The 55,256-nt window shown below is 67.3% G+C and carries 59 protein-coding genes and 1 tRNA gene (1 of these 60 running past the window's edge); 27 read left to right on the forward strand and 33 right to left on the reverse strand.

The features are described 5' to 3' along the window. Both AC6EKW_RS06860 and AC6EKW_RS06865 read right to left on the reverse strand, forming a co-directional pair. On the reverse strand, window positions 1-664 hold a 664-nt coding region (locus AC6EKW_RS06860; RefSeq protein ID WP_498514012.1), incomplete at its 3' end, for a sigma-70 family RNA polymerase sigma factor. A 175-nt stretch (window positions 665-839) separates the two neighbouring features. Then, a complete protein-coding gene (locus AC6EKW_RS06865; protein WP_273846581.1) occupies window positions 840-1,310 on the reverse strand; it encodes an Hsp20/alpha crystallin family protein in 471 nt (156 codons plus the stop codon). Window positions 1,311-1,427: 117 nt separating this feature from the next. On the opposite strand from AC6EKW_RS06865, the gene lplB reads away from it, so the two are divergent. Further along, on the forward strand, window positions 1,428-1,706 hold the full coding sequence (gene lplB / locus AC6EKW_RS06870; RefSeq protein WP_420542079.1) for a lipoate-protein ligase small subunit: 279 nt from the start codon (window positions 1,428-1,430) through the stop codon (window positions 1,704-1,706). After that, window positions 1,703-2,491 (forward strand): lipoate--protein ligase family protein, encoded by a 789-nt coding sequence (locus AC6EKW_RS06875; protein WP_273888741.1) that lies wholly within the window; start codon window positions 1,703-1,705, stop codon window positions 2,489-2,491. Before lplB ends, AC6EKW_RS06875 begins: the two co-directional genes overlap by 4 nt. Here the strand turns inward: AC6EKW_RS06875 and AC6EKW_RS06880 are convergent. Beyond that, complete coding sequence (locus AC6EKW_RS06880) at window positions 2,476-2,847, reverse strand: hotdog fold thioesterase (protein WP_420542078.1); 372 nt, start codon at window positions 2,845-2,847, stop codon at window positions 2,476-2,478. The two genes, AC6EKW_RS06875 and AC6EKW_RS06880, sit on opposite strands and share 16 nt — an antisense overlap. Window positions 2,848-2,947: 100 nt before the next feature. On the opposite strand from AC6EKW_RS06880, the gene AC6EKW_RS06885 reads away from it, so the two are divergent. After that, window positions 2,948-4,471, forward strand: coding sequence for a M1 family metallopeptidase (locus tag AC6EKW_RS06885; RefSeq protein ID WP_498514013.1), 1,524 nt, complete (start codon window positions 2,948-2,950; stop codon window positions 4,469-4,471). 76 nt (window positions 4,472-4,547) lie between these two features. Here AC6EKW_RS06885 and AC6EKW_RS06890 read toward each other — a convergent pair whose 3' ends face one another. From AC6EKW_RS06890 to nth, 3 genes are all read right to left on the reverse strand, one after another. Then, window positions 4,548-4,868: a hypothetical protein gene (locus AC6EKW_RS06890; protein WP_273888737.1), complete on the reverse strand. Its 321-nt coding sequence runs from the start codon at window positions 4,866-4,868 to the stop codon at window positions 4,548-4,550. Between the two features lie 164 nt (window positions 4,869-5,032). Continuing rightward, window positions 5,033-5,118, reverse strand: a tRNA-Ser gene (locus tag AC6EKW_RS06895). A 29-nt stretch (window positions 5,119-5,147) separates the two neighbouring features. Continuing rightward, window positions 5,148-5,792, reverse strand: coding sequence for an endonuclease III (nth, locus tag AC6EKW_RS06900; RefSeq protein ID WP_498514014.1), 645 nt, complete (start codon window positions 5,790-5,792; stop codon window positions 5,148-5,150). Window positions 5,793-5,888: 96 nt separating this feature from the next. Between nth and AC6EKW_RS06905 the strand changes: the two genes are divergently transcribed. After that, on the forward strand, window positions 5,889-7,181 hold the full coding sequence (locus AC6EKW_RS06905) for a glucose-6-phosphate isomerase (protein ID WP_498514015.1): 1,293 nt from the start codon (window positions 5,889-5,891) through the stop codon (window positions 7,179-7,181). A gap of 3 nt (window positions 7,182-7,184) precedes the next feature. Here AC6EKW_RS06905 and AC6EKW_RS06910 read toward each other — a convergent pair whose 3' ends face one another. Continuing rightward, entirely contained in the window at window positions 7,185-8,015 is an 831-nt protein-coding gene (locus AC6EKW_RS06910) for a class I SAM-dependent methyltransferase (RefSeq protein ID WP_498514016.1), read from the reverse strand. 20 nt (window positions 8,016-8,035) lie between these two features. Between AC6EKW_RS06910 and mug the strand changes: the two genes are divergently transcribed. Further along, window positions 8,036-8,566 (forward strand): G/U mismatch-specific DNA glycosylase, encoded by a 531-nt coding sequence (gene mug, locus AC6EKW_RS06915; RefSeq protein WP_498514017.1) that lies wholly within the window; start codon window positions 8,036-8,038, stop codon window positions 8,564-8,566. A 28-nt stretch (window positions 8,567-8,594) separates the two neighbouring features. Here the strand turns inward: mug and AC6EKW_RS06920 are convergent, their stop codons facing one another. The 4 genes from AC6EKW_RS06920 to AC6EKW_RS06935 form a co-directional block, all read right to left on the reverse strand. Further along, on the reverse strand, window positions 8,595-8,873 hold the full coding sequence (locus AC6EKW_RS06920; RefSeq protein ID WP_273888728.1) for a GlsB/YeaQ/YmgE family stress response membrane protein: 279 nt from the start codon (window positions 8,871-8,873) through the stop codon (window positions 8,595-8,597). Between the two features lie 71 nt (window positions 8,874-8,944). Beyond that, window positions 8,945-10,342 carry an MFS transporter gene (locus tag AC6EKW_RS06925; RefSeq protein ID WP_498514018.1) on the reverse strand — a complete coding sequence of 466 codons (1,398 nt, stop codon included), beginning with the start codon at window positions 10,340-10,342 and terminating at the stop codon, window positions 8,945-8,947. A 78-nt stretch (window positions 10,343-10,420) separates the two neighbouring features. Continuing rightward, window positions 10,421-11,368, reverse strand: a complete 948-nt coding sequence (locus AC6EKW_RS06930; protein WP_498514019.1) for an acetamidase/formamidase family protein — start codon at window positions 11,366-11,368, stop codon at window positions 10,421-10,423. Window positions 11,369-11,394: 26 nt separating this feature from the next. Beyond that, window positions 11,395-11,814 carry a VOC family protein gene (locus tag AC6EKW_RS06935; RefSeq protein WP_498514020.1) on the reverse strand — a complete coding sequence of 140 codons (420 nt, stop codon included), beginning with the start codon at window positions 11,812-11,814 and terminating at the stop codon, window positions 11,395-11,397. Between the two features lie 206 nt (window positions 11,815-12,020). On the opposite strand from AC6EKW_RS06935, the gene AC6EKW_RS06940 reads away from it, so the two are divergent. From AC6EKW_RS06940 to AC6EKW_RS06950, 3 genes are read left to right on the forward strand one after another with little or no spacing between them, the layout of a single operon-like run. Next, window positions 12,021-12,254, forward strand: coding sequence for a DUF2249 domain-containing protein (locus AC6EKW_RS06940; RefSeq protein WP_498514021.1), 234 nt, complete (start codon window positions 12,021-12,023; stop codon window positions 12,252-12,254). A 9-nt stretch (window positions 12,255-12,263) separates the two neighbouring features. Continuing rightward, on the forward strand, window positions 12,264-12,638 hold the full coding sequence (locus AC6EKW_RS06945) for a cupin domain-containing protein (protein WP_498514022.1): 375 nt from the start codon (window positions 12,264-12,266) through the stop codon (window positions 12,636-12,638). Further along, complete coding sequence (locus tag AC6EKW_RS06950; RefSeq protein ID WP_498514023.1) at window positions 12,635-13,735, forward strand: DUF8744 domain-containing protein; 1,101 nt, start codon at window positions 12,635-12,637, stop codon at window positions 13,733-13,735. The genes AC6EKW_RS06945 and AC6EKW_RS06950 overlap by 4 nt, the downstream gene beginning before the upstream one ends. Before the next feature lie 66 nt (window positions 13,736-13,801). Here AC6EKW_RS06950 and AC6EKW_RS06955 read toward each other — a convergent pair whose 3' ends face one another. Beyond that, window positions 13,802-14,248 (reverse strand): C40 family peptidase, encoded by a 447-nt coding sequence (locus AC6EKW_RS06955; RefSeq protein WP_273888792.1) that lies wholly within the window; start codon window positions 14,246-14,248, stop codon window positions 13,802-13,804. 314 nt (window positions 14,249-14,562) lie between these two features. Between AC6EKW_RS06955 and AC6EKW_RS06960 the strand changes: the two genes are divergently transcribed. From AC6EKW_RS06960 to AC6EKW_RS06975, 4 genes are all read left to right on the forward strand, one after another. Then, window positions 14,563-14,853, forward strand: coding sequence for a Dabb family protein (locus AC6EKW_RS06960; RefSeq protein ID WP_273888719.1), 291 nt, complete (start codon window positions 14,563-14,565; stop codon window positions 14,851-14,853). Between the two features lie 27 nt (window positions 14,854-14,880). Beyond that, window positions 14,881-16,050, forward strand: a complete 1,170-nt coding sequence (locus AC6EKW_RS06965; RefSeq protein ID WP_273888717.1) for an acetoin utilization protein AcuC — start codon at window positions 14,881-14,883, stop codon at window positions 16,048-16,050. Window positions 16,051-16,065: 15 nt separating this feature from the next. Continuing rightward, window positions 16,066-16,359, forward strand: a complete 294-nt coding sequence (locus AC6EKW_RS06970) for an ATP-dependent Clp protease adaptor ClpS (protein WP_273888715.1) — start codon at window positions 16,066-16,068, stop codon at window positions 16,357-16,359. A 173-nt stretch (window positions 16,360-16,532) separates the two neighbouring features. Continuing rightward, the gene (locus AC6EKW_RS06975; RefSeq protein WP_273888714.1) at window positions 16,533-17,789 is read left to right on the forward strand and encodes an MFS transporter; all 1,257 of its coding nucleotides are present in this window, start codon (window positions 16,533-16,535) and stop codon (window positions 17,787-17,789) included. A 48-nt stretch (window positions 17,790-17,837) separates the two neighbouring features. On the opposite strand, the gene AC6EKW_RS06980 is transcribed toward AC6EKW_RS06975, so the two are convergent. Next, entirely contained in the window at window positions 17,838-18,284 is a 447-nt protein-coding gene (locus AC6EKW_RS06980) for a heavy metal-responsive transcriptional regulator (RefSeq protein ID WP_273888713.1), read from the reverse strand. A gap of 87 nt (window positions 18,285-18,371) precedes the next feature. Between AC6EKW_RS06980 and AC6EKW_RS06985 the strand changes: the two genes are divergently transcribed. The 4 genes from AC6EKW_RS06985 (at window position 18,372) to AC6EKW_RS07000 (ending at window position 22,480) form a co-directional block, all read left to right on the forward strand. After that, window positions 18,372-18,611: a heavy-metal-associated domain-containing protein gene (locus AC6EKW_RS06985; RefSeq protein ID WP_273888711.1), complete on the forward strand. Its 240-nt coding sequence runs from the start codon at window positions 18,372-18,374 to the stop codon at window positions 18,609-18,611. A gap of 119 nt (window positions 18,612-18,730) precedes the next feature. Further along, the gene (locus AC6EKW_RS06990; protein WP_498514024.1) at window positions 18,731-20,893 is read left to right on the forward strand and encodes a heavy metal translocating P-type ATPase; all 2,163 of its coding nucleotides are present in this window, start codon (window positions 18,731-18,733) and stop codon (window positions 20,891-20,893) included. Between the two features lie 28 nt (window positions 20,894-20,921). After that, window positions 20,922-21,656, forward strand: coding sequence for a TVP38/TMEM64 family protein (locus tag AC6EKW_RS06995; RefSeq protein WP_498514025.1), 735 nt, complete (start codon window positions 20,922-20,924; stop codon window positions 21,654-21,656). Between the two features lie 32 nt (window positions 21,657-21,688). Further along, window positions 21,689-22,480 carry an MTAP family purine nucleoside phosphorylase gene (locus AC6EKW_RS07000; protein WP_273888707.1) on the forward strand — a complete coding sequence of 264 codons (792 nt, stop codon included), beginning with the start codon at window positions 21,689-21,691 and terminating at the stop codon, window positions 22,478-22,480. Between the two features lies 1 nt (window position 22,481). Here the strand turns inward: AC6EKW_RS07000 and AC6EKW_RS07005 are convergent, their stop codons facing one another. From AC6EKW_RS07005 to AC6EKW_RS07040, 8 genes are all read right to left on the reverse strand, one after another. Beyond that, complete coding sequence (locus AC6EKW_RS07005; RefSeq protein ID WP_498514026.1) at window positions 22,482-23,921, reverse strand: dihydrolipoyl dehydrogenase family protein; 1,440 nt, start codon at window positions 23,919-23,921, stop codon at window positions 22,482-22,484. A gap of 27 nt (window positions 23,922-23,948) precedes the next feature. Continuing rightward, window positions 23,949-25,049 (reverse strand): NAD(P)/FAD-dependent oxidoreductase, encoded by a 1,101-nt coding sequence (locus AC6EKW_RS07010; protein WP_498514027.1) that lies wholly within the window; start codon window positions 25,047-25,049, stop codon window positions 23,949-23,951. Beyond that, window positions 25,046-25,750, reverse strand: coding sequence for a TIGR04283 family arsenosugar biosynthesis glycosyltransferase (locus AC6EKW_RS07015; protein ID WP_498514028.1), 705 nt, complete (start codon window positions 25,748-25,750; stop codon window positions 25,046-25,048). Before AC6EKW_RS07015 ends, AC6EKW_RS07010 begins: the two co-directional genes overlap by 4 nt. Then, window positions 25,747-26,409, reverse strand: a complete 663-nt coding sequence (locus tag AC6EKW_RS07020; RefSeq protein ID WP_498514029.1) for a TIGR04282 family arsenosugar biosynthesis glycosyltransferase — start codon at window positions 26,407-26,409, stop codon at window positions 25,747-25,749. Before AC6EKW_RS07020 ends, AC6EKW_RS07015 begins: the two co-directional genes overlap by 4 nt. A 7-nt stretch (window positions 26,410-26,416) precedes the next feature. Next, a complete protein-coding gene (locus AC6EKW_RS07025; RefSeq protein WP_498514030.1) occupies window positions 26,417-28,120 on the reverse strand; it encodes a radical SAM protein in 1,704 nt (567 codons plus the stop codon). After that, a complete protein-coding gene (locus AC6EKW_RS07030; protein WP_498514031.1) occupies window positions 28,120-29,487 on the reverse strand; it encodes an MFS transporter in 1,368 nt (455 codons plus the stop codon). Before AC6EKW_RS07030 ends, AC6EKW_RS07025 begins: the two co-directional genes overlap by 1 nt. 162 nt (window positions 29,488-29,649) lie before the next feature. Further along, a complete protein-coding gene (locus tag AC6EKW_RS07035) occupies window positions 29,650-29,934 on the reverse strand; it encodes a hypothetical protein (RefSeq protein ID WP_273888698.1) in 285 nt (94 codons plus the stop codon). 55 nt (window positions 29,935-29,989) lie between these two features. Continuing rightward, entirely contained in the window at window positions 29,990-30,616 is a 627-nt protein-coding gene (locus AC6EKW_RS07040; protein ID WP_273888696.1) for an RNA polymerase sigma factor, read from the reverse strand. Window positions 30,617-30,799: 183 nt separating this feature from the next. Between AC6EKW_RS07040 and AC6EKW_RS07045 the strand changes: the two genes are divergently transcribed. The 3 genes from AC6EKW_RS07045 (at window position 30,800) to AC6EKW_RS07055 (ending at window position 32,118) form a co-directional block, all read left to right on the forward strand. Beyond that, window positions 30,800-31,318 (forward strand): hypothetical protein, encoded by a 519-nt coding sequence (locus AC6EKW_RS07045; RefSeq protein ID WP_498514032.1) that lies wholly within the window; start codon window positions 30,800-30,802, stop codon window positions 31,316-31,318. A gap of 156 nt (window positions 31,319-31,474) precedes the next feature. Beyond that, window positions 31,475-31,831: a DsrE family protein gene (locus AC6EKW_RS07050; protein ID WP_273888694.1), complete on the forward strand. Its 357-nt coding sequence runs from the start codon at window positions 31,475-31,477 to the stop codon at window positions 31,829-31,831. A 50-nt stretch (window positions 31,832-31,881) separates the two neighbouring features. Then, the gene (locus AC6EKW_RS07055) at window positions 31,882-32,118 is read left to right on the forward strand and encodes a glutaredoxin family protein (protein ID WP_273888692.1); all 237 of its coding nucleotides are present in this window, start codon (window positions 31,882-31,884) and stop codon (window positions 32,116-32,118) included. A 589-nt stretch (window positions 32,119-32,707) separates the two neighbouring features. Here AC6EKW_RS07055 and moaA read toward each other — a convergent pair. The 3 genes from moaA to AC6EKW_RS07070 are packed head-to-tail and all read right to left on the reverse strand — an operon-like array spanning window position 32,708 to window position 36,550. After that, entirely contained in the window at window positions 32,708-33,694 is a 987-nt protein-coding gene (gene moaA, locus AC6EKW_RS07060) for a GTP 3',8-cyclase MoaA (RefSeq protein ID WP_273888691.1), read from the reverse strand. Between the two features lie 50 nt (window positions 33,695-33,744). Then, on the reverse strand, window positions 33,745-34,998 hold the full coding sequence (locus tag AC6EKW_RS07065) for a cation:proton antiporter (protein WP_498514033.1): 1,254 nt from the start codon (window positions 34,996-34,998) through the stop codon (window positions 33,745-33,747). A gap of 4 nt (window positions 34,999-35,002) precedes the next feature. Then, window positions 35,003-36,550: a glycosyltransferase gene (locus AC6EKW_RS07070; RefSeq protein ID WP_273888688.1), complete on the reverse strand. Its 1,548-nt coding sequence runs from the start codon at window positions 36,548-36,550 to the stop codon at window positions 35,003-35,005. Between the two features lie 141 nt (window positions 36,551-36,691). Between AC6EKW_RS07070 and AC6EKW_RS07075 the strand changes: the two genes are divergently transcribed. Together AC6EKW_RS07075 and AC6EKW_RS07080 are read left to right on the forward strand one after the other, a co-directional pair. After that, the gene (locus AC6EKW_RS07075; protein WP_273888687.1) at window positions 36,692-37,288 is read left to right on the forward strand and encodes a peroxiredoxin family protein; all 597 of its coding nucleotides are present in this window, start codon (window positions 36,692-36,694) and stop codon (window positions 37,286-37,288) included. Between the two features lie 5 nt (window positions 37,289-37,293). After that, window positions 37,294-37,884 (forward strand): hypothetical protein, encoded by a 591-nt coding sequence (locus tag AC6EKW_RS07080; protein ID WP_273888686.1) that lies wholly within the window; start codon window positions 37,294-37,296, stop codon window positions 37,882-37,884. Here AC6EKW_RS07080 and AC6EKW_RS07085 read toward each other — a convergent pair. The 3 genes from AC6EKW_RS07085 to AC6EKW_RS07095 are packed head-to-tail and all read right to left on the reverse strand — an operon-like array spanning window position 37,881 to window position 38,901. After that, entirely contained in the window at window positions 37,881-38,057 is a 177-nt protein-coding gene (locus AC6EKW_RS07085) for a twin-arginine translocase TatA/TatE family subunit (RefSeq protein ID WP_273888685.1), read from the reverse strand. The two genes, AC6EKW_RS07080 and AC6EKW_RS07085, sit on opposite strands and share 4 nt — an antisense overlap. Window positions 38,058-38,089: 32 nt before the next feature. Beyond that, window positions 38,090-38,527: an SRPBCC family protein gene (locus AC6EKW_RS07090; RefSeq protein WP_273888791.1), complete on the reverse strand. Its 438-nt coding sequence runs from the start codon at window positions 38,525-38,527 to the stop codon at window positions 38,090-38,092. Further along, the gene (locus AC6EKW_RS07095) at window positions 38,524-38,901 is read right to left on the reverse strand and encodes a metallopeptidase family protein (protein ID WP_498514034.1); all 378 of its coding nucleotides are present in this window, start codon (window positions 38,899-38,901) and stop codon (window positions 38,524-38,526) included. Before AC6EKW_RS07095 ends, AC6EKW_RS07090 begins: the two co-directional genes overlap by 4 nt. Window positions 38,902-38,979: 78 nt before the next feature. Here AC6EKW_RS07095 and AC6EKW_RS07100 point away from each other — a divergent pair, with 78 nt between their 5' ends. The 5 genes from AC6EKW_RS07100 (at window position 38,980) to AC6EKW_RS07120 (ending at window position 45,450) form a co-directional block, all read left to right on the forward strand. Continuing rightward, window positions 38,980-39,234, forward strand: coding sequence for a hypothetical protein (locus AC6EKW_RS07100; protein ID WP_273888683.1), 255 nt, complete (start codon window positions 38,980-38,982; stop codon window positions 39,232-39,234). Window positions 39,235-39,315: 81 nt separating this feature from the next. Continuing rightward, a complete protein-coding gene (locus AC6EKW_RS07105) occupies window positions 39,316-40,506 on the forward strand; it encodes an MFS transporter (protein WP_498514035.1) in 1,191 nt (396 codons plus the stop codon). A 138-nt stretch (window positions 40,507-40,644) separates the two neighbouring features. Further along, on the forward strand, window positions 40,645-42,015 hold the full coding sequence (locus tag AC6EKW_RS07110; protein WP_498514036.1) for an HD-GYP domain-containing protein: 1,371 nt from the start codon (window positions 40,645-40,647) through the stop codon (window positions 42,013-42,015). Between the two features lie 111 nt (window positions 42,016-42,126). Beyond that, window positions 42,127-44,139, forward strand: a complete 2,013-nt coding sequence (locus AC6EKW_RS07115) for an HD domain-containing phosphohydrolase (protein WP_498514037.1) — start codon at window positions 42,127-42,129, stop codon at window positions 44,137-44,139. Window positions 44,140-44,163: 24 nt separating this feature from the next. Further along, window positions 44,164-45,450, forward strand: coding sequence for a replication-associated recombination protein A (locus tag AC6EKW_RS07120; protein ID WP_273888678.1), 1,287 nt, complete (start codon window positions 44,164-44,166; stop codon window positions 45,448-45,450). Here the strand turns inward: AC6EKW_RS07120 and AC6EKW_RS07125 are convergent. Then, window positions 45,447-47,294 carry a glycosyltransferase 87 family protein gene (locus AC6EKW_RS07125; RefSeq protein ID WP_498514038.1) on the reverse strand — a complete coding sequence of 616 codons (1,848 nt, stop codon included), beginning with the start codon at window positions 47,292-47,294 and terminating at the stop codon, window positions 45,447-45,449. The genes AC6EKW_RS07120 and AC6EKW_RS07125 overlap by 4 nt on opposite strands. Continuing rightward, on the reverse strand, window positions 47,291-48,511 hold the full coding sequence (locus AC6EKW_RS07130; RefSeq protein WP_498514039.1) for a glycosyltransferase 87 family protein: 1,221 nt from the start codon (window positions 48,509-48,511) through the stop codon (window positions 47,291-47,293). Before AC6EKW_RS07130 ends, AC6EKW_RS07125 begins: the two co-directional genes overlap by 4 nt. Before the next feature lie 241 nt (window positions 48,512-48,752). Between AC6EKW_RS07130 and AC6EKW_RS07135 the strand changes: the two genes are divergently transcribed. Further along, window positions 48,753-51,773, forward strand: coding sequence for a non-ribosomal peptide synthetase (locus AC6EKW_RS07135; protein ID WP_498514040.1), 3,021 nt, complete (start codon window positions 48,753-48,755; stop codon window positions 51,771-51,773). On the opposite strand, the gene AC6EKW_RS07140 is transcribed toward AC6EKW_RS07135, so the two are convergent. The 4 genes from AC6EKW_RS07140 to AC6EKW_RS07155 form a co-directional block, all read right to left on the reverse strand. Then, entirely contained in the window at window positions 51,748-52,458 is a 711-nt protein-coding gene (locus tag AC6EKW_RS07140) for an SDR family NAD(P)-dependent oxidoreductase (protein WP_498514041.1), read from the reverse strand. The genes AC6EKW_RS07135 and AC6EKW_RS07140 overlap by 26 nt on opposite strands. After that, window positions 52,455-53,765 (reverse strand): L-fuconate dehydratase, encoded by a 1,311-nt coding sequence (locus AC6EKW_RS07145; protein WP_498514042.1) that lies wholly within the window; start codon window positions 53,763-53,765, stop codon window positions 52,455-52,457. Before AC6EKW_RS07145 ends, AC6EKW_RS07140 begins: the two co-directional genes overlap by 4 nt. Before the next feature lie 15 nt (window positions 53,766-53,780). Beyond that, window positions 53,781-55,091, reverse strand: a complete 1,311-nt coding sequence (locus tag AC6EKW_RS07150; RefSeq protein WP_420542052.1) for an MFS transporter — start codon at window positions 55,089-55,091, stop codon at window positions 53,781-53,783. Window positions 55,092-55,175: 84 nt separating this feature from the next. After that, window positions 55,176-55,256: the 3' portion of an SDR family NAD(P)-dependent oxidoreductase gene (locus tag AC6EKW_RS07155; RefSeq protein ID WP_498514043.1), read on the reverse strand. Its footprint extends 687 nt past the window's final position; the window shows 81 of its 768 coding nt (coding positions 688-768); the start codon falls outside the window, past its right edge; it ends in the stop codon at window positions 55,176-55,178.

A 55,256-nucleotide genomic window follows, 5' to 3' on the forward strand; every position in this document is an offset into this window, starting at 1 on the left:
CGAATCCGTTCCTGAGCGAGAGAACCCTCCGCTCCCGCTCCGGCAGCGCCGCGAGAGCCTCCGCCAGCCGGCGTCGGGCGTCGCTGCGGGCGGCCTCCTCCGCCGGGTCCTCGGCCTCGCCGGGCAACACATCGGCGAGCTCCCCGTCGCCTTCCTCGCCTACCGGGGCCTCGAGCGAGGCGACGGGCTCGAGCGCCCGCCTCACCTCCGAGAGCTCCTCGGCGGTCCACCCGAGCGCGGAGGCCACCGCGCGCTCTCCGGCCTCGTGCCCGAGCCGCGAGCGTACCTCCTCCTCGGCGCGCGAGACCCTCCCGGCACGTTCCCACACCTCCTCAGGTACTCGCACCGGCCTCACGTACGCCATGGCGGCCCGCCTCACGGCCCGGCTCACCCACCAGTTCGCGTAGGTCGAGAGCTTCATTCCCCTGGACGGGTCGTAGTGGTCGACGGCCTGCACCAGAGCGAGCGCCCCCTCCTGCAGGAGATCTTCGAATGGTACACCCCACCTGCGCGCGTAGCGCCGGGCGATGGCGGCCACCAGCCCGAGGTGAGATTCGATCAGACGCCGCCGGGCCTCCCGCTCACCCCGGGCAGCCCTCTCGAGTAGAGTCCTCTCATCGTCGTGAACCCTGACCGGAACGGCCACCCTGCCATGAGATACCATCTCGCACACCTCCAAGATCCAGACTCATGTCCAGACTCCCTCGATAAGAGTTGGACTCTTTCTGTCATATATATACCTTTCGAACACCTCTCCCAAACGCAAGAGAGGCCCGTGTCCGCGCCGGGACACGGGCCTCTCGCTCAAGCTACCCGGACGTGCCGGGGTGCAGGGTGGCTCAGGAGGCGCTGCCCTCCAGGGTCTTCCTGCTCTCGCCGGCCTCGATGGCTATCTTCTTCGGGGCCACCTCGGAGACCGCGCCGGGCAGGACGACCTCGAGCACGCCGTTCTCGAGCCGGGCCTTGACGCTATCCGCATCGACCCCCTCGGGGACGGTCATGCTCCTGCGGAACGCACCGTAGGGCAGCTCCTGCAGGTAGTGGTTGACCTCCTCCTCGGTGCCCTTACGCTGGCCGCTTATCGTGAGCGTCGTCCCCTCGAGGGTGATGTCCACGTCATCCAGCGTCACGCCCGGCAGGTCGACGTGGATCACCAGGTCCCCGCCGTGGGCGTACACCTCCATCGGCGGCGCCCAGAGCCTCTCCTGGCCACCCCGGCGCCTGCCGAACAGGCTGCCTACCATCTCGTCGAACATGCGGTCGAACTCACTCTGAATGTCCCAGAACCCACGGATCGGAGCAAGAGCCATGGAACACCACCTCCTTTCCTGCTCGTTACTACGTCTCGTTCGTCCCAGCCTCGTTATTAGCGGGAGATCCGGCGAGTGCAAGACCTCCCGGAGATCCGGGGTAAACTCTCTTTCAGGATGCACGGAGAGTACAAGAGCCGCGGCGGCAAGCTCGTCGTCGCCGACCTCGAGGTCGAGGGTGGGGTGCTGAGGGGCGTGCGCGTAAGCGGCGACTTCTTCCTCGACCCTCCGGAGGCGCTCTCGGCGATCACGGGGGCGCTGGAGGGGGCGCCGGCCACGCTCGCGGAGGAGGAACTGGCCGCGCGCATCAGGGAGGCGCTCCCGCCGGAGGCCGAGATGGTCGGCTTCTCGCCCGAGGCCGTCGCGCGGGCTGTGAGGAGGGCGCTCTCGTCATGAGCCTGGAGGATCGCTGGAAGCGCTACCGGTGGCGTCTGATCCGCGGGGAGCCGGTCGACCCGCCGGTGAACGTCGCCATAGACGAGGTTCTGACCCGCAGGGTCGGCTCCGGAGAGCGCCCGCCGACGCTGCGCTTCTGGGGGCGCCACAAGGACGAGGTCGTGATCGGCCGCTTCCAGTCCGTGAGCAACGAGGTAAACGAGGAGGAAGCGCGCAGGGAGGGCGTTGAGATCATCCGCCGCACCACCGGCGGCGGCGCGATGTTCGTCGAGCCCGAGAACATAATCACCTTCTCGATCTACGCTCCCCTGGAGCTGGTCGCCGGGATGTCGACGGTGGACTCCTACGCTTTCCTCGACGAGTGGGTCGTGGAGGCGTTCCGCTCGCTCGGAATCGAGGCCTACTACGAGCCGATAAACGACATCTCCTCGAAGAACGGCAAGATCGGGGGGGCGGCCCAGGGACGGGCCCACGGCGCCGTTTTGCACCACGACACCCTCTCCTACGAGATCGACACCGCCAGGATGCTCCGGATACTGCGCATCGGGCAGGAGAAGCTCTCGGACAAGGCCATCCAGAGCGCCGAGAAGCGGGTCGGTCCCCTGCGGCGCCAGACCAGCCTCCCCCGCGAACAGATCATCGAACACATGATAGAGACCTTCGCCGGGCGCAACACCGCAGACGGTCTCACAGAGGACACCCTCACCCCGGAAGAGCTGGCCGAAGCCGAACGCCTCACCCGCGAGCTCTACGGGACCCGCGACTGGATCTACTCGATCCCGTAGCGCGGGACCACGGCGACGGTGCAGCGACCGCTGCAGACGAGCCGTCCGCGCTCGTCGGTGATCTTCACGTCCCAGAGCACCTCCCGATCGCCGCGGTGGATGGGCCGCCCCACCGCCCTCACCGTACCCCGGCCCTTCGGCCGGAGGTGGCTCGCCGTGACCTCCGTCCCGACCACGCTCTGCCGCTCTTTATCTACCATGTCGTAGGTTCCGAGGCTCGCGACGGTCTCCACCAGCGCCGCCGAGGCCCCGCCGTGCAAAAGCCCGAAGGTCTGCCGGGTCGGGCCGTGCACCGGCATCGTCGCCACCACCTTCTCCGCGGAGACCTCCTCCATCTCGATCCCCAGCGCCTGCATCAGGGTCTTCACGACGGGATCCAAGCATCCACCCTCCGTTTTCATTCCGCACCGACATCCCTTACCATACGCGCCTGACCGAAGGAGGGGAGGAGGCTACATGCGCGAGAGGCCCCGAGGCTCCAAAAACGCACGCCCCGGCAGGAGACCCCACGCCCCCAGAAGCCGACGGCCGCGGGCGGTCTACCGCCGAAGGCGCCTGGGGGCCCTGGTATTGCTCCTCGCCCTCTGTGCCACAGGCTGGAGTCTCCTCGCGCCCTCGGAACAACCCCGAGAGGCCCGGAAAGTCACCTACCGCAAAGTACCTCACTCGAAGCTCACCTCCGCGAGATCTCATCCGGCCAGCTACCACATCGAGGCCCGCTACACCACGAACCCACCCACGATCTCCGGTCGGCAGAGGGTCCGTTACGTCAACGCCGAGGGAGAGCCCCTCAGACACCTCTACTTCAGGCTCTGGACCAACGAGAAGACCTACACCGGCCGCGGAGGCGGGACGAAGATCTCCCGCGTGGAGGTAGACGGGGTAGAAAGCCGCTTCTCGGTCAGGGGAACACGCCTCGAGGTCAATCTCCCCTCCCCCTTGCCCGCAGGCAGGATGGCCGACGTCTCCCTGCGCTTCCGCACCCGCATCCCCGAGATTGCGGCACCCTTCGGGTACCACTCGGGCACGAGCCAGCTCGGCGTCTGGTACCCGGTGCTCGCGGTCTACGACCGCGGCAGGGGCGGCTGGATCCTCCCTCCCCCGACCCGCTTCGGAGAGCCCTACTTCGCCGAGGCCGCGGACTACAGGGTGAGCCTGACGCTCCCGAAAGACCTCACCGTGGCGGCCGCGGGGACCACCACCGGCAAGAGGAACGAAAAGGCGAGCAAGACCATGACCTACGAGGCGCACGACGTCCGGGACTTCGCCCTGGCCATAGGCAAAGACCTCTACAGCAAGACGGGCCGCGTCGGCAATACCACGGTGCGCGTCTACTACCGCCCGGGCTACGCCGCCCGGGCGGACCTGGCGCTCGACCTCGCCGAGCGCAGCCTGGGTTTCTTCTCCCGCACCTTCACCCCCTACCCTTACCGCCGGCTCACCATAGTGGACGCCCCGCTCATCGCCGGCACGGAATTCTCTACCATCACCTTCGTCAACCTGGAGACCACCCCGAACTATCTCTTCGACTCGGTCATACCTCACGAGGTAGCCCACCAGTGGTGGTACGCCCAGGTCGGGAGCAACCAGTTCAGAGAACCCTGGCTGGACGAGTCCCTCGCCACCTACTCCGAATGGCTCTTCTCCGGCGACGCAGCCACCCGTTTCCCCGGTCAGCTCCACCCCTCGATACCGCTGGGCTCCCCGGTCAACGCCTTCCCCGACGACGCCACCTACCAGAGGGTGACCTACCGCTACGGCGCCCAGACCTACCGCGCCCTCTCGCGCAAGATAGGCGAGAAGACCCTGCTGCGCGGCCTGAAGACCTACGCCCGCCGCTACCGCTACCGAACTGCGACCTCCGAAGATCTCGTGAGGACCCTCTCGCAGAGCGCGGGCGAGGATCTCACCCCGTTCTTCGCAGCACACGGCGTAGACACCCGCCAGGGACCATCCCCAAAACACGAAAAGAAGCGGTGAAGAGCAAAGAGGAGGATGGCCCCGGGCACCCGGGGCCATCCTCCTCACTCCGGCTTTTACGCCAGGTTACGGCCGGCTACTGACGGCGGCGCAGCACCGCGAAGGTCAGGATACCGGAACCAAGCAGCAGGGCAGCAGCCGGAAGGATGATCGCCGGACCACCGCTCTCGGCCAGCTTGCCACCCTTCTGGCCGGTGCCGCTGACGCTGCTCATGGCGCTGCTGCTCGCAGCGCTGCTCATGGTGCCGCTGCTCATGGTCGAGCCGCCACCCATCGCGCTGCTGCTCGCAGAGGAGCTGCTGGCAGGGCTGCTGCTCGTAGTCTGCGCGAAGGCAGCCGGTGCGAGGAGCAGCACCGCCACCAGAGCGGCCGCGGCCAGATACACCAACCTCTTCACTCTACCTCCTTCCGTCCTTCTCCATGGTACCTTCATCCTCCGTTGCAGAAGAGGATATACCCACAGTTTAGCAAAGCAAAAACCGCAAAGGGTCCATTTGCTTAAATTTTTTTAAAGAATCCTCGTGGTAGGGCCTCTCGCCCTCACCCGAGGAGCCGTGTAAGCGGGAGCAGTAGGATTCGAACCTACGGGCGGCACAGCCGCCTCTGGTTTTCAAGACCAGCGCATTCGTCCGCTCTGCCATGCTCCCGTACCCACCGGGATTTTACACCGGCTCCCTCAGGCCTTGAAGGCAGAGGGGCATATGTCGTTGAGCACGCAGTTCGGGCAGTCGGGGCGGCGGGGTTTGCAGACCCTCCTGCCGTGCAGGATGAGCAGGTGGGAGAAGAGCGGCCGCTTCTCTTCCGGGACCAGCTCGATGAGGTCGCGTTCGATCTTTTCCGGGTCCTTCTCGCGGCTGAGGCCGAGGCGGCCGGAGAGGCGGCGGACGTGGGTGTCGACGACCACGCCCTCGCCGTTGCCGAAGGCGGTGCCGAGGACGACGTTGGCGGTCTTGCGGCCGACGCCCGGGAGCGCGGTGAGCTCCTCCATCGTGCGCGGCACCTCGCCGCCGTGCTCCTCGACGAGGGTGCGGGCCATCCCCTGTATGGCCCGGGCCTTGCTGCGGTAGAAGCCGCTCGGGCGCAACATCTCCTCCAGCTCGTTCGGGTCGGCCTCGGCGTAGTCGCGGGCGGTGCGGTACCTCTGGAAGAGGCGGGGTGTGATCTTGTTCACGGTCTTGTCGGTGGTGCGGGCGGAGAGGATGGTGGCGACCAGCAGCTCCAGAGGGTTCGACCAGGAGAGCTCGGTCGTGGCGCCGGGGTAGAGCTCTTCGAGCCGGGAGAGAACCTCCCGGGCTCTCCTGCGCTTCGTTTCGTCCGGCATGTTCTTTCCCCCTCGCCCGTCATCGTGGTTTCGTCCGCGGGCGCGATTATATCCCGGTAAACTCTTCTGCAGGCTACGAAGTTCAGGAGGACCGAATTGGCCGAGGTCAGCTTCGACTACACGAACCTCATCGAGGTGGAAGGTGGCATCACGGAGAAGGAGCTCTCGGAGATCACACCCCGGCTGCAGGAGGCTGCCGGGAAGCTCCTCGAGGACGAACCCGGGTTCATGAAGCTCCCGGAGACGCGCGAGTACGCCGACGCCTGCCTGAGGACGGCCGGCGAGATACGAAGCTCGAGCCCGACGGACTTCATCCACATCGGCATCGGGGGCTCCGCCCTCGGCCCGATAGCGCTGCACCGGGCGCTCAACCACCCCTACTACAACCAGATGCCCGAGCGCAGGGGGCCGCGCATCCACTTCGCCGAGAACACCGACCCCGCGACGCTCGCCGCCATCCTGGACGTGGCGGAGCCGGAGGGGACGTGGGTGAACGTGGTGACGAAGTCGGGCTCGACGGCGGAGACGATGGCAGGCTTCCTCGTGGTGCGCGGGATGCTGGCGAGCACTCTGGGGGACTTCGGCTACCAGCACCGCACGATCGCGACCACCGACCCCGAAGAGGGCTTCCTGAAGCGGATCGCCGACCGGGAGGATCTGCGCACGCTCCCCATCCCGAAGGACGTGGGCGGGAGGTTCTCGGTGCTCTCACCGGTGGGGCTTCTGCCCGCGGCGGTCACGGGATTGGACATAGACGCCCTCCTGCGCGGAGCCGCGGAGTGCGTGCGCGAGGTCAGGGAGCGGGGGGCGGAGCATCCGGCGGTCGTCGGGGCGGCGATGCATTACCTGATGGACACCGCGCGCGGGCGGAACATCCGGGTGATGATGACCTACGCCGACGCGCTGGAGCGGGTCGCGGCGTGGTTCGTCCAGCTCTGGGCCGAGTCGCTCGGCAAGGACGGGAAAGGCTCCACCCCACACGGGGCGGTCGGGACCACCGACCAGCACTCCCAGCTGCAACTCTACATGCAGGGTCCGCAGGACAAGGTGATCGAGATCGTGCAGGTCGAGGAGCACCCGCGCGACCTGGAGATCCCGCCGGCCTACGAGGATCTCGAAGGCGTGGGGTACCTCGGCGGGCACACGATGGCCGAGCTTTTGAACGTCGAGTGCGACGCGACCCGCCGGGCGCTCACCGAGGCGGGTCGCCCGAACGCCACGATCCGGCTGGACCGCATCAGCGAGGAGAACCTCGGCTACCTCTTCGTCGCGCTGGAGGTGCAGACCGCGATCGCGGGCTCCCTCTACGGCGTGAACGCCTTCGACCAGCCGGGCGTGGAGGCGAGCAAACGCTTCACCTACTCCCGGATGGGCCGCCCGGGTTACTGAACCTCACTTCACGGCGATCCCGAACACTACCGGGGCTGCGCGGCCCCAAAGCGGGCCGCGCTCCCGGTCTTCCACCACGCGCCACAGATCGGGCCCCCACCGGCGCAGCTCGCCGAAGGCGCCGTTGCGCTCGACGTCGTCCGCGACGAGCACCCCTCCCTCGGTCAGGTGGGGCCAGACGAACCCGAACTCGCGCAGCATGTTGCTCCGGGTGTGAAGGCTGTCGTGCACGAAGAGGTCCACCCGCCCGAGTCGTTCGAGAAGCCCGGGGAGCACCTTTCTGCTCGACCCTCGATGCAGGCACCACCGCCTCCTCATCCCCTCGTCCACCGCCACCCCCCAGGATTTCTCGTAGCCTGATCTCAGCGGGGGCAGGTCGACGCTGTGCAGGACGCCGCCTCCGTTCTGCTCCAGCGCCCTCAATATGAACGCCGAGCTCACCCCGTAGGCGACCCCGGTCTCGAGCACGACCCGGGGCCGCAGCAGGCGGCAGAGGAGGTAACACAGGCGGGCGAGCAGGGAGTCCGCCGCCCAGCGCCGCATGAACGGGTCTTCACCACGTATGTCGGCGAGCAGACGCCGGGTCTTCTCCTCGACCTCGCGCAGCGCCGGCTCGGAGAGGACCCGCTCGACATCGCCGAAGCGTTCCTCGAGTTCCTGTAGAAGTCTCACCCATCCGACGGTATCGTAGGAGACCCGCCCTATGAGGATCCGCTCCAGCAGCATCTCCGCGTACCCCGCGGCCCGGTCACGAAACTCTCCGGGGGCTTCCGGCAACAGGGCCAGAAGCAGCCCCAGGCTCCTCAAATTCCCGGTGAGCTCCCGGTAATCCATGGCCCGCCAGATGATAACCCGTGCTACACTCCCGGACCGTGGCGGAGGACCTGCTGAGAGTCGGCCTGAAGCTCGTTTTCTGCGGCTACAACCCGTCTCTGAGGTCGGGGAAGAGCGGCCACCACTACGCACACCCTGCCAACCGCTTCTGGCGCGTGCTGCACGCGGCCGGGATCACGGAGAGGCTCTACCGCCCGGAGGAGGATGAAGAGCTGCTCGGGCTCGGCATCGGGTTCACCAACCTCTGCCCCCGCCCGACGCGCCGCGCCGACGAGTTGAAAAGACAGGAGATCCTCGCCGGAGCCCGTCGGCTGCGGAAGGACCTCGAACTCTTCCGGCCCCGCGCCGTCGCCTACACGGGCATGGGGGTCTACCGCTGGTTCCGGGGCTCATCGCGGTCGAGTTGGGGCGTGCAGGGAGATTCGGCCGTACCCGGGATCGTGGACATCGTCGTTCCCTCCCCATCGGGGCTGAACCGGATGCGTCTCGAGGAGCTCGTCGAGCACTACAGGGTCCTGGTCCCCTTCGTCAGGGAAACCCGGCGGGGATGAAGGAGGGGCGCCAGAGCGCCCCCTCACCTCACGTACGCCTCCTGCCCCCGCGCGCGGTACGCCCGACGAACAGCCGGTAGAGCAAAAGCAGGATGATCGCGCCGATTATCGCAACGATGATCGAGCTCACGTTCACCCCCGTCACCCCCGGACCACCGAAGGCCCCGACGACGAACCCGCCGATGATCGCCCCGACCATCCCGATGATGATGGTCACGATGATCCCACCCGGGTCGTCCCCCGGTAGGATCAGCTTCGCAAGCGCACCCGCGATGAGTCCTATGATGATCCAGGATATAATGCCCATCTTCGAACCTCCTATGTAGTCATGATTACTACTGTACAGCAGTATACTCTAGTTTTCTAAATAACAAAACGTCAGGTCTGCTGTTTTTCCGGAGGTCCGGGGTTACGCATGAGGAGCGCGAGCAGCAGGGCGAGGGCGGCGACGGCGGCCATTCCGAGGGCGACCGTGTGCAGGTGGGGGGTATCCACGCCGGAGGCGAACTCGACGCCGAGCAGGCTGGTAGAGAGGATGGTGCCGAGGTAGCGCGAGGTCTGGAAGAGGCCGGAGGCACTGCCGACTTCTTCCTGGGGTACGAAGCCGTAGAGGGCGGTCTGCAGTCCGAGGTTGTTGAACCCGCCTGCGCTGCCGAGGACGACGAGCGCGAGGATGAGGTGCGGGATTCCACCGCGGGCCGGCACGGTGAAGAGCAGTATGCTCCCGGCGAGCATGCAGAGGGCGGCGAAGACTATGCCGGGCTTGGGACCGGTACGGTCTATGAGGCGGGCTGCCAGGGGTGTGAGGACGACGCCGCTTCCGGCGAGGGCGAGCATCATGGTACCGGTGGTATCGGCGGGGATGTGCCGGGCGTCCTGCAGGTAGGTCGGCATGCCGATGAAGGAGGAGTAGTAGACGACGTTGACCAGCACGAACTGGAGGTAGACCGAGATCACCTCCCGGTGCGCGAGGGAACCGCGCAGGTCCAGGAAAGGGTTTCGAGCGGAGCGCTCGCGGAGGTAGAAGAGGATCGCGGCGGCGAGCGCGACGCCGCCGGCGAAAAGATCCGCCTCCCCCCGGAGCGAGAGCAGGAACACGAGTGCCCCGACCACGCACACCGCGAAGAGGAGTATGCCCGCCGGGTCGAGTCCGGAGAGCTCTCTTTTCAGGTTGCGGCGTACCCCTTCCGGCCTACCGGGGTCCTGGGGCAGGATCCGCCAGCCGAGGGTGAGCGAGAAGAGTATGAATGGGAAGTTGACCAAGAAGACCAGAGGCCAGTCGCCGTAGTGGACCAGATACCCCCCGATGGTAGGTCCGAAGGCAGCCGAGGTCGAGGAGCAGACGGCGAGTACGCCGAGCGCGGCTGCCTGGCGCTCGGTGATGTGGCCTCTGATCATCGCAGCCCCGGACGGGAAGAGCGCCGAGGTTCCGGCGGCCTGCAGCACCCTGAAGCCCACGAGCCACCCGAAAGTGGGCGAGAGGGGTGCGAGCATGCTCGCCGCAGCCGAGATCACGAGCCCCGACAGGAACACCCTCTTGCGCCCGTAAGTATCCGAGAGCCGGCCCATGAGCGGCTGGGCGATAGCGCTAGCCAGGTAGAAGGCCGAGACGATCCAGGAGCCCTGGGCGAAGGTGATCCCGAAGTCGTGGTTTATGCGCGAGAGGGCGACCGAGATCATAGAGGAATTGAGCGGGTTCAAGAGCGTCGCGGAGGCTATGGCCGCGAGCATCAGGTTGCGGTTCGGCGGCGAACCACTCCCGGAGGACGGCCTCACGCTCTCGCGATGCCTCGACTGTCGGACACCCCGTCAAAGATACCACCTTGCTTGACGGGGTCAAACGTTTTTGCGGGCTCAGGAACGCCCGAGGTAGCGTTTCTCGACCGAGGCGACCAGCGAGTAGGTGGTGTCCACCATGTTCCCGACGTAGAGGCCGCCGGCCTGCGTGAGAAGCTGGTAGGCGTCGGGGCGGGAGAAGCCGTAGTCGCTCTCGAGCCAGCCGACGAGCTCGGCGTAGGCGATCCGGGCCGCATCCTCCATCGGCCGGGCGCTCCCGACGGTCATGATCCTCTCCTCGGACTCGATGCGAGGCCACTCTATCCCGCCGCCCTTTATGACTTCGAAGGAGAGCGTGACGCGGCTGGTGACCTCGAGCGCGACCCCGCACAGCTCGCCCTGCCCCTGCCGGGCGTGGCAGTCTCCGGTGTAGAAGAGCGCGCCCTCGTTGAAGACCGGCAGATAGACGGTGTTGCCCGGCCTCACGTCCGGCACGTCCATGTTCCCCCCGAACGGCCCAGGCGTGAGCGCAGAGATCGCCTCGAGTTCCGGGGCCACCGCGATCGTCCCGACGAACGGCTCCCACGGGAGCCTGACCCCGACCTCCTCGTTCTCCAGGTAGCGCCCACCTCCCTCCTCGATGAGCCTCCACACGTAGACCCTCTCCGGTAGCGGGTCCTGCAGGGTGCGCGTCAGGTTGGTCGAGGTGAGCCCGCCGAAGTACGGTATGTAGCAGCTCACCGCGTAGTCTCGGGCGGGCTCTATCTCTTCCAGGCGCACCGCGAGCGTGTCCCCCGGCTCGGCCCCCTCCACGTAGACCGGCCCGGTCTGGGGGTTCAGGAACTTCGCCGTGGCAAGGGCCTTGCCCGGCAGGTCTTCTTTGGTTTTGATCCTGCTCTCGAAGGCATCCTCGGTGTGGATCACCACCCGCTCGCCCGCCCTCACACGCGCCACCGGCTCCCGGTAGGGGCTGAAGACGTAGCTGTAGTCCTCCGGCACGACCTCCACCACACCCCGCTGCGCCATCCCGGCACCTCCTCTCCTATTTGCTGCTATTGAATCATATCCCCGACCTTCATGGTGCCCCTCTGCACCAGCTCGACGCGGTAGCCGTCCGGGTCCAGGACGAAGGCTATCCTGTAGTCGTGGCCGTCGACGGTCATCGTCTTGGGCTCGACGTCCACCTCGACCCCCTGCTCTTTGAGCCGCGCCACGGTCCCCTCGAGATCGTCCACGACGAAGGCGACGTGGCCGTAGCCTTCCCCGATCTCGTAGGGCTCGGTGCGCCCGTGGTTGTGGGTGAGCTCGAGCATCGGAGAGGAGGGATCCTCCTCCATCGCGAAGAAGTAGTTGGTAGCATCGGAGAAGTGCATCTCCCCAACCTTCTTCATCCCGAGCTTGTTCACGTAGAAGTCCGTGCTCCGCTCGGGGTCGAGGATCCTGTAGCAGGTGTGTATGTACGCGGTGGCCAAAGTTGCACTCCTTTCTCTCGCCGGGAAACCTCCTTATATCGCGAATGTTAATGCAGCCATGCCACCATCACACCTTCATCCCACCCGCTTTCTGACGAGGTGAGAAACAACACCACAGATGGGTGATCCCAATCACCCCACCCCTTGCCCCCTCACCCTCCCCGTGCAACAATCTATGACGATTACAGTAGATATAAAAGAGGAAGATGGACGAGAAGAGGACGATAGACGTGAGGCGGATAGCCCCGGGGGAGAGGCATCCCCTGATCTTTCGGACGTTCGACGGGCTTGCTGCGGGGGAGTCTTTCGAGCTGGTCAACGACCATGACCCGAAGCCGCTTCATCGGCAGTTTTCTGTGCAGCGGGAGGGGCGTTTCAGCTGGGAGTATCTCGAGCGGGGTCCCGAGCTGTGGCGGATAAAGATAGCGAAGACGGTCTAGAGGGGGACCTTGGGTCAGATAATCCGTTCCTACAGGGATAAGGCGGCCTTCCAGGAAGACCGCTTCAACGCGGTGATGCTCGGGCAGGACGAGAACACGAAGGCGCTGCTGGTCTGCTGCGAGCCCGGGCAGTACATCCCGGTACACCGTCCCGGGGTGGCGGTCACGTTCGTGGTCCTCGAGGGCGAGGGCACGCTGGTCGCCGGCGAGAAAGAGGAGAAGGTCGGGCCAGGGGCGGTGGCCTTCGCCGCGGCCGGGGAGGAGCGGGGGCTGAAGGCCGAGACCAGGCTGCTCGCGCTCCACGTCGTCGCACCCCCGCCGACCGGCGAGGACCATGCCGGGGTCGTGGCCAGGCTCGAGCGAGGCGTCTGGCGCCAGCCATGATCGGCCGGATCTCCTCCAGCTCCCGGAAGCGGCGGGCGCCGTTCATGGTACTCGCGATACTCGCGCTGCTCGCCGGGATGTGGGCCGGGCTCTCGCGGATGGGCTGGCAGATACCCTCCTACGGCCTCTCGCACGGGTTGCTCATGATCGGGGGGTTTTTGGGCACCCTGATCGGACTCGAACGCGCCGCCGCGCTCAAGCGCCGGTGGGGCTACGGGGCCCCTCTCGCCTCCGGGGCGGGCGCGCTGCTCCTGCTCCTCGGGAAGGCTCTCGTGGCCCCCGCCGCGATCCTCATCCTCATCGGCAGCGTCTTCCTCGTGGCCATCTTCGCGGTCTTCCTCTCCCGGGAGCCGTCGCTCTTCGGGCTCACCGAGGCCGCCGGGGCCGCGAGCTGGCTCATAGGCAACCTCCTGCTCCTCTCCGACCGGTTCGACCCCGGGCCGCTCACCGCCTGGTGGACCGGCTTTCTCGTGCTGACGATCGTCGGGGAACGCCTGGAGTTGAGCCGCCTCTCCTCCCCCGGACGGGCGGTGGTGGCCGCTTTCCTGCTCGCCGCCGGGATAACCTTCGCCGGGCAGGCCGTCTCGGTCGCAAACCTCGATAGCGGGAGGCGTCTCTTCGGCCTCGGGCTGCTGCTGCTCGCCCTCTGGCTCGCCCGCCACGACGTCGCCCGGCGCACCGTGCGGGTCGCCGGAGCCACCCGCTTCATCTCGCTGTGTTTGCTCTCCGGGTACTTCTGGATGGCGGTGGCGGGCACCCTCAGGCTCGTCTACGGTGGCGTCATGGACGGCCCCTACTTCGACGCCCTGCTCCACAGCCTCTTCCTCGGCTTCGTCTTCTCGATGATCTTCGGCCACGCCCTCATCATCTTCCCCAGCGTGCTCGGCATCCCCATCCCCTACCGGCCGCGCTTCTACGCTCACCTCGCCCTGCTGCACCTCTCCCTGCTGCTGCGCATCACGGGGGATATCTCCGGCATCCACCCCTGGCAGGCCTGGGGCGGGCTCTTAAACGTCGCGGCCATCCTGCTGTTCCTCGCCAGCACCATCCTCTCTGCGCTGGCGGGCACGCGGGCAAAGAGGCCCGAAAAAGCATGAAAAAACCGGCCGCCCGCGAGGAGGACGGCCGGAAGAGAAGCGGTTTTCTGCCCTGAAAGGCCCCGCCTAGACTATGCTCTTGTACCCGTCGACGTAGGCCGGGATTATCGGGTCGTAACGCACCACCGTCCCCGGATAGGGCGCGTCGATCATCTGCCCGTTCCCGACCGCGATCCCGACGTGCGAGGCGAACCCGTACCCGTAGTCGCTGAAGACGAGATCACCCGGCCCGGGAACCGAAACCGGAACCCCATAGGAATACTGCATGTAGGAGCTGTGCGGCAGGTAGATCCCAAAGTCCGAGAACACAGCCGCAACCAGCCCGGAGCAGTCCACCCCGGCCCGCGACTCACCACCCCAAACGTAAGGAACGCCAAGATAGCTCTGCGCCTCGGAGACGATGGCCTCCCCAGAGACAGTCTGCGCCTCCGCCGAACGCGACGCCATCACCGCAGCCGTCAGCGCCAGCGCCAGAGCCGCAAGCACGATTCCGAGCCTGAGCCTTACACTCACAGCCAAAAGAACGTATCCTCCCTCTCTAGCCTGCAACAGCCAGGGGAACCCTCACTCCACGGAGAGCCCCTCTCCTCTATAGCCGAGGCAGGAGGGTAACCGTTTTGAAATCTTTACGCAAACTCTCCGCAACTATTTCGCAACGACTTCGAAACACAAAACCCGCCCACTGATGCGGCAAACCGGGAATTCGGGGAGCGGGAGCATTTTAAATTTCCTTAACACCGCGGCAATTCGTGTAACAAGCGAGGATGGCTGTGGAGGATCTTTGGGTAAGGTATGCTTCGCGGGGTGAACGGAAGAGGGAGGAAGGCGTGATCGAGCATCTGGTTTTGTTCACGGCGAAGGAAGAGGCCTCCGGGGAGGAGCTGGCGGACCTCGTCGCCTCACTGCGGGCGCTCAGGGAGAAGGTACCTGGGGTGGTGGACCTCACGGCCGGGGAGAACTTCAGCGATCGGGGTGGGGGCTTCACCCACGGGCTCTTCGCGCGGTTCGAGAGCGTGGAGGATCTCGCGCGCTACCGGGAGCACCCGGAGCACCTGGCGGTACTGGAGAAGCTCGGGCGGCTCACGACGAACCTCATCGCGGTAGACTACGAGGCGTAGCGAGGAGCGAAGAGGAGGCCTCTCTGGATGGGCGGTCGGGTGGCGGTGGTACACGACCGCGGGCTGGAAGACTACGGGTTCGGCGAGGACCACCCGTTCAACCCCTTGCGCATCCGGCTCGCGCTGGAGCTGAGCGAAGCTGCGGGGCTGTTCGAGGGTTACGGCTTCGTGAAGGGCGCACCGGCCACCGAGGAGGATCTCCTGCAGGTACACAGCCTCACCTACGTGAGGCTCGTGCAGAAGGCGGACGAGGTCTCGGATCTCTCGGAGCTAGTCCACTACGGGCTCAACACCCCGGACAACCCGGTCTTTCCCCGGATGCACGAAGCCTCCGCCAGGGTCGTCGGGGCGGTACTCACGGCGGCCCGGATGGTGGCCGACGGGAGCTGCGAGCACGCGATGTGCATCGCGGGGGGGCTGCACCACGCGCTGCGGTCCCGGGCGAGCGGGTTCTGCGTCTACAACGACGCGGCCGTAGCCATAGCGCGCCTGAAGCAGGAGCACCCGCACCTGCGGGTGGCCTATCTAGACACCGACGCCCACCACGGCGACGGGGTGCAGTGGGCGTTCTACGACGACCCGGAGGTGCTCACCATCTCCATGCACGAGACCGGGAGGTTCCTCTTTCCCGGGACCGGTGGCGTCGAGGAGCGCGGGAGGGGCGAGGGGTACGGTTACGCCGTCAACGTACCGCTCGAGCCGTTCACCGACGACGAGTCCTGGATCTCCTGCTTCGAGGCCGTCGTGCCCGAGGCTTTGAGGGCCTTCGAGCCGGACATCATCATCTCGCAGAACGGCTGCGACGGACACGCCCTGGATCCCCTCACCCACCTTTCGGCCAGCATGGCGCTCTACGAGCACATCCCGAGGCGGGTGCACGAGCTCGCCCACGAGCTCTGCGGCGGGCGCTGGGTCGCGCTGGGCGGAGGGGGGTACGACCACTGGCGCGTCGTCCCGCGGGCGTGGACGGCTTTGTGGGCCGCGCTCTCGCACCAGGAGCTCCCGGAGAAGGTGCCCGCCGGGTGGATCGCCCGACACGAGAAAGAAAGCCCGGTCGAGCTTCCCGTGCTCATGCACGACCCCGCGCCCGAGAGCACGCCGCGCGCGAAGGAGATAGCATACGCGAACAACAGGAACGCCGAGCGGGTGCTAGAAGAAGTCGTGAGCCTCATACACGGCAGAAAGCGAGGAGAGTAACCGGAGGTACGTGAGATGACGCAGACCGTTCCCGGCACCAAACCGGCGAAGGAGACCCGCAGCAAGGTCACGGGGGAGCCCCCCTACAAGGTCATCCTGCACAACGACGACCACACCCCCATGGACCACGTCGTCTACGCCCTGCGGAAGGTCATCCCGCGCATGAGCCTCCCGCGCGCTGTCTCCTTGATGCTCGAGGCCCACACCAGAGGGAAAGCGGTCGTGGCCCGCTGCCACAAAGAGCTCGCCGAGCTCTACCAGGAGGGGCTCCAGAACGAGGGGCTCATCGCCACCATCGAGCCTGCCTGACGAGCAGGCATATCCATGCTAACGTCTCTGTTGGATTCATAACAGATCAAGCTCCCGGTTCGTCGTGAGCCCCGGCCGTCCGGTCGGGTATGCGCGGATGCATGCTACCATGGAAGGAATTCATGTCCACGGAAGCGCAGACGTCGTCACCAACCGGAGTAGATGAGTCGACGATGCGAAGGGCCATCGCCGCCGCGGCGATGGGCAACTGCATGGAATGGTTCGACTTCGGCACCTACAGCTACCTTGCGGTCACCATAGGCAGGGTTTTCTTCCCGTCCGGGAGCACCACGGTGCAGATCCTCTCCTCCTTCGCGGCGTTCGCGCTGTCATTCCTCATCCGGCCCTTCGGGGGGCTGTTTTTCGGTCCCCTGGGCGACAGGATAGGGCGGCAGCGCACCCTGGCCACCACCATACTGCTCATGTCCGGATCCACGTTCGCCATAGGGCTACTGCCGGGGTATGCTTCCATAGGGATTCTGGCTCCCATCCTGCTGGTCCTGGCGCGGCTGCTGCAGGGGTTCTCGACGGGAGGTGAGTACGGCGGAGCATCGACGTTCATCGCCGAGTACGCCTCCGACCGGCGCAGGGGTTTCTTGTGCAGCTGGCTCGAATTCGGGACCCTCGCGGGGTACGTGCTCGGCGCTTCCCTGGTGACGGTGCTGACCTTACTCCTGCCCCGGGAAGCCATGGATGCCTGGGGCTGGCGGGTGCCCTTCCTGGCTGCCGGTCCTCTGGGTACTATCGGGCTGTACCTCAGGCTCCGACTGGACGACACGCCACGATTCAAGAGCATGGAGCACCGTGGGGAGACCGCGGACTCGCCCCTGCGGGAGACCGTCACGCAGAACTGGAGACCGATACTGCTGTGTGTGGGGATGGTGATCGTCTACAACGTGATCGACTACACCGTCCTCTCCTACATGCCCACCTACCTCTCGCAAGTCCTGAAGATCGGAGAGGGCTCTGCACTGCTCATCGTAGTGGCGCTCATGCTCCTGCTGATGGCGCTCATAACCTTCGTGGGGCGCCTCTCGGACCGCGTCGGACGCAAGCCCATCCTGGTGGGCTCGTGTGTGGGGCTCGTGCTGTTGCCGTACCCGGCCTTCCTGATGATGTCGCAGGGACATCTCTTCGAGACGATCGTCGGGCTGCTCGTACTCGGGCTCCTGCTGGTGATGCTCCTCGGCACGATGCCCTCCGCGTTGCCCGCGCTGTTTCGAACCCGCGTGCGCTACGGCGGGTTCGCGATCGGTTACAACCTCTCCACCTCCATCTTCGGCGGAACAGCACCGCTGGTGCTCTCCGCCCTGATCGCCGCTACCGGGAGCAAGCTGGTGCCGGCTTTCTACGTGATGGCCGCCGCGCTGGTCTCGCTGGTGCCGTTCCTTCTGGCCAAAGAGACCGCCAAGGAACCGCTGGAGCAGTAGTGGAAGAGCTCCCAGCTCGCCGTCGGGAGCGTCCGCCCCACCGGGGCTTCATGCGCGCGGCACGCCCGACAGTTCGCGGCCGGCGCCACGCTCACCCTCGATTATGTGACAGTAGCCGTGCGGTCGAGGTTCCCGGGCGGGTCGCTCAAGGGCCCGCTCGTAGAGCACGTCCAGCCTGGCCTTGAACTCGGTCAGTTCGGCGATACGCCGCTCCACCTCCTCGGCCCGTCGGGCGATGACCTCCGTGACGTACGAGCAGGGCACTTCTCCCCGTTCGTGGAAGGCCAGCACCTCCCTGACCTCCCCAAGCGTCAGCCCCACGCCGCGGGCATTCTTTACGAACCGTAGCCGTGCCTCGTCCTCTTCTCCGTACATCCGGTAGCCGGAGTCCGTACGCTCCGGCTCCGGTAAGAGCCCGATGCGCTCGTAGTAGCGGATGGTCTGGGGGTTCAGGTCCAGCCTCTTCGCAAGCTCTCCGATCCTCATCCGTGACATCTCGTCCTCCTCGCATCTCGCCTTGACCTTATATCTACTGCAAGCTTTATAACCCTTACCGGCGGGAAACCCAACGAGAGGAGCGCGATGGCTCAGAAGAACATCGCTTTCACGGTCGTCGGCAAAGACAGGCTACACTGCGAGGGCTGCGAGGAGCGGGTGGACAGGGCTCTGAAGCGTTTGAGCGGAGTAAGGGAGGTCGAGGCGGACCACAAGACCCAGCGCATAGAGGTCGTCTATGACCAGGATCAGGTCAGTTCAAAGCAGATCGAGGAGAGGTTGGACCTGCTCGGCTACGAGGTAGAGTCCGGAGGAAGTTCGGCATGAGTTCGTCCGGGGACCATCGAAAAGGTCCGGCGGCCAGGACCAACGAGCCGGACGCTCCGGCGCGGGCAAACGGTGCCGGAGCCAATGGGACAGAGAGGCTGCAACTCAAGGTCGGAGGCATGAGCTGCTCTTTCTGCGTCTCCTCCATCACGAAGGCTATGGAGCGTACCGAGGGGGTGCACGAGGCGAGCGTCAACCTCGCCCACGAAGAGGCCCTGATCGAGTACGAGCCGGACAAAGTTGCGCCTGAGGCGTTGAAGCAGACCATACTCGACCTCGGCTACACCGTGCGCGACCCCGAGAAGGTACGTTCCTTCGAGGAAGAGGAGGCCGGGCTAAAGGGTAGCCGCAACCACGTGCTGGTAGCGGCGGGCTTCACAGCGGCCTCGCTCATCCTGATGATCCTGATGTGGGTCGGGGTGTTCCACAGAGGCAACCCGGTCATGTTGGTGGTGATGCCCGTCTTCGCCTTGGCTACGGTCTTCGGGCCGGGCCGGCATATCCTGGGAATGGCTTACCACAGCCTCCGGCGCGGCATCCTGAACCAGCACGTCCTCCTGGAGTTCGGGGCCTTCGCCGGGCTCGCGGGCGGTTCCTTGGGCTACTTCTTCCCGGCTTTCCCCACACCGGACTTCTTCGCGGTGGCGACCTTCATCACCACCTATCACCTGCTCTCGGAGTGGACCTCGCTGAAGGTGAGGACCCGCAGCTCCCAGGCGGTGCGCAAGCTCCTGGAGCTGGTGCCGAACACCGCCCGGGTGGTGCGTGCCGGGCGCGAGGAGGAGGTGCCGCTCGAGGAGGTCCGGCCCGGCGAGCTGGTGCGTGTGAGGCCCGGCGAGTCGATCCCCGTGGACGGAGAGGTCGCCGAAGGAACCTCGGGCGTGGACCAGAGCCTGGTTACTGGAGAGTCGATCCCCGACGAGAAGGGGGTTGGAGATGAGGTGATCGGGGGCTCCGTAAACCAGACCGGAACGCTCCTGGTGCGGGTGACGAAGGTCGGCGAGGAGAGCTTCCTCTCGCAGGTGACCCGGCAGGTCGAGGAGGCCCGGGCGCTGAAGCCCGGCATCCTGCAACTGGTGGATAAGGTCTTGCAAGTCTTCGTGCCCACCGTGGTCGGCTTCGCCGCTCTGGCCGTCCTGATCTGGACTCTGGGCGCCTGGCTGGTTACCGGAGAACCCGACTGGAGCCGGGCGATCTTCTCGGCCCTGGCCGTCTTCGTGATGGGTTACCCGTGCGCCCTGGGGATGGCGACGCCCCTGGCGATGATCCGGGGTGGTGGGATGGCCGCCCGGAAGGGCATCCTGATGCGCTCGGGCGAAGCCTTCCAGGTCCTGAAGGAAGTAAAGAGGGTAGTTCTGGACAAGACCGGCACCCTCACTGAGGGCAAGCCCGCGCTCGTCGAGTTGGTCCCCTTGAATGGCTTCGAGGAGGACGAGGCATTACGTCTCGCCGCCTCCGCCGAAGGCCCCTCCGAGCACCCGCTGGCGCGGGCCGTGGTGGACGCCGCCGCGGAGAGGGGGATCCCGGTGCCGGAAGCGGAAGACTTCCAGTCCGTGTCCGGTAAGGGGATCACGGCCACGGTGGAGGGTCACCGCGTCGCCATCGGCAACCCCCGGTTCGTCGAAGGCGAGGGGGTCGAGCTGGAAGGTGCGCGCAGAAAGCTCGAAGAGTTGCAGGCGGCGGGCAACACCGTGGTAGCCCTGGCCGTAGACGGCGAGCCCGCCGCGCTCATAGCCCTCGCCGACCGGATAAAGGACGACGCCGTGGAGGCGGTCGAGCGCCTCAAAGCCGCGGGTCTGGAGCCTGTGATGCTCACCGGCGACAACGAGCGCACCGCCAGGGCAGTGGCGCGCGAGGTTGGTATCGAGGAGTACCGGGCCGAGGTCCTGCCCCAGGACAAGGCGTACGTCGTGCGGGAGTTGCAGGAGCAGGGACACCGTGTGCTCATGGTCGGGGACGGCATCAACGACGCCCCGGCCCTCATGCAGTCAGACGTGGGCATCGCCATCGGTGCCGGAACCGACATCGCCATAGAGTCTGCGGACATCGTGCTGGTAGGAGAGCGCCTCGGCGCGGTGGTCGACGCCTACCACATAGGCGTAAGCTCCTACCGCAAGACGGTGCAGAACATCTCTTTGGCCTTCGCCTTCAACGGCATAGGCGTCCCTCTGGCCGCAACGGGGCTAGTCTACCCGGTGTGGGCCATGATCGCCATGGCCGCCAGCGTCAGCGTGGTGCTCGCCAATTCTTTCGGGGGTAGACTCATCTCCAGAGAAGGATGAGCGAACGATCGAGAACAGGCCGGGGAGCGTGAGCACCGCGAAGCGATCGGTCATCCTGCGGGTCGTCTCTGCGCTCACGGGGCGGTGGGCTCTGTTGCTGGGGCTGATCTTCCTCGGCCTCATCCTGTGGAGCATCCCCGCCGTCCGACACCCCATCGCCGGCCTCTTCGGTGCGGTCTCTCAGGGTGACGAAGCCGAGGTCCGCCGGATCATCGAAGGCTACGGAGCCCTGGCCCCGCTGGTCTCCGTCGGCTTGATCCTGCTGCACACCGTGATCCCGCTGCCGGCAGAGCTTCTGACGCTGGCAAACGGGCTCGCGTTCGGCTTCTGGAAGGGGCTCGCCATAACCTGGAGCGCGTTCATGCTCTCGGCTTCGATCCTGTACGCCGCCGGACGCTTCTGGGGCAGGCCCCTGCTCGAACGCACCATCCCCGAGCGCCACCAGAGGCGGCTCGACGAATGGTTGCAGAGAGAAGGAGCGTTCCCGCTGCTCACGGTGCGTCTGATCCCGCTGGTGCCCTTCAACGCAGTGGGTCTAGCCGCGGGCGCCGTGCGCAGCCCTCTGCGAACCTACCTCTGGACCACCGGGGTAGGCATCCTCCCGCTCGGCATCATCGTGACCTTCCTCGGAAGCCGCCTGGGCGAGCGACACACCCACCCGGGCGTCGCTTTCTGGGGACTGTCCGCCGCGCTTCTGGCCATCGTGCTCACGGCCTGGTTCGTCGGGCACCGTAGAAGGAGCGGAGGGCGGTGGGACACCTGAATCGACGGGAGCGAAGGAGGGGATAAGACCCCGTGATAGACATCGGCATCATGACCGGCTCGAGCGTCGGGGAGCTCCTGGAGTCACCCGAGGGCAGAACCGTCGCAACCCGCTTCGGCGAGGTGGAGGTCGCGACCGGCAGGGTGGGACCGTGGCGCGTAGGGAGCATAGCACGCCACCTGGCGGGACACCGACGTCTCTCCCATGCCGTCGATCACCGGGCGAACCTGGCGGCCCTGAAACGACTCGGCGCGCGGGCCATCCTCGCCAGCACGGTCGTGGGGACCGTAGACCCGTCCATACCCCTGGCAACCCCCATCCTCTTCGACGATCTGTTCTTCCCCGAGAACCGTCTCCCGGGCGGCGAGCCCTGCACCATCTTCGACGACCCGGACGATCCCAAACGGGGACATCTGATCCAGGAGGAGCCCTACTCGCCGCGCCTGCGGCAGAAGATACTGCTTGCCGCCGGGGAGCTCGGGCTGGACCTCACCCCAGGGGGCGTCTACGGGTGCACCAACGGCCCCCGGTTCGAGACGAAAGCCGAGGTCGGGTGGCTGAAGACGGCCGGGGTGGCGGCCGTGAGCCAGACCTGCGGGCCGGAGACGGTGCTGGCCGGGGAGCTGGAGATACCCTACGCGCTGGTGGGCTTCCCGGTCAACCGGGCGGCCGGAGTCGGCGAACCGGAGCCAGAAGAGGTGTTGGACCAGCGGCTGGCACGTGGTGGTGAGGTCCTGCGGCGGCTTCTCCTGCATGCGGTGACGCTGCTGACAGAGGAAGATTTCTCCTTCGACCACGGATACGTCTACCGCGTGGAACGGTAGGTCAGGAGAGCAACCGCCGCAACCCGAAGAACGTACCGAGCACCTTACGGTTCGTCGCGGTGAAGAGCTTCTCTCTGTAGTAACCGTCCGCCACCCGCTGGTTGACCTGCGAGAGGGTAGGGTAGACGTGGATCATGGTGGAGAGCCGCCGGAGAGGGATGCCTCTCTGCATGGCCAGCACGAACTCGTGGATGAGATCCCCCGCACCTGGTCCGATGATGTGCGCGCCCAGGATCTCGCCCCCCTTGCCAGCCACCACTTTGACGAACCCCTCGGTCTCACCGTCGGTCACCGCCCGGTCCACCTCGCCGAAAGGGTGCCGGAACACCTCGACCATCTCGTGTTCCTTGCGGGCCTCCTCCTCGGTCAACCCCACCCGCGCCACCTCGGGATCGGTGAAGGTCGTCCAGGGTACCACCCGGTAGTCGGCCCGGGCCTTCACCGGGAACAGCGCGTTCCTCAGCGCCAGCTTACCCTCATACTCCGCCACGTGGGTAAAGAGGCGCCCACCGGTTATATCCCCCGCGGCGTAGACACCGGGGACGGTGGTCCGGAGGTTGTCATCCACTTTTATCCCGGATTCTCCCAGCTCCACGCCGGCATCCTCCAGGTTCAGGCCGTCTACGGTGGGAGCACGCCCGGCGGCGATGAGGATCTCCTCCGCACGCTCCTCGATGGCCCCACCAGCTTCGTCGCGGGCAACCACGACCTTGTCCTTGCCCTCCCGGCGTGCCGCCTCGGCCCGAAACCCACCGTGGAAGGTGATCCCCTCGGCGAGCAGAGTTCGCAGCAGACGCTCGCTCACCTCTTGCTCCTCCCTCGGGAGCGGCAGGGAAGAGGAGGAGATCACGCTCACCCGGCAGCCGAAGCGGGCGAAGATCTGCGCGAACTCGCAGCCTACGGGCCCTGCCCCGATTATCACGATGGATCCGGGCAAACTCTCCATCCGCAGGGCTTCTACATGGGTCATGTAGCCGGTCTCCTCGAGCCCTTCTACGGGTGGAACGGAGGAGTGCGAACCCGTGGCGAGGATGACGCTGCGCGCCGGGATACGCCAGCCGTCCACCATGACCTCGCCCGGTGCATCGAGTCTGGCCTCGCTCTCCAGGAACACATCGACGCCCATGCGACGGAATCGCCCCGGGCTGTCGTGGACGCCGACCACCCGGATCATCTCTCGCATCCTCTCCATCACAGCCGGGAAATCCACCTCGACCTCCACCGGTTTCACCCCGAACTCCCCTGCGCGACGCATGAGGCTCGCCACCCCGGCGCTCCTGACGAGGGCCTTGGTCGGCACGCAACCGTAGTTGAGACACTCACCCCCCAGCCGGTCACGCTCGACGAGCGCCACCCTCGCTCCCAGGTACGCTCCTCCCGCGGCCGCCACCAACCCCGCCGTCCCGCCACCCACGACGACCAGGTCGTATCTGCTCCGCATCCTCTCCGCTCCTTTCGGTCCCGGTTTTCAGACATCGGCATCATCCAGGCGATACCTCTCCAGGAACCCCCTGTCTATGCAATCCTTGACCCTCCAGGGAAACCGGCCACGCCAGACCAGGGGGCCGTAGACGGCGAGCCCGGTGCCGTCGCCGAAGTTGAGGATGTAGAGGAAAAGCCTCTGAGGCCTGTAGCCGACGAGAGGTCCGCCTTCGAGGGTGGCCCGCAGGTTGCGATAGATCACCGGCCCCTGGCGGACGGCGAAGACCCCGAACCGGGGCAGGCTCTCTCCCCGGTAGGAGATGCAGTCGCCGCCACCGAAGAGACACGCGTCGTCCACGCTGCGCAGCTTCTCGTCCACCAGAAGGCCGCCGTCCTTCCCCGTGGAAAGACCCGAGGTTCGAAAAACGTCGGGCGGTACGACGCCCGTCGCGAGCACGGCCAGGTCGTAGAGAAGCTCCCGGCCCTCGCGCGTCCGGGCTACACCATCGGTGAGAGAGACGACGTGCGTGTTCGTCAGCACCTTCGCCCCCCTCGCACGCAGGTGCGCCCCAGCATGCTCCCGTGCCCTCCGTGGAGCACCCTGCAGCAACCCCTCGCTCCTCTCGGTGAGCGTGACGTCCCCTCGCACCCCCACCCGCTCGAAGAGCGCCAGGACGTTCGCCGCCACCTCACAACCCGCGGCACCTCCACCGACGACCAACACCCTGGGGATGCGAGAACGTACCAGGGAGAGGAGCCTGTTCCGGATCTCCACCACGTTCTCCACCGGTTTTATGCACAACGCGTCCATCCCGCGTCCAGGGGTTTCGCTGCCCAGGCAGACCGAGGCAACATCGTAAGAGACGGTCTCGCCCCCGTTCAGGACGATCTCCTTTTCAGCCGCGTCTATCCGCACCACCCGGTCCTGGACGAAAACACCTCCACCTCTCTCGACGAGCCCGCGCACGTCGATGCGATACCGCCGGGGTTCGTAGAGGCCGGAGATCACACCCGTCGCCATCCCGGAGTAGTGGAGGTATGGCGAGTCGCTCACCAGCGTCACTTCGCCCCCCCGATCGACCAGTTCCGCCGTGCGCAGAAGGGTGTACAGATGGGCATGCCCTCCGCCGACGAGGACGACCCTCAACGGCCCTCCTCCCCGTTCCGCCGCACGTTCTGCACGTTGTACAGGCGGGCGAGGCACCAGGGGCTCACCCCGAAAGCGAACGCCGTCTGCATGAAACCCCAGAGCAGCAGGGTACGCAGCGGGCGTCCCCGCCAGCGGCGCGGTGAGCTTATCATCGGGCCGGGCAGGCAGGCCGTCTTTCCCGCAGCCTCCATCCTGCGCGCGAAGACGAGGTCTTCCATGATGGGGATCTCTGGGAAACCGCCCAGCCTCTCGTAGACGTCCCTCCTGACGAAGATCCCGGAGTCCCCGTAGTAGCGGCCGAAGCCGCGGTAGATCGCGGCCACGATCTCCAGCCACCACCCGAGGACGCCGCCGCCTGGGTAGGAGAGGCGGAAGTTGCCGCCCACCGCGCCGTTCTCGATTGCCTCCAGCATCCGGAGCGCGGCATCCCGCGGAGGCACCACGTCGGCGTGCAGGAAGAACAACACCTCTCCGGAAGTCACCCTCGCCCCGGCGTTGAGTTGGATCCCCCGGCCCGGTTCGCTCCGGACCAGCCGGGCCGGAGGCCGGACGAGCTCCGGGGTGCCGTCCGTCGAGCCTCCATCTGCCACCACGACCTCCCGTATCTGCGGCATTCCCCAAAGACGTTCGAGGAGCGAGCCTATGCAGGCCGCCTCGTTGAGGGTCGGGATCACGACCGAGACTCGCCTCCCACTCACGGGATGCCGCCCTCCCGGGTGATGGCCACCCCGAGCACCTCCGCCAGGTGCGGGGCGAGCCCGGGGTCCTCCTCCAGCTCCGTTCCGAGTCGGCGCAGATCCTCCGGAGTATCCACGTCGTACCAGGGCTCGAGGACGCGGACGGAGATACCAGCCTCCCGCACCCTCTGCAAGGTCTGCCGGAAGACGACCTCCGTAGACCACGTTATCCCCGAAAAAGGCTCTCCGAACAGCCGCCTGAGGCCGAGGAGGACGTATCCCCCGTCCCGACTCGGCACGATGGAGACCTCGCAGGCATCCAGCGCCTCCGTCGCTTCCCGGAGACGGCTCGGAGGCAGCGTCGGGGCGTCGGTGCCCAGTATCAGGAGCGGCCCGGGATCTTCTGCGAACAGCCTCCCCGCCGCCGAGTACATCCTCTCTCCCAGGTTCGCCCCGACCTGTGCCATCAGCCTCACACCGGGCGGCAGCAGCGGCTCTATGAGGCCGAGGTGCTCCTCGGGGAAACCGGCGACGGTGACGGGTCCCAGAGATCGGACCTTCGCGACCACATCCATGATGGAGGCTCTCTGCAGCTCCGCCGCCCGGTGCGGTTCGAGGCCGAGACGCGTCTTGACCAAACCGGGGAGAGGGGCCTTGGTCATGATGAGGATGCGCACCATCCCGGCGCTACGCGCAGTGGTAGGCACGGGGGAGCGAGCCATCGAGCTGCCGGTACTCCAGGAAACGCTCCACAACCCTCTCCACCGACCTTCGCAGCGGGAAGATCTCCTCGCTCACCAGGAGGTCCGTGATCCCCGCATCGTTGACCCCGGCCGGGTGCCAGGCCACCCCTTCGGTGGAGACGGTGAGCTCGGGCACCAGCATCGAGCCCTCTATCTCCATCCCCTCCCCCGATTCACCCCGCCTCACCAGGGGCCGCACCACGTGGTCCTCGGGAGCCACCCCGATCTCCGCGAGCATCTCCCGCAGGACTGGGATACCCTTCACGTTCTTCGGTGTCTCGGTCGTCCCGACCCGCACCCTGATCCCCATCTCGCGGGCGATCTTTATACCCTCCATCGCTCGCCTCCAGCTCCCCGGGCCCCGGTAGAGGTCGTGCAGCTCCGGGATGCCGCCGTCCACGGAGACCTGCAGAGAGAAACCGGGCTCTCCGGCGAAACGCTCCAGCACCCTGCGCTTGCTCGGCGCCCCGAACAGCGTGGCGTTCGAGAGCACGGTGGTGGGCATCCGCGAGACCGCCCGCGCCACGAGTTCTCCGAGCTCGGGGAGCAAAAACGGCTCCCCACCGGTCAAGTAGAGCTGCCTGAAGCCCAGATCTTCGGCCTCTTCCACGAGGCGTTCGAACTCTTCGATCCCGAAGGCCCGCCTCCTGACATGGGGGTTGGAGCCCACGGAACAGTAGCGGCAGCTGAAGTTGCAGTCGTAGTTGGCATAGACCCATAGGTGGGCTGGGAACAACGGGGTGCCGAAGATCGAAACCACATCCCTTCCGTCGTCCGGCAGGGTGGCGGCCTCGCCCCAGGAGAGCCCTTCTCCAACCTCGATCTCCGCAGCTTCCCTGTAGAGGTGGAAGCGTCCCCGGGAGCGCTCGTAGGGAGGCAGCACCTCCAGACAGCTCGTCCACCATCCGGTCAGTATCGTCTCGACGAACGGCTCCGGAAGCCCCTCCTCACGCATCTGCCGGGCGAGTTCCTCGTGATCGTAGGACACCGGGACGAACTCCGCGCCCACCTCGCCCCCCTCCTTGCTCAACAGCGCGTACCAGACCTCCGTACGCCCGTCGTTCGCTGGGCGGCCGATGGCACCGACGTTCACCACCTTCCTCCCGCCCACCTCCCGCTGCCAGTGAAGCCCCGTGTGGGCACACAGCAGGACATCCGCTCCAGCCGCCTCCAGGTGGTGCTCGATGACCTCGTCCGGCGTGGACTCCCACAAGAACTCGTTGACCGCGAATGGGCTCCCGTGCACCATCCTCAGGGTCTTCTCGCCCATGTGCAGCAGGATCTGATCCGGCAGGGTCCACATCCACTCCCTGAACTCATCGGAGGTGTTCTTCCGGGTGTAGGCGTAGGCGATCTGAGCGTAGAGGTTGTCCCGCTCGTCGGTGTAACCACAGCCGCAATCGGGACGATCCTCCCGGATGGAGAGGTCGTAGTTGCCGGCGATGCACCGCACACCGTTTTCGAGCAAGAGCGGCCACACCCTGTCCGGGTGAGGACCGTAGCCGCCCAGGTCCCCCAGGCAGTAGAGGGCTCCCGCCCCCCGATCCTTCGCGTCCCGGATCACCGCCTCGAGCGAGAGCGCGTTGTTGTACACGCCGCCGAAGACGGCGATCTTCTCGTGCTCGGTCCACTCTTCGACCACTCGCATCAGCCAGCCCTCCTCTCGTAAATCTCCGGCTCGAGCCGCTCCAGGGGCACCCGGCAGCCCTCCGGCCCTCCGCTCCGGCTCCACACGTACATCCCGGCCGCCCCCAGGAGCCAGAACCCCGCGAGCAGCCCGAAGGCCGCCGTCAGGCTGAACGCCGAGGCCACCGCGGCGAGCCCCATCGAGGAGAGCGCCGCCCCGACCCTGCCCACCGAGACCGAGAACCCGACCCCCGTCGAACGCAGCGGGGTGGGGAACAGCTCGGTAAAGGTCGGATAGGCCGAGACCCAGGCGGCGGTGGCCGTCCCGTTGGCCAGGAAAAACGCCCACATCACAGCCTCCGGACCACCCGCGGCCGCCGCGAGCCCGAGTACCCCCAGGCTCGCGGCGGCCAGCACGTACGCCGAGGTCACCGTGGTTGCCCGCGGGAAACGGTCCATGACCGCCGCAGCGAGCACCCCTCCGGCGAGAGCCCCGGCGCTTCCCCCCGCGAAGTACGCCGGCACCCGCGAGGCGGGTATCCCAGAAGCCGCCGTCACCAGTACGGCGAAGAACGCGAAGAGCCCGTAGTAACCGCTCGCCTCGGAGAAATCCAGGACCGCTCCCAGAGCCGTACGACCAGGCACCCGCCGCAGAAGTTCCCCGACGGAAGCCCGAAACTCTCCGGAAGTGACACCTCTATCAGGAGCGGAGATACGAACGCCCGTGATCCGCTCTACGATCTCGCCAGCCTTGCCGGTCTCTCCCCGGCGCAGCAACCAGCGGGGGGACTCCGGGAGCGTCCGGCGAGCGAGCAGCGCCACGAGCGCCATCACCGCGCCGGCCGCGAACCCCACCCGCCAGCCCACTCCTGCGGGCAGGGCGGCGAGCACCACGGCGCCCACTCCGGCGGCCACGAGCGCGCCCGCACCCCAGAAGCTCATCACCGCAGCGTTCGCCCGTCCCCGGTAGCGGGCCGGGATGAACTCGCTTATGGCGGCGTTGATCGCCGAGTACTCCGCTCCGACGCCCAGAGCCGTGAGAAAGCGTAAAACCATGAGCATCGGGTAGTCGACGGAGAAAGCGCTCAGCAGCGTGAAGGTGGCATAGAAGGTCAGAGTGACCAGGAAGAGCCTGCGCCTACCGAACCGGTCAGCCAGAACCCCCGCCCCCTGTGCTCCGGCCATTATGCCCACGAGCCAGACGGCTATCAGGGAGGTGCCCTGCAGGCCGGAGAGGTCCCACTGCTGCGCGATCGTCGGCAGCACCGACCCGATTATCGATACCTCGAACGCATCCAGAAGCCACGCCACCCCCAGGGCCAGCGTGATCCTGGTATGGACAGGCCTCCACGAGGCGGTGTCCAGGGTCTCCAGCAGCTCTTCCCTCAAAGCGTCCACCTCGCAAAGACATTAGCCTCCATCGCGAACGGCCCGCGGCAGGTACGCGGACACCCCGCGACGGCCGCCGAGCCTCTACAAGGTCCCGACGCCCCGGCGCACGGATCTCTTACTTCGCCTCAGCAGCGAAAGGCGCCGATCTTCCCCGACCGTTCACCCCACGCCGAAGATCCGGCGCAGCCTCCCCCACACAGACCTCACCGGGCTGGAGCCCCTCGCCGCCTGCAAGGCCGCGAGCAGGGCCTCGAACTCCTCCCGGCAATCGCCGCACCTCTCCAGGTGATCCTTCACCAGCGGCATGGCCTCCGCGGCATCCAGCCCGGCCAGCTCCATCTCCACGAAACGGTCGAGCTGTTCGAAACACTCGTCGCAGCCGATCTCCTCCTCGGAGGTCCCGCCGATCGCGCGTGCCAGCCTGTCCAGATCGTCTGAGTTCAAAACACCGCTTTCCTTCGCAAGCTCTCCTCTTCAGACGCGATCATACCGCTCTCCGTTACCTCTCGTCGTCCACCCCCAGCACCTCTTCGATGGAGAACCCCTCCGCCTCGATCCTCTTCTTGAGCTTCTTGCGCGCGTCGTGCAGCAGCTTGTAGAGCGCCCCCCTCGTGGTACCCATGCGCCTGGCCACCTCCTCCAGGGGCATGCCGCCGAGGATCACCGCTACGAGGGCCCGGCGCTGTCTCTCGGTCAACTCCTCCTCGATGAAGCGCCCCAACGTCTCCAGCATCAGCCGTCGGGTGGCCGTCTCCTCGGGGGTGGGAGCGCTATCGACCACCGTATCCAGCCCGGAGAAGCGGGACTCCCCCTTCTCCAGCACATCCTGCAGGGAGACGTCACGCCAGTGCTTCCGCCTGAGCTCGGTGAACGCCACCCTGATGGCGATCTTCTGCGCCCAGGTGGTGAAGCGGCTCTCGCCCCTGAAGGAGTCCAGGTTGTCCAGTACCTTCATCAGGGCCTCGTGGGCCAGATCCTCGACGGAGGTCTCGAGTTCACCTCTTCCTCGGCCAGCAAACGCCGCCTTCAGCCCACGCACCAGCACCACCCGAAGATCGGCCACCGCCTCCTCGCGACGCGCACCTCGCAGCGCCGCGAGCCACTCTTCGTTGCTCCGCTCTCTCATGGACCTCTCCGCACTCGGACCATTGTAGCCCGAAACGTCGGGCCACCTTCCAGGCTCTTCGAGCGCCCGGGGAGCAGAAGAGACCCCGGACGAGCTCCGCAAAGTCAGGTAAGAAAAGTTCCAACCGCGTCGTCAACGTAGACGAAAGGTCGTTTTATGCGGGCAAACGCGGGAAGGAGAATCATGAGCACGGCAAGCCAAGGAGTCCGGACCACGGCGGGAAGGTGGGTGATCGCCGGTCTGATCGGGGGGCTCATCGCGGGCGTGATCTTCGCCGCCTTCGAGATGGTGGTGGCTGCGATCATGGGCCAGGGTTTCTTCACCCCCCTCATGATGATCGGGGCGATCGGGCTCGGCAAGGAGGCGCTCCCCACGCCGAAACCGATGATCGGGCTTTCCACCATCGTCCCGGTGGGTCTGGCCATCCACATGTTCCTCTCGATGATCTACGGGGTGGTGTTCGGGGCGTTTGTCTGGGGCGTGAGCTTCCTGCACGGCAACCGCCTGAGGCTCGTCGGTGCGGCGACCGTCTTCGGGCTGGTGCTCTGGATCGTCAACTTCTACGTAATCGCGCCGCTCGCCTTCTCCTGGTTCGCGATGGCCAACCCCGTGGTGCAGTTCTTCGCCCACACCTTCTTCTTCGGCACGGTGCTGGGCTTGTTACTGAGTGCCAGGGGAACCCCGGGCAGAAATGGAGGATGAACTCGGCCGACAGGGGACGAGCGACGTGGAAGGAGGGGCCCGGCCGGGCCCCTCCTTCCACGTCATTGCCAGCAACCCGGTAAGAAAACTTCTCTTCATGCAGTCGGTATGGGTGGAGAAGACAAACCAGAGAAGCCGGAAAAGGAGGTATCGCAAGTGGCCAAAGTAGCCATCGTGGTGCTTGCGGACACCGAGACGCACGGAGACCTGGGCCGGTTGGCGAACGCCCTCACCTCCGCCCAAGAATTCAAGGAAGCCGGCGATGAAGCGAAGATCATCTTCGACGGAGCCGGGACCAAGTGGATCCCGGAACTCTCCGATCCCGGCAACAAATACAACAAGGCCTTCGAGATGGCCAAGGACCAGATAGCCGGCGCCTGCGGGTACTGCGCCAGCGCCTTCGGCGTCAAGGACCAGATCGAACGCAGCGGCGTCACCCTGCTCAGGGATTACAGGGGGCACCCCAGCCTGCAGAAGCTGGTCTCCGAAGGTTATCAGGTGATCACTTTCTGAGGTTCGTCCTTCCACCGCCCGTCCGGGAAGATATCGAAAGGAGTGAGAACGTGGAGCAGCACGAGATCGTCGTCTACACCCAGCCCGGGTGTTCGGCCTGCCAACAGGAGAAGGAGTTTCTCTCCCGGAGAGGTGTGGAGTTCACAGAGAAGAACATCCGCGCCGACCTGGACGCCATGCAGGCCATGGTCCGCATGGGGTCGCAGGCTACCCCAACCACCGTCATAGACGGTGAGGTGATAGTGGGTTTCGACCAGAGACGGATCAGCGAGAAGCTGGGGATCTGAGACACGTAGGGCGGCCGGGAGCTTCGAGGATCACATCCCGGCCGCCCTCTTCATATCCGCCGCACCCACAATCCACACTTGCAAGGGGGTCGATGCGTGAAACTCGCAGACACCGCGGCGAACCTGGGCAAAGGGATCTTCGCCGGAGTCGCCGGCACCGCAGCGATGACGGTATCGAGCACCGTCGAGGCGAGACTCCGGGGGCGGGGTGCCAGCTCGACGCCCGCCCGGGCAGCGGCGAAAATCCTGGGGGTCGAGCCGGTGGACGAAGGGGCAAAAGCACGCTTCTCGAACCTCGTCCACTGGGGATACGGCATCGGCTGGGGAGGCGTTCGTGGGCTGATCGCTGCCTCCGGCCTCTCGTGGCCCGCGGCGACCACAGCTCACTTCGCGCTCGTCTGGGGCGCGGAACAGGTGATGCTGCCGGCTCTCGGTGTCACGCCCCCGCTGACACGGTGGGGGATGAAGGAGGTCGCCGTCGACGCACTACACCACATGGTCTACACGGCCGCCACGCCGGGGCTCCCACGGAGGAAGGACCTGGGCGCACCCTTCCTCACCCGCAGACTCCGAAGAGAGAACCGGCTCTCTAGCCCCCGATCTGGCTCATCGTCCGCCGCCGCGACTCCTCGGGGAGGGTCTGCCCCGCCGGGGGCTTTATGCGGGCGGCGTGCCAGAGAACCTCGTGTATGGCCGGGATCGGGTCGGGAGAGCGGATCGCATCCTTCACCGGCACGTCCAGGTCGGTGAGCAGGCAGGGGTGGATCTTGCCGTCGGCCGTGAGCCTCAGGCGCGAGCACATCGCGCAGAAAGGTTCGGAGACCGGGGTTATGACTCCGAAGTTGCCCGGAGCGCCGGCGAACCTGAACTCGTCGGCCGGGGCGGCCGGGTCCTCCTTCTCGACTGGTTCGAGCTCGCCGAGCTCTTCCTGCGCCCGCTCGAGGATCTCGCGCCCCGAGATGAAGAGCTTGCGGAAGCGGGTGCCGTCGGTGTCGCCGTTTAAGGGCATCAGCTCGATGAAGCGCACGTGCAGCGGGTAGCGAAGCGTGAGCCGGGCCATGTCCGCGATCTCGTCGTCGTTTATCCCCCGCATCGCCACCGCGTTTATCTTCACCGGCGACAAGGGTGTCTCGAGCGCGGCCATTATCGCGTCCCAGACTCTCTGGAAGTGGTCGCGGCGGGTTATGAACGCGAACTTCTCGGGCTTCAAGGTATCGAGGGAGATGTTTATCCTGTCGAGCCCGGCCTCGACCAGGGCATCCAGGTTGTCCCGGAGGAGAAAACCGTTGGTCGTCATCGTGACCTCTTTGAAGCCGAGCGACTTCAGGCCGCCCACGAAGTCGACGACGCCCTTGCGAACCAGCGGCTCGCCGCCGGTCACGCGCACCTTGGTTATCCCTAAAGCGAGGCACGCCTCGGCGAAGGTGAGCATCTCGTCGAGCGTGAGGTGCTCGCTTTTATCCTGGAACTTTATGTCCTCGGGCATGCAGTACTGGCAGCGGAAGTTGCACCGGTCGGTGACCGATATCCTCAGGTAGTCGATCTTCCTGTCGTAGCTGTCTGTGAGCTGTACCATGGCTTCCTCGGGTCGCCGCCTTTCTCCTAGAGGATTGTATCCCAGATGCCCTACCCGGCATCCGCCGGTGTGCCCTCGATCAAACCGAGCCGGCGGGCGAGCGGGGCAGCGGTGGTGGCCTGGAGCAAGAGCGTGGCGAAGACCGCGAGCGCGACCATCGAGACGGCGATGTCCGCCCCCTTCACCCCCTGGGCGAGCAGCAGGCTCGCCACCGCCGTCGGCACGACCCCGGTCTCGCGCGACCAGCACAAAAAGAGGAGCTCGTCCCGGCTCCAGCGGGCCCTGCGATCCGGCAGCAGGGAGACGAGCACCGTGACGGGCCGGGCTACGAAGATGAAGACGGCCATCACCACGAGCCCCCCGAGGAAGTACTTCGAGAGCGCGTCGAAGGGCAGGTTTATCCCGAGGGTGACGAAGATCAGCACGGTGGCGATCTCGGCGATCTGGGCCACGAAGCTCTCCAGCCGGCGGGCGTGGACCTCGTCCTGCCCGAGCCCGAGCCTCCTGCCGAGCCTGAGATCGCCCATGTTGCCGACCACGAGCCCCATCACGAACGCGGCCAGGTACCCGGAGCCCCCCACCGCCTCGTTCGAGAAGTAAGCGAGCGCCACCACCGCGAGTATCGCCACGCCGGGGGCCTCGTCCCAGATCCCCCAGCGGGTCGTCGTGGAGACCAGGTAGGCGAGCAAGAACCCGGCGAAGAGCCCGATCGCGGTCCCGATCACCATCTCCTCGACGAACCCGAAGAAGGTGTCCGAGAGGGTGAAGCTCCCGGACTGCACGGTCCCCACCAGCGCCAGCGCCAGAACCGTGCTTATGGGGTCGTTGAAGGCCGACTCCGAGATCAGGGTCTGCGAGATCTTGGGACGGATGTTGAGCCGGTCGAAGAGCGGGATCAGGATGGCCGGGTCGGTGGCCGAGAGGATCGCCCCGACCATGAGCGCGACCGCAAAACCCACCCCGAAGACCCCCGCGACCGCGAGCGCGACGATGAAGGCGGTTATGAGCACGCCGGGCAACACCAGCATCCCGAGCCCGAACGCGACGCGCGAGATGACCTTGAGCGAGACCCCGACCCCGCCGTGGAACAGGATCATCGCGACCCCGGCGTTGAACAGGAGCTGAGCCCCCACCCCGCCCAAAGGGTTGGAGGCGACCCCGAGCACCGCGGGACCGATGAGAACGCCGGCCGCGATCATGACGATCATCTCCGGCAGCCTCACGATCCTGGCGACGAGCTGCGAGACGAGCCCGGCACCGAGGATGAGACCGAAATCGAGCAGTACGCGCTGCAGATCTCCCAAAAACCTACTCCTCTCCGGCGCAGAGCCTCACGAGACGTCCGGCGAGCCTCTCCCATCCGAGATGCTCGACGCAGTTGCGCCGCACGGTTTCGCGGCTCAGCCGGCGCTCCTCCTCCGGAAGCCCAAGATACTTTATCAGGGCGCGGGCCAGGTTCTCTCCAAAATCCTCCATCCCCACCGCGAGCGGGAAGGGAAGTCCCTTCCCGATGATCGCCGCGGCTTCGGAGAGGCCGGAGTGGTTCGCCACGAAGGGCACCACCCCGCTCGCCGCCTCTTCGGCGGCGACGAGCCCGAAGGTCTCCGGGAAGATCGAGGGCACCACGGACACCTCCGCCGCCGGGAGCAGCCGCGCGAGGTCTTCGTGGTAGAGTGGCCCGATGAACTCGACGTCCTCGTGCATCCCCTCCGCCTCGCGCAGCAGCCCCGGCCCCGGCTCGAAGTGCTCCAGAGGGGCCTCCACGCCTCCCTCGAGGAGCCGCCCGGAGCGCGCGACGAGCGAGAGCAGGCGCCCATCTCCGGTCCCGAGCGCGAGCGTGAGCGCCTGCAGCGCCTCCCGGAAGGTCCCGAACCCGACGACGAGCAGCCGGGCCCCGGTCCTCCTCCTGACCCGGGCAAAAGCCTGGAGCAGGACGTGCACCCCCTTGGAGTGGATGAGCTTGCCGACGTAGACGACGAGCGGCCCGTCGGCCGCGAAAAGACGCTCCAGCCTCTCACCCGCGTCCCGGTCGTGGGCACGGGCGTCGTAGGTGGCGGCGATGGAGGCCAGACGCTCCGCGAGCTCGCCGGGGGTCTCTGGGCCTCGCTCCTGCAGCTCGAGGAGCGCGCGGGCCTGCTCCGGGCCACGCCCCGCCCCCCCGCGAAGCTCTCGGGGGAGCGCGGGGTCGAGCGCGTCGGGGCGGAAGAGGTCGGTGTCCACCCCGCCCGGGAAGGAGATGGTCCTCCCGGCGAGATGCGGGAAGTCCTCCGCGATCGTGCCGGCGCTGTGCCGCGAGAGGGCGAGGATGCGCCTTGCCCCGGCGAGCCCCTCGCGGGCCAGCTCCATGTAAAGGGGGCTCCTCCTCGCCACGTACTGCAGGCAGCTGCCGTGCACGATGCTCACGTAGGGTACGCCGAGACCCCCGAGCGCCCGGCGGGCTATGAGAGGGCCGGGGACCGAGTGGTTGGTGACGGCGGCCGGAGCCCCGCTTTCGCGCGCGACCGTCTCGAGCGCGGCCGCGTTCGCCTCGAGGTAGAGGTCGAGCTCTTCCTGCGTGAGATCCAGGAAGGTCTTCACCCGCCAGCCGGGGTATTCGTCGTAGACGTAGACCGGCAGGAGGTCTCCGATCACGGGGTTGTAGACCACGCAGCGTCCCGGGTACGGCGTGCTCCTTTCGCCGAGCACCCCGGTCCCACCCGCGTCCGCCGTGGCGTGGGCGTCCACGAAGTCGTAGGAGAGGGGGTCGGGCTCCTGACAGAGCAGGTGCACCTCGTGTCCCCCGCGCACCAGCGCCCGACAGAGGTTCTGCACGTAGACGTTGCTCCCCGAGCCGGAGAACATGTAGCCGTGGGTCATGAGAAGCTTCAGGGTGCGGTCACCTCCGGAAGAAACCCTCGTCCATCCGGGGAAAGGTACCACAGGGGGAGACCGCACCGGAAGCTGCTGTAATATGGATGCTACGGAAGCGGCCCACACGGCTCAAGGAGGATCTCGAAGGTGGCACGCACGAAGGCAGCGATCCCGAAGGTTGGCGAGGAGGCCCCGGACTTCAACCTGCAGAGCGCGCAGGGAGGCAGGCTGCGTCTCAGCCTGCGCACCGTCCGGGGACCCGTCGTGGTCGCCTTCTACCGCCCGTGGTCGGAGGAGGACGCAGAATACTTCCGGGCGCTGGCGAAGAAGGAAGACGACATAAACCTCGCGCTCGGCACCATCGTCGGCATCGGCGTGGCCGAGCCGGACGAGGCGCGTGAGTTCTGGCGCAAGACCGGCATCAAATCCTACGTCCTCTACGACTACACCCGGGAGTGGGTCACCGAGTGGGGGCTTCTGGAGCGCGACCGTGAACACGGGGATTACGCCCGGCCGGCGACCTTCATCGTGGGCAAGGACCGCCGCATAGCGCACGCCTGGCTAGAAGAACGCCCCTCCCCCGAGGAGCTCTTCGAAAAGGTGCACGAGATCACGGGGCTCCCCAAACCCCCGGAGGAGCAGGAAGAGCCCCCGAAGAAAGCCGGGAAGGAAGGGGAGGAGAAGGCTCCCGGCGGCGCCGGACGCGCGGCCCGCGGGAAGCCGGACTCCACAGACGAGGACTAGCCGGAGTGGAGCCGGAGGAGCTGCGCTCCCGCCTCGAGGCCCGGGAGGAGCACCTGCGCAACCTCTACGAGGAGCTCGCCGCCCTGCGGCTCGAGGCCGACGAGGCGAAGGCCGACCGGGAGGCCGTGCAGAGGGAGCTCAGCTCTCTCAGGGAGAGGCGAGGCTCCCTGTTTCGCCGCAGGGACGAGGAGACGAGAGACCTGCGGCGAAAGCTCGCCCGGCTCGAGGAGGAGAACGCCACCCTGCGCTCCCGGCTGCATAAGCTCGAGTCACTCCTCTCAACGCTCACGGACCCCGGGAAGAGGATCGAGGCGGCCGCCAGAGCCTTCAGCGGCTCCCGAGAGGCGGCAAGGGAGGTCGGAGCCATCGCCAAGTCCTTCGGCAGGCCAGAGGTGAGGCTCACCTTCGGAGCAGGAGTGCCACCACCGGTGGTGGTGAGCTTCCGCTGGGCCGGCCTCTCCTGCCGGACTTACGAGGTCCTCCCCGAGGAAGGGACGGTACGCCTGCTCTCGGAGGGGGAGGAGCTCCCGGAGGAGCTGCTGCGAGAGGATCCGAACGCCCGCCTCGACGGCGAGTGGCACCTGCGACTCCTCTAGGGGCGCCGCTCCTTCTCCTCTTCGCCTATCTCTTCCCTCTTCGCGCGGCCGAGCTCGTCCAAAAAGTCCCTCGTGCCCCGGATCGTGGAGCGCGTCATCCGCGAGATCCTGCGCGGCCCCAGCACCACGAAGACCACGAAGGCGAAGACGAGAACTTCGAATGGACCAATCACCTACCGGACTCCTCCCTCAGAGCCACCATTCATCACCCGCGCGCCTCCATGAGCGCTTTGAGGCGCTCCAGCGAGCGCTCACCGTTCCTGCGGGCGAACCTCTCGGCCCCGACGAGCCGGGCCGCCCGGTCGAGAAGGCCGCGTCGGAGCCGGAAATGTCCGCTGTAGGAGACCACGCAGCCGCGCTCCCCGTCGGGACGCACGACCACCTCCCCCCCGCCATCGACGACCGAGGTGTAGATCCAGCGGATGCGGTCCTCGCCGCGCTCGGTGATCTTCGCCTCAGGTTCCATCCTGCCCACCGGGGTCTCGAGGTACAGCCGGTAGCGCTCCCCGTCGAGCCTCTCCACGGCCTCCACACCGACCATCCACTCCCGGGCGTTGCGGAAATCGCCGATGTAGCGCGCGACGCGGTCGGCCGGCGCGTCGATGTGACGTTCGATCCGCACCGACCCCCCCGCCGCTTTCATGCCCACCCCAGCTCCTCGAGCCGCCCGTCGTCTATCCCGAAGTGGTGCGCCAGCTCGTGGATCACGGTGATGCGGACCTGCTCCTCGAGCTCCTCCGGCGGAAAATCCCGCTCCAGCGGGCCGCGGAAGATCGTGATCCTATCGGGCAGCTGCGCTCCGTAGCCCGCGCCGCGCCGGCTGACCGGGATCCCCTCGTAGAGCCCGTAGAGGTCGTTCGAGCCCGGGGCGAGCGGGGAGGAGAGGTTCGGCCAGTCCTCGACCACTATCGCCACGTTCTCGAGCAGCGCCGTGAGCTCGGGGGGGATGCTCTCCATGGCCCTCTCGACCAGCTCGTAGAAATCGTCCGTACCGCCGCCGTGCCCCATTTGGACCATTGTATCTCAAGCCGCCCGCCGGACCGCCCTGGGCTAGAATTCCCGCATGGCAGGCTCTGACACGGAGGTGGTCGCGTCTTGGTGAGGTTCCTGGCGGGGTTCGGCGCGGGGAGATGGGCCGTGTGGCTGTTCTGCCGCCTGGCGGGCAGGCCGCTGCCCGTGGAGCACGCCGCGGGATGGATGAGGATACCCGAGCACTCCGTAGAGCAGGTGCTCGAGACCGGCGCGCTCAGGAGCCTCAGCCCCGAGGACGTGCTCGAGGCGGCCCGCCGGATGGACCGCCAGCGGCGCGAGCACGACGAGCGATACCGCGGCTCCTCCACCCCCAGATAAAGGCGCTTTGCCCTCGGCACACGACTGGCGTAACATGATGATGCCTAGTTAGAGACTCTATGCGCACCGACGGGGGTGGAGGTGGATCGGCCGGAAGAATCCCTCCTCAGAAACCGGGGCTTCGTCAGGCTCTGGACGGGACAGGCAATCTCTTTCCTCGGCGACGCGATCTCCATGGTTGCGCTGGTCGTGCTGGCGGCGGAGCTCGGCGGGAGGGCATCCGCTGTCGGCGGCATCCTGGTGGCCCGTCTGCTGCCGACGCTCGCCGGGCCCTTCGTCGGGGTCCTCGCCGACCGGCTCGACCGCAAGGCGATCCTGGTCGGCAGCGACCTCGCACGCGCGGCGCTGACCTTCGGAATCATCTTCACCCGGGACCTCTTCGCCCTCTACGTGATGGTCTTCCTCCTCGGGCTCGCCAAGACGTTCTTCAACCCGACGATCCGGGCCGCCTTCCCGGGCGTCGTCGCCGGCGGCAACCTCACCCGCGCCAACTCGATCATCAGCGGCACCTTCAGCGCCTCGATCTCGGTCGGTCCCGCGCTCGGCGGCGTCCTGATCGCGACAGCAGGTCTGGACGTGGCCTTCGCGCTCGACGCGATCTCGTTTCTCGTCTCCGCGCTCTTCCTCGCGATGGTCCCCTTCTCCCGCCCGAGCCGGGAGGGAGCGGCGAGCTTCTTCGGGGAGTTCCGGTCCGGCCTCGGCTACCTCGCGCTCTCTCGCATCCCGCTCGCGGTGGTCATCGGGGCCTCGCTCATCGTCTTCACGACCGACCTGACGACGCCCGCGGAGATCTTCCTGGCCCGGCACTTCGGCGCGGGTACCGAAGGCTACGGCGTGCTCGTGAGCCTCTACGGGGTCGGCATGGTCGCCGGCAGCGGGTTGATGGCCGCGGTGGCGGAGAGGGTGAGGTTGATCCCGGTCTACCTCTCGGCCCTCCTGGGGTACGCCGTCGCGCTCTGCGGGGCCGGACTCTCCCCGACGTTCCCGCTCGTGCTCGCCGCCATCACGCTCGCCGGCCTCTCGAACGGCGTGGACAACGTGACCTGCGACACCATCCTGCAGACCAGCGTCCCGGAGAACTTCCTCGGGAGGGTCTTCTCGGTGAGGTTCCTGGGCTTCGGTATCGGAGAGGCGGTGGCGTACCCTCTCGGCGGGCTTCTGACCGACGCCACGGGCCCCTCCCACACGTACCTGATCGCAGGCATCGCGACCGCCTTCGCCCTCGCCGCCACGATCGTCCTGCTCTCCCTGTCTCCCGCCAAGAGCGGCTAAAGTTCCAGGCCCGCGCGGCCGATCATTCCCAGGTGAAGTCGCCAGACGCAGGCCCGATCGTGTATCATGAGTTCTCATCCGGGGATGAGGGCGAACGGGCGACCGCGATGTTCCCTACTCGCTCACGAGAGGCGTAGATTGGGCCAGGATCACCTGAGAACCTGCCTGTCGACGCTCACGGCTTTCGCCGTGACGCTGGTCGCCTCATGGGTCTACTGGTACGGTGTCCCGTCCGGTGGACGGTTCTTCGGCGGAGTCATCCTCTTCGCCGGGCTCGCAGCCGTCCTGCGCTTCCTCCCCGGGGAGACCGGAGCAAGAACCGGTATCGGCCCTCAAGACGTCGTGCTCGTGTGCGCGCTCGCCCTCCTCGGGCCGATCTGGACCTCCGCAGCCGCGCTCCCCGCGGCTTTTTTCACGGCCTCCCGCGACGGGTGGCGGGCGTCCTGCGAGGCCGCCTCCACCGTGATCGCGGCGTGCCTGGCCGGGATGGCCTTCATACCGTTTTACGAGCCGTTCCTCCTCGGCACCCCACGCCCGGCCCCGGCGATCTTCTACGGGACGTTCCTCGCCGGGGTCGTGCTGATCGCAAGCCGGGATGCGGCGGGGCTGCTTCTTCTGCGGGTGAGGGAGGGACGTCCGGTCGTGGCCTCATGGCGCGAGTCCGTCCAGCCTTACCTGCCCGCCCACGCCGCCGCGGTCCTGACGGCGTCCCTGGCCATGGTCGCCTTCGCGGCCTACGAGCCGGCCGCAGCCGGGGTCGCTCTCGTCGGCGCCGCGCTGAGCCGGATACTGGCCTCCCGCGCACGCTCACAGACGGAGCGGCTGCGGGCCCTGCAGGGCCGGGTGAGGACGCTCGAGGAGACCCTCTCGAAGGCCAACCTGTGGTTCGCGGCGACGATGATCCTCGAGCTCGGCCGCCGGGACGGATACGCCCACCGCCACGCCGCCGCGACGGCGGTCTACGCCAGGGATCTCGCGCTGGAGCTCGGTCTGAACGAAGCCAGAGCCGCTCAGGTGAGGCTGGCGGCCCTCCTGCACGACATCGGGATGTCCGGCTTTGAGAGCGAGCTGCTCCTCGATGCCTCGCGCTTCGAACCCACCCCTCGGGGAGAGCTCGCCGAACACACCTCCCGGGGGGCGGAGCTCCTCTCGCCGGTGCCTGGTTTCGAGGAGATGGCCTCCTGGGTCCTGTGGCACCACGAGCGTCCCGACGGTCGGGGATATCCCGACGGACTACGCGGCCCCTGGATCCCTCTGGAAGCGAAGATAATAGCCGTGGCCCAGGCGTACGCCGCCCTCGTATTGCAGAACCCGCACAGAAAAGGACTCCCTCCCGAGGAGGCACGGTCGAGGCTCGTCGCCGGCGCCGGAGAGGAATTCGACGCCTCCGTGGTGCGGGCCCTCCTGCGCATCCTCGACACCGAGCCGGAGGGCTACGGAGACGCCTCCGCCCCCCGCTTCGCCTTCCCCGAGCCCCCACGCCCGGGTAGCCTGAGGCGAGGCGCATGAGAAAGAGAAAAGAAAACTCGTTTGCCTTTTCGAGGAAGAGAGAAGATAATTTGTTAATTGGCGCCAATGCCCTTGTGGAGGGGGGCGGCTTGATGACGTCGGCGGTTCGGTATGGCTGATCTGGAGAGTGCGCGCTCGCCCGGGCCTGGTCTGATCAGGGTGCTCGTGGCGGGCGCCGTGCTGACCCTGCTCGGGGCCGGATGGCCGGTCGAAGCCGCGTGGTGGGCTTACCTGGGGGCGGTGCTCGCCATCCCGCTCGGCATCTCGAGGGCCTGGGGCCGGCCCGGGCCGCTCGTGCGGGAGCCCCTGTTCTGGGCTGCGGCGGACGCGCTCTGCGCGAGCCTGGTCGTCTTCGGCACCGGTGGGGCGGACTCCTGGTTCTTCGTGCTCTACCTGATCTCCGCGCTCGGCCTCTCCCGCTTCGAGCAGGCGGAGAAGGTCCTGCTCTCGGGACCGGTGCTGATGGCGGGGTATCTCGCCGCCTCGCTGGCACAGGGTGAGCGCACCCTCACCCCCGGGCTCGGGGTGCGGGCCGCCACCATACTCTTCGTCTTCGGCCTCGCCGCAGCGACCAGCATGAAGCTGCAGGAAGCCTCCAGGAGGGAGCGGGAGCTCTCGGAAGCCCTGCGCGAGAGCCACGAGCAGGAGGAGAGGGAGCTCGAGCTCCTCGTGCGGCTCGCCCCCCTGCTGACCAACCTCAGCCTCGAGAGCGTGCTGCAGTGGACCGCGGAGACCGCCAGCGCGCTAACCGGAGCCCCCTACGCGCACGCCGCGCTGCTCGACGGCGCCAGCCACCGCACGTTCACCGCCGACGAGCGCGAGGCCTACCCCAACTGGTGGCACCCGGAGATCCAGAAGCTCCTGCTGTGGAGCTGCCGGGAGAGAAGGGTGGTCAGGAGCGAGGAAGAGGTCTGCGGCATGCGGGGATTTCTCGCCGTCCCCTTCGCCCCGGCGGGCTCCGAGCCGTCCGGAGCCCTGGTGATCGGGGGCATGGAGTCCAGCCCGGCGGACGAGCGGGCGCTCGAGATGCTGACCGCTCAGGTCGCGCCGGCCCTGGAGAAGAACCGGACGCGGGCCGCGGGAGGCAGAGACCACCTCACGGGGCTTCCGGGGTACTCCTCGTTGCACCGGGCGCTCTCCTCCGAACTCTCCGGGGAGCGTCAGGTCACGCTGCTGGCCGCGGACATAAACGGGCTGCGTCGCTACAACCGGGCCCACGGGCTCGCCGCCGGAGACCTCCTGCTCAAGGATATCGCACGCAGCCTGGAGAGGCTCGAGCTGGAAGCCTTCCGCTGCGGGGGCGACGAGTTCGCCGTGCTCCTGCGGGGCTCCAGCCGGGCGCGGGCCAACAGGACCTCCCGTCTCGTCCAGCAGACCGTGGACCGGCTCACCTCCGGCTCCCGCACCCCGCTCTCGGCCTCCGTCGGGTACGTTCTGAGCCGCGGTGGAGAGGATCCCGGCGAGCTCATCGAACGGGCCCGTGCCGCTGCCGAGGAGGCCAAGGGCGGGTCGCGCTGGCATACCATCCTCCCCGCCGCGGAGCAGACGAACAGGACCGCAGCGGCGCTCGTCGAGGCGTCGGAGGTCAAGATGCCCTACCTCGGGGCGCACATGCGGGTCGTCTCCAGCCTCGTGCGGCGGATGGCGGAGGTCATGGGCCTGCGGCGCGAGGAGGTCGAGCTGTTCTCGCTCGGCGGCCTGCTGCACGACGTCGGCAAGATAGGCATACCCGACGAGATCCTGCTCAAAGAAGGCCCCCTGACGGACGAGGAGTACGAGGCCATGAAGAGCCATCCAGTGCTGGGGGCCAGGATCCTCGAGGCGGCCGGCGGTCTGGAGGATGTCATCCCGGCCGTCCGCCACCACCACGAACGGCTCGACGGGCGCGGGTACCCGGACGGGCTGCGGGGAGAGGAGATCCCGCTCGCCGCCCGCATCGTCTTCGTGGCCGATGCGTTCGAGGCGATGACCCGCGGTCGGCCCTACCAGTACAGGATCTCCCCGCACGAGGCCCTGGCGGAGATCGAACGCCACGCCGGCACGCAGTTCGATCCCGAGGTCGCCTCCGCCCTCAGAAGGGTGATCGAAGAGCTCCCGGACCGCCGCACGGGCACCGGCGGCTGAACCCGGGAAGGATATACTCGTCCCGTGGACCTCTTCGACTCCGGAGGCGAAGAAGAGCTCTCCCGCAGGGCGCCGCTCGCCGAGCGGCTGCGTCCGCGGTCGCTCGGCGAGGTGCTCGGGCAGGAACACCTCACCGGCGAGGGACGTCCCCTCGCCGATGCCGTCCGGAGCGGACGTCTCGGGAGCATCATCCTGTGGGGGCCTCCGGGCACCGGTAAGACCACCCTCGCGCGTATCCTCTCCCGGGAGGTCGAGGAGGAGTTCGTCCCCCTGAGCGCGGTGGAGAGCGGGGTCCGCGAGCTCAGAGGCGCGCTCGGGGAGGCCCGCGAGCGCCTCAAGTACGAGCGACGCGGGACGCTCCTGTTCGTCGATGAGGTGCACCGCTTCAACAAGGCCCAGCAGGACGCGCTCCTGCCCGCGCTCGAGGAAGGACTGGTGGACTTCATCGGGGCGACGACCGAGAACCCTTCCTTCGAGGTGACCGCCCCGCTGCTCAGCCGCTCGCGCGTGCTGCGCCTGCGGCCGCTCCCCGAGGAGGCGCTCGAGGAGCTGGTACGTCGGGGTGCCCGCGTGCTCGGCGCGGAGGTCTCGGAGGAGGCCGGGGAGGCCCTGATCCGGCTCTCGGGCGGGGACGGCCGGAGGCTGCTCAACACGCTGGAGGCGGCCGTGAAAGGCGGGAAGGTGTCGCTCTCCGACGTCGAGCGGGCGGCGGGCACGAGGGGCCCCCGCTACGGTCGCGAGGAGCACTACGACGTGATAAGCGCGTTCATAAAGAGCGTGCGCGGCGGCGACCCGGACGCCGCGCTCCACTACCTCGCCCGCATGATAGAGGCCGGAGAGGATCCGGTCTTCATCGCCCGGCGGCTCGTGATCCTGGCCTCCGAGGACGTCGGCAACGCCGACCCGCACGCGCTGCCGCTCGCGGTGGCCGCCGCCGAGGCCGTCCGCCTCGTCGGGATGCCCGAGGGGCGAATCCCGCTCGCCCAGGCCACGACCTACCTGGCCGCCGCCCCGAAGTCCAACGCCGCCTACGCCGGGATCGGCCGGGCGCTCGAGGACGTGCGCTCCGGGATCACGCCCGAGGTGCCCCTGCACCTGAGGAACGCCCCGACCACCCTGATGCGGAAGGAGGGCTACGGAGAGGGCTACGAATACCTGCACACGAGCGGCAGGGAGGGGATGAACCAGCGGTATCTCCCGGAAGAGCTCTCGGGGACCATCTACTACGAACCCAAGAAACGGGGGGCGGAAAAAGAGATCAGGGAGCGTCTCGAAAGGTGGCGCAGGGAACGCGAGGAGCGGCAGGCCTAGGCGGAGTCCTCGGCGAGCCTCTCCGGAGGGACATCGAGCGCGCTCTTCTCGTTCGTCTTCGGCAACAACGCCAGGAAGACCAGCGGCTCGAACCAGGTTATGTAGGCGTAGAACCAGTAGCTCGATACGAGCTGGAAACCGACGACGAGCGCCGCGGAGAGGGCCGCGAGCCGCCGGACGGTCATGGTGCGGGGAAAGTAGGCGACCAGCAGCGCGAGCAGCCCCAGCGCGAGCGTGAGCGGAAACTTCAGGGGCTCCAGAAGCGGCACCTGGGTGAAGATCGTCCAGGGGGTCACGCGCCCGTTCTGGAAGGCGAAGGTCCGCTCGTAGAAGGTTTTCGCGGCCTCGATCGGGCCGTTCCCGCCCAGCAGGAGCACCCAGAACGAGCCGACCAGGACGGCGAGCCCTCCGAGGGCGAAGTCGATCAGGGGCCCCGGCCGCAGCCGGCGCTCGTAGAAGAGCCAGAGGGGGCCGAGCATCAGCGGGAAGAGCTTTATAGCGAGGCCGGCGCCGATGACGGCCCCGCGGGCCAGCGGAGAGCTCACCAGCGCGAGCCCGACCGCGAGCGCGGCGGCGACGAGCACGTCGTTGGTGTCGTTGTTCGTCGCGTAGAGGGTGTAGGGGTAGGCGGACCAGGCGAGAAAGAGCGCCCCGGCCCCTTTCATACCCGCGAAGCGGTAGCCGCAGAACATCATCGCCAGCGCCCCGACGACGTAGGAGAAGATCGTCAGCGCGTGCGCGGCGGGGAGATAGTCCCAGTGCCCGGAGTAGCCGAAGAGGTAGACGAAGGGCACGTAGAGCAGGTAGTTGAGCGGACCGTAGGTGTCGCCGCTCGCCACGTCTGACGGCATGTGACCGTAGGGAGAGACGCCGTGCATGATGCGGTCGGCCCCGGCGACCCCGGCGTATCCCACGTCGAGGACCCGCGAGCCCAGGTTGAGCCAGAGAAGAACCCCGCTCGCCGCCACCCCGAGCGCGAAGAGGACCGGGGCGGGGAAATTAGAAGTCCGCTCGACCCTCTCCCCCACCCCGAAGCCCATGAGCAGGGTGCGCAGGAAGAGGTAGACGAGCGGCGGGTACCAGAGCAGGACCGCCGGGTGTACGATCCCCTGCCGGAAGTAGGCGTGGGAGACGAGGAAACCGAGCAGGGCCGCCACGTCGAGCGTCCGGAGCGAGAAGAGCCGATCGTTGCGCAGGAAAGCCACCGCGAAGAGCAGCGCGAACGGACCCCACACGTACCAGTAGTTCGCCGGTCCGCCGTAGGCCCAGCTCTCCCCGCGGGCCATCTGCCAAAAGACCTGCGCCCCGGTATAGACGTGCTCCAGGGCCCAGGTGCGGTCGTCGATCTCGACCTCTGCGATCTCCCGGCTCTTCCCGCCCGAGGTGCTCCAGAAGCTCACCTTCCAGCGGCCGTTCTCGTAGCTGGCCTCCGCGGTATGGGAGGGGTGGCGTGAGAGCTCCGCGCGCACCTTCGGGTTCGCGGCGGCGAGCTTTATCGCCTCCCCGCGGGAGAGCGTGGGGTAGGAGACCCGCTTCGCCGCCGGTGTGATCTCGACTCTGATCACCCGCCCGGTCGCATCCGAGACCAGGAGCCGGGCGACCGTCTTGCCGGAGGTCTGCTCGACGAGATCCACCCTCCACTCGCCGTCCACCGGGTCGTAGACGGCGCGGGGCTGCACCGTCGGCCGGGTGACGTACTCGTGGACGGCCGGCACGTAGTACGCCTTCTGCTCGGCCTGCCGCGCGCTCATCTCGGGCCTGCCGGCGAACCCGGCGGCCAGGAGCAGGCACCCGAAGAGCACCACGAGCGTGAGGGGCCTCCCGCGGTGCGTCCCCCCTCTCATCCCGCCCTCTTCCCGGTCGGGGCGAGGAGCAGGGCGACCCACAGGATCACGAGCAACACGTTGCGGGCGAGCAGCAGCATCACCTCGGGTTCGTGTCCCACCACGAGCTGATGGTAGTGGAAGGGGTATATCTGGGTGGTGAGATAGCAGGCCGTAAGGAAGACGGCCGAGAGGAAAACCCCGAAGGCCCCCTCAGCGCCGAGCGGTACGAGGGGCAAAAGCCAGATCATGTACTGCGGCGAGAGGACCTTCGAGCCGAGCATGAACGCGAGTATAAACGCCGCAGCGTAGCGGGGGAAAAGCGCGGGCGGCATCCCCCCGGGTCCGTGGCGGCGCCACAGGAGGAGGAGGCACACCGAGAGCAACGCGGCCGTCAGCGGGAAGCTAAGGGAGACGGCGAGGTCGACCCATCCGCCGTGCACCTCGAAAGCCCCATACGAGAAGCCGACCCGGCGCACCGCGCCGAGCGCGAGCAGCGCCGAGGAGGCCAGGCTCTCGAGCTGCAGCCCGCGCTCCGCCTGATAGCCGAAGCTCGCGGCGAGCCCCTGCCCTCCCAGGAGACCGGCGGGCACGAGGAACAGCGCGACGACGAGCAAAAAGACGCCGAAGCCGAGCCCGGCGTGCCGGAGGCGCCGGACCCCACCGAGAGCGGCAAGCGGGAAGACCGCCAGCGCCGGGACGATCTTCGCCGCCGCCCCGAAGCCCAGCGCGGCGAAGGCCGGCAGTGAGCGCCCCCTGGCGGCGCAGGCCGCCGCCGCGGCCAGGGTCAGCGCGACGACCGGATCGTAGCGTGCCGTCGAGACGGGGTAGAGGATGAGCGCGCCGAGGGCGAAGACCAGAGCGCTCTCCACCGCCTGGGACGGGCGGCGGGTGGAGAGCGCGGTCAGGATCATGCCCGCCACGAGGACGAGCGCCATCTCGGAGGCGAAGTAAAGCGAGTAGGCGGCCCTGTCCGCGGCGAAGAGGGCCGGCGGCAGGAAGGCCAGCAGGCTACCCGGCGGGTACTCGATGAAGAAGTCGCGGTAGGGAATCTCCCCCCGCAGCATGGCGCCGGCGACGGCGTGGTAGAGCTTCAGGTCGTTGGAGTCTCGCGCCTGGCCGGCGGGGAGCGTCAGGTAGAGGTTCATCAAGAGCAGATACAGGACCGCGCCGAAGAGCATGAGGAGGGGCAAGACCAGCCGGTCGTCCCGTGCTCTCTCTTCGTGGTCCCGCTGCATAGAGGTGGGTATATCCGGTGGCACACCTCGTGTAAAGGCTTCGCATTTGAAATATCCCTCATCATACGCTAGGCTCGTATGCAAGCATCTTCTTTTCTCTCTACCGGTTGGAAGGAGCGATGGCCATGGGTTCGGCGGGAATCACGCTCACACCCGCACCACACCTGAAACCTCCGGCCACGCGCACGCTCCGCGAAAGCCCTTCCACGACAGGCACTGAGAGCTCACAAGGAGGAGACCCTTGGGCAAGGAGAGGGGCGTAGAGCCCCTGCACCATCTCATCGAAGAGCAGGCGGCCCGCACCCCGCACGCTCCGGCGATCGTCGACGACGGCATGACGCTCACGTACCGAATGCTGGACCATAAATCCCGCGCCCTGGCATCCCGGCTGGCTCGGGAAGGCGTCGTCCGGGGAACCCCGGTCGGCGTCTACATGGAGCGCTGCGCCGAGTACGTCGTCGCCTGCCTGGCGGCGATGAAGGCCGGGGGCGCCTTCCTGCCGCTGGAGCTTGCCTACCCGGAGAGCCTGCTCGCCGAGGTGCTCGAAGACTGCAGGCCCCCGGTCGTGCTGACCCGCGAGCGGCACGCCGGCCGGCTGCCGCGTGAGCAGAAGAAGCTGTGCGCGGAGGACGGATGGGACGACCCGGTCGGGGAACCGCCGGATCCGCGAACCAGCCTCCAGGATCCGTGCTTCATCGCCTATTCCTCGGGGACGACGGGCAGACCCAAGGGCGTCGTCAACCCACACCGGGCGGCGGTCCGCTCATACCTGTGGCGTTTCGGGGTGAGCGACTACCGCCCGGGTGACCGGGTGGGGTGTAACGTGTTCTTCGTCTGGGAGGTCTTCCGTCCGCTCCTGCGGGGGGCGACCTCGTACGTGATCCCGGACGACGTCATCTACGATCCGGCCGCCCTGATCTCGTACCTGGAGGAGAACTGCATCACCGAGACGCTCATGACCCCCTCGCTCCTCGGGACGGTGCTCTCCGGGGGAGATGAGGGACTGTCCGGGAGGCTCTCCTCGCTGCGCACGCTCTGGCTCAACGGCGAGGTCGTGACGAAGAAGCTCGCCCAGAGCGCGCTCTCGGCGCTGCCGAACACCCGCATCATGAACGTCTACAGCATCAGCGAGACGCACGAGGTCGCCGCGGGGGATCTGCAAGACCTCCTGGCGACACCCGACACCCTCCACTGCCCGGTGGGACAGCCGATGGCCCCGGACCGTCTGTACGTGCTGGACGAGGCGGGCCGGCCAGTCCCGCGGGGCGAGCCGGGGGAACTCTACGTCGGAGGTGAATGCCTCGCGCACGGGTACGTGGAGCGACCGGAGCTCACCGTCAGCCGGTTCGTCGCGGACCCCTTCCGGAGAGACGGGTCCCGGATGTACCGCTCCGGAGACCGGGCTCGGCTGCTCCCGGACGGCAAACTGGAGATACTCGGCCGGTGCGACTCCATGCAGAAGGTCCGGGGCTACAGCGTCGAGCTCGGTGCGGTCGAGGCCGCGATCGAGCGAGAGCTCGCCGTGAGCGGTTGCGTGGCGGTCGTCGACGGCGAAGAGGGCGAAGACAAACGCCTGGTCGCCTACCTGGTCCCGGCCCCTCCGGAGGAGCACGGTGGGCGGTACGCGGGCTGGCGTATAGACCCGAACACGGGGCGAAGCCCGGAGATCCGAGAGCGCCTCGGTGAGAGGCTCCCGCACTACATGGTTCCGGGCGTCTTCGTCGAGCTCGACTCCCTCCCCCTGCAGAAGACGAGCGGCAAGGTGGATCGCGGGAAGCTCCCCGCGCCGCCTCCCAGGGAGAGCGGCAGGAGGCCGCTCCCGAAGCGGATCCCCCCCGGAGCCTCCCCGGAGGAGAAGCGGGATCTCGTGATCTCGCTCTGGGAAGATCTGCTCGGGTTCGAGCAAGGCGAGGTGCACCCCGAAGACGACTTCTTCGAGCTGGGAGGACACTCGCTCGCCGCCGCCGAGCTGATGGGAGCCCTGGAGGAGACGTTCGGCGTGCGGATCGCGGTCTCGGAGTTCCTCGAAGATCCCACGCCCGTCTCCCTGATCCGCAGGCTGGAAGCCCCTCCAGGAGAGGCCATGCACCTCGACCTGCGGGCAGAGGCGCGGCTGGATGGGGACATCTTCCCCGCGCAACCCGGAGCGCGCCCTGTACTGCTGCGGGAAGCGGAGAACGTCTTTCTCACCGGGGCCACGGGTTTTCTGGGGGCGTTCCTTCTGGAGGGGTTGCTCTCACGCACCAGGGCGAGGATCCACTGTCTGGTCCGCCCGCGTGGGGCGGAAGACCCCGAGAAGGCCCTCGAGGAGAACCTGGAGGGTTACGGACTCTGGCACCCCGACTACGGGCGACGCATCGTCGCGGTCTCCGGGGACCTGGAGCAGCCCCTCTTCGGGATGGGAGAAGCAGACTTCGAGCACCTGGCGCGGGGGGTGGATCTGATCATCCACGCCGGAGCCCGGGTCAACCTGCTCTACCCGTACCGCGAGCTCGCCGGCGCCAACGTGTCCGGAACCCGGGAGGTGCTGCGCCTCGCCTGCCTGGCCGGAGCCACCCCGGTGCACCACGTCTCCACGAACGGCATCTTCCCGGACGCCGGCCGCGTGTGCCGCGAGGACGAGGACCTCGACGCGCTCGCCGGCGCCCGTCCCGACGGTTACGGGCAATCCAAGTGGGTGGCGGAGAAGCTCGTACGGCAGGCCGCGGAGAGGGGGCTCCCGGTCTCGGTGTACCGTCCCGGCAACATCTCCGGTCACAGCGAGAGCGGAGCCTCCAACCCGCACGATTTCCTCACGACCCTCCTCGCGGGCTCGCTGCAGACGGGGCTCGCCCCACGAGCGGCGGACTGGTCGCTGGAGATGAGCCCGGTGGACTTCGTCGCCGGTGCCATCCTGCAACTGGCCGACGATCCGGAGGCCATCGGGGGAACCTTCCATCTGGCGAACCCGGATCCGGTTGAGGCGGAGAAGGTCTTCGACTGGCTCGAGGAGGCCGGACACCCGCTGGAGCGCGTCCCCCTGCGGGAGTGGCTGGAGGAGATACGCACAACCGGACAGGGAGGAGCACTCCTCGCGATGGAGGAATACGGGCTGCGCGATGACAACACCTACGACGACGCGGCGGCGCAAGAGGCCCTCGCCAGGAGTTCCCTGAGACGTCCCGCGACGGATGCCCGCCTGATCGGACGCTACGCCGACCATCTCGCGGGCCAGGGAAAGTCCGGGGCAGGTCCCCTCAGAAACGCTCGACGGCGGGCCTGAGGTCGAGCTCGAGCGTCCAGGCCGTCGGATCCTGGACGTGTAGCCGCCAGTAGGCCTCGGCGATGGCCTCGGGGGAGAGCATCGTGTGCGCCTCGCGGTCCGGCTGCATGGCGCGCACGCGGGGCGTGTCGATCTGACCGTCTATGACGACGTGCGCCACGTGCACCCCCTGCGGCCCGAACTCGCGCGCCATCGACTGCGCGAGCGCCCGAAGCCCGAACTTGCCCACCGCGAGCGCCGCGAAGCGGGCCGACCCGCGCAGCGACGCCGTGGCGCCGGTGAGGATGATGGTCCCGCGCCCCGCCCCTACCATCGCGGGTAGCACCTCGCGGGCGCAGTAGAACGCCCCGGCGCAGTTGGCTCTGAAGCAGTATTCGAAGCGCTCGGGTTCTATCTCCAGGATGCCGCCGGGCTGGAACGCCCCCGCGTTGTACACGAGCACCTGCGGGTCGCCGAGCTCCGACCGGATGCGCCCGAACGCCCGCGCGACCGACTCATGGTCGGTGGCGTCCGCCAGAACGGGGAACGCCCGTCCTCCACCCTCCTCCATCTCCCGCCGGGCCCCCTCCAGGCTCTCGCCGGTGCGGGCCACGAGGGCCACCGCAAACCCCTCCCGCGCGAAGCGTCGGGCCACCGCCGAGCCGAGCCCCGGCCCCACCCCGACGACCGCCGCAACCGGGCTCACAGCTTACCCCCCTCCTCGCTCCACACCGGCCCGTCAGGGAAAGCGTACTCCTCCAGAGAGGCGCGCTTCATCTCTATCGAGTAGCCGGGGGCTTCCGGGGGCATGTATCGGCCGTCCTTTATCACGACTGGGTGGACGAAGTGCTCGTGCAGGTGGTCGACGTACTCGAGGATGCGATCCTCGAGCGAGGCTCCAACGCAGATGTAGTCGAAGATCGAGAGGTGCTGGACGTACTCGCACAAGCCCACCCCGCCCGCGTGCGGGCAGACCGGGATCCCGAACTTCTTCGCCAGAAGGAGCACCGCGATCACCTCGTTCACCCCGCCGAGCCGGCAGGCGTCTATCTGGCAGAAGCTTATGGCATCGGCCTGCATCAGCTGCTTGAAGACGATGCGGTTCTGGCAGTGCTCCCCGGTGGCGACTCCTATGGGTGCCACAGCTTTCGCTATGCGGGCGTGACCGAGGACGTCGTCGGGGCTGGTGGGTTCTTCGATCCAGTACGGGTCGAAGGGCGCGAGGCGCTCCATCCAGCCTATGGCCTCTTCCACCTCCCACACCTGGTTGGCGTCGACCATGAGCTTCCTCTCCGGTCCGATCTCCTCCCGGAGGATGGCGGCCCGCCTGACGTCGTCCTCGACGTCCGCCCCGACCTTCATCTTGAAGTGGGTCCAGCCCCTCTCGACTCCCTCGCGGGCGAGGCGTCTCATCTTCTCGTCGGGGTAGCCGAGCCAGCCCGCCGAGGTGGTGTATGCGGGGAAACCTTTCTCCAACATCTCCCGCTCGCGTTCGGCGCGGGTGGGCTCGTTCTCCCGGAGGATGTCGAGCGCCTCCTCCGGGGTCAACGCGTCGGTGATGTACCTGAAAGGCGCGCAGGAGACGATCTCCTCGGGGCTCATGTCCGAGAGGAGCTTCCAGAGCGGTTTGCCCTCTCTCTTCGCCCACAGGTCCCACACGGCGTTGACGATGGCGGCGGTGGCCATGTGGATCACGCCCTTCTGCGGCCCGAGCCACCGTAGCTGCTCGTCGGAGGTCATCCGCTCCCAGAAGGCCCCCATGTCCGAGGTGAACCTCTCGAGCTCCTCATCTACTACCAGCGGGGCGAGCGCCTCGATGCCGGAGACGATCACCTCGGTGCCACGCCCGCAGGTGAAGGCGAGGCCGTGGCCCTCGAGGCCGGGTTCGTCGGTTTTGAGGATCACGTACGCCGCCGAGTAGTCGGGGGCGTGGTGCATCGCATCTGACCCCGAGAGGTCGCGCGAGGTCGGGAAGCGTACGTCGCGGGCCTCCAGATCTACTATCCTGGTCATCTCTCTCCTCCTCTCTCAAACCACCCGGCTCGGACGTCCGCCCCGCACCCTCTCCGCCGGCAGCGGCTCGACCCTGCCCACGATAAAGAGGTAGGAGAGCGCCCCGACGATCGCGAGGGCGCCAGCGGTGAGGAGCCCGCCGACGAACGAGCCCGTGGTGGCGAGGACCGCTCCGAGCACGGCGGGGCTCGCGATCCCGGCGAGGTTCGAGGCGAAGTTCTGGATGCCGCCGATCGAGGCGACCCAGGAGACGGAAGACCCCTCGGCGGCCTGCGGCGCGACGTCGGCCGGCAGCGACCAGACGCTCGCCGCCGCGAAGGTGAGGCTCGCGTAGGAGACCGAAAGCAACGCGAGCGCCCCGGCCGCCGTCGGCACCAGCGCGGCGAGGGCTATCACCGAGGAGAAGAGCATCCCGCCGACCAGGCACACCTTGCGCGCCACGGTAAGGCTCGCCCCCCGCCGGACCAGGAAGTCCGAGAAGAGCCCCCCGACCCAGCCGCCGGGTATCGCGACGATCGCCGGGATCGTCCCGAAGATGCCGAGCTGCAGGAGGTCGAAGCCCCTGGCCTCCACCAGGTAGCTCGGGAACCAGGTGATGAAGAAGTAGATGACGAAGTTGAGGCAGAAGAACCCGATCATCATCCCCCAGATCGTGCGGTAGCGGAAGAGATCCCGCCAGCGGATCTCGTTCGCTCTCCTCTGAGGCTCCCGGCTCCTGTCGTAGTCGGCGGTCCTGGCCCCGCCGGCCTCGATGTACCGCAGCTCTTCCTCAGACACCCTCGGATGCCTCCTCGGGCTGCGGTAGAGCAGCACCCAGAAGATGGCCCACACGATCCCCAAAGCCCCGGTCACGGCGAAGGAGACCCGCCACCCGAACGCCCCGATGAGCCCGGCGACTATCGGGAGCGAGAGCGCCGTGCCGACCCTGGCTCCGGAGTCGAAGATGCTGGTGGCAAAGGCCCGCTCCTGTTTGGGGAACCACTGGGAGACGACCTTGGCGCAGCTCGGATACCCTCCGGCCTCACCCACGCCGAGCAGGAGCCGGAACCCGAAGAGCGAGGCGAAGTTCCTCGCGAGCCCGGTGGCCGCAGTAAAGACCGACCACCACACGACCGCCACCGTGTAGACGAGCCGCGCCCCGAACCGGTCGACCCAGTAACCCATCGGGAGCTGGAAGAAGGCGTAGGTGTAGAAGAACGCCCCGAGCGCGAGCCCCATCGCGAAATCGCCTATCCCGAGCTCCTTCTGGATGTGGGTCGCCGCGACCCCGAGGTTCGCCCGGTCGATGTAGTTTATGGCTATGCCGAAGAAGGCCAGGACGACCATCAGCCAGCGCACCCGGCTCCTCCCGGCGACTCCCCTTCTCACAGACACCTGTTCACTCCCCCTTTCCCCTGTCCTCGTCCTACTCTAGCGGGCCGTGACACCCCCATCCACCACCATGCACGCTCCGACGACCGACTCGGCCTCATCGGAGGCCAGGTAGGCGGC

Source organism: Rubrobacter sp. M3-4 (assembly GCF_059772285.1).

What these genes read in the sequence shown, in the direction of transcription:
- AC6EKW_RS06930 (WP_498514019.1), bottom strand. Translation starts at nt 11,368, where the DNA reads ATGGCGCAGCGGGGTGTGGTGGAGGTCGTGCCGGAGGACTACAGCTAC.
- AC6EKW_RS06940 (WP_498514021.1), top strand. Translation starts at nt 12,021, where the DNA reads ATGGACGAGAAGAGGACGATAGACGTGAGGCGGATAGCCCCGGGGGAG.
- AC6EKW_RS07145 (WP_498514042.1), bottom strand. Translation starts at nt 53,765, where the DNA reads ATGACCAGGATAGTAGATCTGGAGGCCCGCGACGTACGCTTCCCGACC.
- AC6EKW_RS06875 (WP_273888741.1), top strand. Translation starts at nt 1,703, where the DNA reads ATGAGCCTGGAGGATCGCTGGAAGCGCTACCGGTGGCGTCTGATCCGC.
- AC6EKW_RS07020 (WP_498514029.1), bottom strand. Translation starts at nt 26,409, where the DNA reads ATGGTGCGCATCCTCATCATGACCAAGGCCCCTCTCCCCGGTTTGGTC.
- AC6EKW_RS06885 (WP_498514013.1), top strand. Translation starts at nt 2,948, where the DNA reads ATGCGCGAGAGGCCCCGAGGCTCCAAAAACGCACGCCCCGGCAGGAGA.
- AC6EKW_RS06865 (WP_273846581.1), bottom strand. Translation starts at nt 1,310, where the DNA reads ATGGCTCTTGCTCCGATCCGTGGGTTCTGGGACATTCAGAGTGAGTTC.
- AC6EKW_RS07040 (WP_273888696.1), bottom strand. Translation starts at nt 30,616, where the DNA reads ATGAGAGAGCGGAGCAACGAAGAGTGGCTCGCGGCGCTGCGAGGTGCG.
- AC6EKW_RS07130 (WP_498514039.1), bottom strand. Translation starts at nt 48,511, where the DNA reads ATGCAGCGGGACCACGAAGAGAGAGCACGGGACGACCGGCTGGTCTTG.
- moaA (WP_273888691.1), bottom strand. Translation starts at nt 33,694, where the DNA reads ATGGTACAGCTCACAGACAGCTACGACAGGAAGATCGACTACCTGAGG.
- AC6EKW_RS06910 (WP_498514016.1), bottom strand. Translation starts at nt 8,015, where the DNA reads ATGGATTACCGGGAGCTCACCGGGAATTTGAGGAGCCTGGGGCTGCTT.
- AC6EKW_RS07045 (WP_498514032.1), top strand. Translation starts at nt 30,800, where the DNA reads ATGAGCACGGCAAGCCAAGGAGTCCGGACCACGGCGGGAAGGTGGGTG.
- AC6EKW_RS06965 (WP_273888717.1), top strand. Translation starts at nt 14,881, where the DNA reads ATGGGCGGTCGGGTGGCGGTGGTACACGACCGCGGGCTGGAAGACTAC.
- AC6EKW_RS06980 (WP_273888713.1), bottom strand. Translation starts at nt 18,284, where the DNA reads ATGTCACGGATGAGGATCGGAGAGCTTGCGAAGAGGCTGGACCTGAAC.
- AC6EKW_RS07090 (WP_273888791.1), bottom strand. Translation starts at nt 38,527, where the DNA reads ATGAAAGCGGCGGGGGGGTCGGTGCGGATCGAACGTCACATCGACGCG.
- AC6EKW_RS06990 (WP_498514024.1), top strand. Translation starts at nt 18,731, where the DNA reads ATGAGCTGCTCTTTCTGCGTCTCCTCCATCACGAAGGCTATGGAGCGT.
- AC6EKW_RS07150 (WP_420542052.1), bottom strand. Translation starts at nt 55,091, where the DNA reads ATGGTCGTCCTGGCCTTCTTCGGCATAGCCATAAACTACATCGACCGG.
- lplB (WP_420542079.1), top strand. Translation starts at nt 1,428, where the DNA reads ATGCACGGAGAGTACAAGAGCCGCGGCGGCAAGCTCGTCGTCGCCGAC.
- AC6EKW_RS06920 (WP_273888728.1), bottom strand. Translation starts at nt 8,873, where the DNA reads ATGGGCATTATATCCTGGATCATCATAGGACTCATCGCGGGTGCGCTT.
- AC6EKW_RS07005 (WP_498514026.1), bottom strand. Translation starts at nt 23,921, where the DNA reads ATGCGGAGCAGATACGACCTGGTCGTCGTGGGTGGCGGGACGGCGGGG.
- AC6EKW_RS06985 (WP_273888711.1), top strand. Translation starts at nt 18,372, where the DNA reads ATGGCTCAGAAGAACATCGCTTTCACGGTCGTCGGCAAAGACAGGCTA.
- AC6EKW_RS07025 (WP_498514030.1), bottom strand. Translation starts at nt 28,120, where the DNA reads ATGCGAGTGGTCGAAGAGTGGACCGAGCACGAGAAGATCGCCGTCTTC.
- AC6EKW_RS06970 (WP_273888715.1), top strand. Translation starts at nt 16,066, where the DNA reads ATGACGCAGACCGTTCCCGGCACCAAACCGGCGAAGGAGACCCGCAGC.
- AC6EKW_RS06975 (WP_273888714.1), top strand. Translation starts at nt 16,533, where the DNA reads ATGCGAAGGGCCATCGCCGCCGCGGCGATGGGCAACTGCATGGAATGG.
- AC6EKW_RS06880 (WP_420542078.1), bottom strand. Translation starts at nt 2,847, where the DNA reads ATGCAGGCGCTGGGGATCGAGATGGAGGAGGTCTCCGCGGAGAAGGTG.
- AC6EKW_RS06950 (WP_498514023.1), top strand. Translation starts at nt 12,635, where the DNA reads ATGATCGGCCGGATCTCCTCCAGCTCCCGGAAGCGGCGGGCGCCGTTC.
- AC6EKW_RS07115 (WP_498514037.1), top strand. Translation starts at nt 42,127, where the DNA reads ATGGCTGATCTGGAGAGTGCGCGCTCGCCCGGGCCTGGTCTGATCAGG.
- AC6EKW_RS07125 (WP_498514038.1), bottom strand. Translation starts at nt 47,294, where the DNA reads ATGAGAGGGGGGACGCACCGCGGGAGGCCCCTCACGCTCGTGGTGCTC.
- AC6EKW_RS07095 (WP_498514034.1), bottom strand. Translation starts at nt 38,901, where the DNA reads ATGGTCCAAATGGGGCACGGCGGCGGTACGGACGATTTCTACGAGCTG.
- AC6EKW_RS07070 (WP_273888688.1), bottom strand. Translation starts at nt 36,550, where the DNA reads ATGACCCACGGCTACATGTTCTCCGGCTCGGGGAGCAACGTCTACGTG.
- nth (WP_498514014.1), bottom strand. Translation starts at nt 5,792, where the DNA reads ATGCCGGACGAAACGAAGCGCAGGAGAGCCCGGGAGGTTCTCTCCCGG.